General features: G+C 60.0%; 34 protein-coding genes, 1 other RNA gene and 3 pseudogenes (1 of these 38 running past the window's edge). 16 read left to right on the plus strand and 22 right to left on the minus strand.

The genetic code is table 11. The features are described from left to right. Window positions 1-245, minus strand: partial view of a nucleotide exchange factor GrpE gene (gene grpE / locus MKS85_RS05570; RefSeq protein WP_188251000.1) — the start only. The gene continues 322 nt to the left of window position 1, outside the view; the window shows 245 of its 567 coding nt (coding positions 1-245); it begins with the start codon at window positions 243-245; the stop codon falls past the left edge of the window. A 241-nt stretch (window positions 246-486) separates the two neighbouring features. Here grpE and recN point away from each other — a divergent pair, with 241 nt between their 5' ends. Beyond that, window positions 487-2,160, plus strand: a complete 1,674-nt coding sequence (recN, locus tag MKS85_RS05575) for a DNA repair protein RecN (protein WP_188251001.1) — start codon at window positions 487-489, stop codon at window positions 2,158-2,160. Between the two features lie 55 nt (window positions 2,161-2,215). Here the strand turns inward: recN and fur are convergent, their stop codons facing one another. Continuing rightward, window positions 2,216-2,626, minus strand: coding sequence for a ferric iron uptake transcriptional regulator (fur, locus tag MKS85_RS05580; RefSeq protein ID WP_076383526.1), 411 nt, complete (start codon window positions 2,624-2,626; stop codon window positions 2,216-2,218). Window positions 2,627-2,723: 97 nt separating this feature from the next. On the opposite strand from fur, the gene MKS85_RS05585 reads away from it, so the two are divergent. Continuing rightward, window positions 2,724-3,251 carry an outer membrane protein assembly factor BamE gene (locus MKS85_RS05585; RefSeq protein ID WP_047229070.1) on the plus strand — a complete coding sequence of 176 codons (528 nt, stop codon included), beginning with the start codon at window positions 2,724-2,726 and terminating at the stop codon, window positions 3,249-3,251. A gap of 58 nt (window positions 3,252-3,309) precedes the next feature. Here the strand turns inward: MKS85_RS05585 and MKS85_RS05590 are convergent, their stop codons facing one another. Genes MKS85_RS05590 through MKS85_RS05600 form a run of 3 tightly spaced genes read right to left on the minus strand, consistent with a single transcriptional unit; the run spans window position 3,310 to window position 5,463 of the window. After that, window positions 3,310-3,612 (minus strand): RnfH family protein, encoded by a 303-nt coding sequence (locus MKS85_RS05590; protein ID WP_107321859.1) that lies wholly within the window; start codon window positions 3,610-3,612, stop codon window positions 3,310-3,312. Further along, entirely contained in the window at window positions 3,609-4,052 is a 444-nt protein-coding gene (locus MKS85_RS05595) for a type II toxin-antitoxin system RatA family toxin (protein ID WP_047229072.1), read from the minus strand. Before MKS85_RS05595 ends, MKS85_RS05590 begins: the two co-directional genes overlap by 4 nt. Window positions 4,053-4,059: 7 nt before the next feature. After that, entirely contained in the window at window positions 4,060-5,463 is a 1,404-nt protein-coding gene (locus MKS85_RS05600) for a sodium-dependent transporter (RefSeq protein ID WP_047229088.1), read from the minus strand. Between the two features lie 118 nt (window positions 5,464-5,581). Here MKS85_RS05600 and smpB point away from each other — a divergent pair, with 118 nt between their 5' ends. Further along, window positions 5,582-6,064 carry an SsrA-binding protein SmpB gene (gene smpB / locus MKS85_RS05605; protein WP_047229073.1) on the plus strand — a complete coding sequence of 161 codons (483 nt, stop codon included), beginning with the start codon at window positions 5,582-5,584 and terminating at the stop codon, window positions 6,062-6,064. 154 nt (window positions 6,065-6,218) lie between these two features. Here smpB and MKS85_RS05610 read toward each other — a convergent pair whose 3' ends face one another. Further along, complete coding sequence (locus MKS85_RS05610; RefSeq protein ID WP_047229074.1) at window positions 6,219-6,986, minus strand: FCD domain-containing protein; 768 nt, start codon at window positions 6,984-6,986, stop codon at window positions 6,219-6,221. Window positions 6,987-7,249: 263 nt separating this feature from the next. On the opposite strand from MKS85_RS05610, the gene MKS85_RS05615 reads away from it, so the two are divergent. The 8 genes and pseudogenes from MKS85_RS05615 to MKS85_RS05650 form a co-directional block, all read left to right on the plus strand. After that, window positions 7,250-8,944, plus strand: coding sequence for a lactate permease LctP family transporter (locus tag MKS85_RS05615; protein WP_076383524.1), 1,695 nt, complete (start codon window positions 7,250-7,252; stop codon window positions 8,942-8,944). Window positions 8,945-9,095: 151 nt separating this feature from the next. Then, window positions 9,096-9,920: a (Fe-S)-binding protein gene (locus MKS85_RS05620; protein ID WP_188251002.1), complete on the plus strand. Its 825-nt coding sequence runs from the start codon at window positions 9,096-9,098 to the stop codon at window positions 9,918-9,920. Further along, a complete protein-coding gene (locus MKS85_RS05625) occupies window positions 9,917-11,374 on the plus strand; it encodes a LutB/LldF family L-lactate oxidation iron-sulfur protein (protein WP_047229077.1) in 1,458 nt (485 codons plus the stop codon). The genes MKS85_RS05620 and MKS85_RS05625 overlap by 4 nt, the downstream gene beginning before the upstream one ends. Next, window positions 11,371-12,042: a lactate utilization protein C gene (locus MKS85_RS05630; RefSeq protein WP_076383522.1), complete on the plus strand. Its 672-nt coding sequence runs from the start codon at window positions 11,371-11,373 to the stop codon at window positions 12,040-12,042. The genes MKS85_RS05625 and MKS85_RS05630 overlap by 4 nt, the downstream gene beginning before the upstream one ends. Further along, a complete protein-coding gene (locus MKS85_RS05635; protein WP_188251003.1) occupies window positions 12,039-14,906 on the plus strand; it encodes an FAD-binding and (Fe-S)-binding domain-containing protein in 2,868 nt (955 codons plus the stop codon). The genes MKS85_RS05630 and MKS85_RS05635 overlap by 4 nt, the downstream gene beginning before the upstream one ends. A gap of 97 nt (window positions 14,907-15,003) precedes the next feature. Continuing rightward, the gene (locus MKS85_RS05640) at window positions 15,004-15,291 is read left to right on the plus strand and encodes a hypothetical protein (protein WP_188251004.1); all 288 of its coding nucleotides are present in this window, start codon (window positions 15,004-15,006) and stop codon (window positions 15,289-15,291) included. Between the two features lie 96 nt (window positions 15,292-15,387). Next, window positions 15,388-15,781, plus strand: a transfer-messenger RNA (tmRNA) gene (ssrA, locus tag MKS85_RS05645). A 191-nt stretch (window positions 15,782-15,972) separates the two neighbouring features. After that, window positions 15,973-16,074 (plus strand): annotated as a pseudogene (locus MKS85_RS05650) (organic hydroperoxide resistance protein); the annotation flags it as partial. Between the two features lie 190 nt (window positions 16,075-16,264). On the opposite strand, the gene MKS85_RS05655 reads toward MKS85_RS05650, so the two are convergent. The 10 genes and pseudogenes from MKS85_RS05655 to MKS85_RS05700 form a co-directional block, all read right to left on the minus strand. Then, window positions 16,265-16,879 carry an AraC family transcriptional regulator gene (locus tag MKS85_RS05655; protein WP_188251965.1) on the minus strand — a complete coding sequence of 205 codons (615 nt, stop codon included), beginning with the start codon at window positions 16,877-16,879 and terminating at the stop codon, window positions 16,265-16,267. A 108-nt stretch (window positions 16,880-16,987) separates the two neighbouring features. Beyond that, entirely contained in the window at window positions 16,988-17,599 is a 612-nt protein-coding gene (locus MKS85_RS05660; protein WP_409078004.1) for a response regulator, read from the minus strand. 23 nt (window positions 17,600-17,622) lie between these two features. Continuing rightward, window positions 17,623-20,796, minus strand: a complete 3,174-nt coding sequence (locus MKS85_RS05665) for a sensor histidine kinase (RefSeq protein WP_223194511.1) — start codon at window positions 20,794-20,796, stop codon at window positions 17,623-17,625. After that, window positions 20,762-21,544, minus strand: coding sequence for an alpha/beta hydrolase (locus tag MKS85_RS05670; protein WP_188251964.1), 783 nt, complete (start codon window positions 21,542-21,544; stop codon window positions 20,762-20,764). Before MKS85_RS05670 ends, MKS85_RS05665 begins: the two co-directional genes overlap by 35 nt. 11 nt (window positions 21,545-21,555) lie before the next feature. Further along, window positions 21,556-21,660, minus strand: a pseudogene (locus tag MKS85_RS05675) (LysR family transcriptional regulator); the annotation flags it as partial. 24 nt (window positions 21,661-21,684) lie between these two features. Next, window positions 21,685-23,283: an MFS transporter gene (locus MKS85_RS05680; protein ID WP_188251963.1), complete on the minus strand. Its 1,599-nt coding sequence runs from the start codon at window positions 23,281-23,283 to the stop codon at window positions 21,685-21,687. 2 nt (window positions 23,284-23,285) lie between these two features. Further along, a complete protein-coding gene (locus MKS85_RS05685) occupies window positions 23,286-25,124 on the minus strand; it encodes an amidohydrolase (RefSeq protein ID WP_188251962.1) in 1,839 nt (612 codons plus the stop codon). A 272-nt stretch (window positions 25,125-25,396) separates the two neighbouring features. Further along, complete coding sequence (locus tag MKS85_RS05690; protein WP_047230248.1) at window positions 25,397-26,083, minus strand: hydrolase; 687 nt, start codon at window positions 26,081-26,083, stop codon at window positions 25,397-25,399. A gap of 401 nt (window positions 26,084-26,484) precedes the next feature. Beyond that, window positions 26,485-27,513: a homoserine dehydrogenase gene (locus MKS85_RS05695; protein WP_107321830.1), complete on the minus strand. Its 1,029-nt coding sequence runs from the start codon at window positions 27,511-27,513 to the stop codon at window positions 26,485-26,487. Between the two features lie 116 nt (window positions 27,514-27,629). After that, window positions 27,630-28,220, minus strand: a complete 591-nt coding sequence (locus MKS85_RS05700; RefSeq protein ID WP_188251961.1) for a hypothetical protein — start codon at window positions 28,218-28,220, stop codon at window positions 27,630-27,632. A gap of 362 nt (window positions 28,221-28,582) precedes the next feature. Between MKS85_RS05700 and katG the strand changes: the two genes are divergently transcribed. From katG to MKS85_RS28905, 3 genes and pseudogenes are all read left to right on the plus strand, one after another. Beyond that, window positions 28,583-30,847, plus strand: a complete 2,265-nt coding sequence (katG, locus tag MKS85_RS05705) for a catalase/peroxidase HPI (protein WP_173406531.1) — start codon at window positions 28,583-28,585, stop codon at window positions 30,845-30,847. A 503-nt stretch (window positions 30,848-31,350) separates the two neighbouring features. Then, window positions 31,351-32,229: pseudogene (locus MKS85_RS28900) on the plus strand (methyl-accepting chemotaxis protein); the annotation flags it as partial. Window positions 32,230-32,430: 201 nt separating this feature from the next. Next, a complete protein-coding gene (locus MKS85_RS28905; protein ID WP_370695209.1) occupies window positions 32,431-33,135 on the plus strand; it encodes a methyl-accepting chemotaxis protein in 705 nt (234 codons plus the stop codon). Window positions 33,136-33,285: 150 nt separating this feature from the next. Here MKS85_RS28905 and MKS85_RS05715 read toward each other — a convergent pair whose 3' ends face one another. The 4 genes from MKS85_RS05715 to MKS85_RS05730 all read right to left on the minus strand — a co-directional run bounded on the left by MKS85_RS05715 (window position 33,286) and on the right by MKS85_RS05730 (window position 37,502). Further along, a complete protein-coding gene (locus MKS85_RS05715; protein WP_047230238.1) occupies window positions 33,286-33,654 on the minus strand; it encodes a glyoxalase superfamily protein in 369 nt (122 codons plus the stop codon). Window positions 33,655-33,790: 136 nt separating this feature from the next. Then, the gene (locus tag MKS85_RS05720) at window positions 33,791-35,263 is read right to left on the minus strand and encodes an amidohydrolase family protein (protein WP_188251960.1); all 1,473 of its coding nucleotides are present in this window, start codon (window positions 35,261-35,263) and stop codon (window positions 33,791-33,793) included. Window position 35,264: 1 nt separating this feature from the next. Then, window positions 35,265-36,125 (minus strand): MurR/RpiR family transcriptional regulator, encoded by an 861-nt coding sequence (locus MKS85_RS05725; protein ID WP_047230240.1) that lies wholly within the window; start codon window positions 36,123-36,125, stop codon window positions 35,265-35,267. A gap of 27 nt (window positions 36,126-36,152) precedes the next feature. After that, window positions 36,153-37,502 (minus strand): gluconate:H+ symporter, encoded by a 1,350-nt coding sequence (locus MKS85_RS05730; protein WP_047230241.1) that lies wholly within the window; start codon window positions 37,500-37,502, stop codon window positions 36,153-36,155. A gap of 346 nt (window positions 37,503-37,848) precedes the next feature. On the opposite strand from MKS85_RS05730, the gene MKS85_RS05735 reads away from it, so the two are divergent. Then, window positions 37,849-39,294: a SulP family inorganic anion transporter gene (locus MKS85_RS05735; RefSeq protein WP_047230242.1), complete on the plus strand. Its 1,446-nt coding sequence runs from the start codon at window positions 37,849-37,851 to the stop codon at window positions 39,292-39,294. Window positions 39,295-39,423: 129 nt separating this feature from the next. Then, complete coding sequence (locus tag MKS85_RS05740) at window positions 39,424-39,633, plus strand: DUF2788 domain-containing protein (RefSeq protein ID WP_047230243.1); 210 nt, start codon at window positions 39,424-39,426, stop codon at window positions 39,631-39,633. Here the strand turns inward: MKS85_RS05740 and MKS85_RS05745 are convergent. Then, window positions 39,628-40,194 carry a pseudouridine synthase gene (locus MKS85_RS05745; protein ID WP_160893474.1) on the minus strand — a complete coding sequence of 189 codons (567 nt, stop codon included), beginning with the start codon at window positions 40,192-40,194 and terminating at the stop codon, window positions 39,628-39,630. The genes MKS85_RS05740 and MKS85_RS05745 overlap by 6 nt on opposite strands. Window positions 40,195-40,351: 157 nt before the next feature. Further along, entirely contained in the window at window positions 40,352-41,851 is a 1,500-nt protein-coding gene (gene amn / locus MKS85_RS05750) for an AMP nucleosidase (protein ID WP_160893475.1), read from the minus strand. Window positions 41,852-42,683: the final 832 nt, after the last annotated feature.

The following is a 42,683-nucleotide window of genomic DNA, read 5'->3' on the forward strand; positions in this document are numbered from 1 at the left end:
CTGTCGATGATCGGCAACAGGTCGCCTGCGAACCGCTCCAGGGCGAATTTATGAGCTTTTTCAACATCTTGCTCGGCGCGACGGCGGACATTCTGCAGGTCGGCGGCTACACGCAGCGCCTGATCCTGCGCACCGGCCAGTTGCTCTTCGAGCACTTGTACACGTGTCGCCAGGTCGTCACCCGAATCCTGGGGAGCCTGATTGGCGTCTAGATTTTGCGTGTCCTGCGTCTGTTCGTCAGCCATAGATTTCTCCTTTCAACTTCGTCCGCGAGCTCAACTCGCGCTTCTGCCCCGGTATATGGGGCCGTGTTTTCCAGCTTCAAGGGCGGTCCGACGAATTAACCTTACAAAAAACCCCTGCATATTCATTCCTCCCGGCGCTAAGAAAGTCTTCCACCCAAGCAAATCGAGCTAAGCGAAGGCATTGTCAGGCCGAAACAAAACACTGTATAAATAACCAGACCTAAGCCTGGGAGCGGCCTTTATGCTGGTGCACCTGTCCGTACACAACTACGCCATCGTCGAACACCTCGACCTCGAGCTCGATCGGGGCATGAGCGTGATCACCGGTGAAACCGGTGCCGGCAAATCGATCATGCTCGACGCCCTGGGCCTGACGCTGGGCGATCGCGCCGACAGCGGCGTGGTACGCCCCGGTGCGGACAAGGCCGACATCCTGGCCACCTTCGACCTGATCGACATCCCCGAGGCCAGCGCCTGGCTGGCGGAACGTGACCTGGATACCGACGGCCTGTGCATATTGCGCCGGGTCATCACCGCCGAAGGCCGCTCCCGGGGTTACATCAACGGTACGCCCTGCCCCCTCGGCGACCTCAAGGCCCTGGGCGAGCTGCTGATCGACATTCACAGCCAGCATGAACACCAGTCCCTGCTCAAGACCGAGACCCATCGCCGCCTGCTCGACGAATACGCCGGCGCCACCGATCTGGCCCGCCAGGTTCAACTGGCCGCCCAGCGATGGCGCCAGACCCGCCAGGAACTGGATCGCCTCTCCAACTCCGGCGACGAACAACGTGCCCGCCACCAGTTGCTGAGTTATCAGCTCGAAGAGCTGGAGAACCTGGCCCTGGGTGAAAACGAGCTGGCGGAACTGGAACAGGAACACAAGAACCTCACCAATGCCGAAACGCTGCTGGGCATTTGCCGGCAAGTGGTCGAGCAATGCAGTGAAAGCGACTCGGGGAACGTGCTCAATGCGCTGACCGCCAGCCTGAACCGGCTGTCCAGCGTCAACAATTCGGTAGGTGCCCTGAGCGAAGCGACCAATCTGCTCACGAGCGCACAGATCCAGGTCGAGGAGGCCGTCGGGGAACTGAACCGGTTTCTGGATCATTTCGACGCCGACCCGGCGCGCCTGCAATATCTGGAAGAACGCCTGGACACTATCTATACGCTGGCGCGCAAGCATCGCGTCCAGCCAACCGATGTCGCCGAACTGCAGCAGCGCCTGCTTGAAGAGCTGGAAACCCTGAACGCCAACGACGAATCCATTGAGCGCCTGGGAGACGAACTGGCGTCCTATGCCCGTCATTATCAGGAAAAAGCCAGGGAGCTCAGTGAGCTGCGTCAGCAGGCCGCGACCGGGCTGGCCAGTGCCGTTGAGCAGGAAATCCAGCGCCTGGGCATGCCCGGCGGGCGCTTCACCATCGAGCTGCACCCCAACGCGGGGGACGAGCTTCAGCCCAACGGGCTGGAGCAGGTGGAGTTGCTGGTCAGCGCCAACCCTGGCCAACCGCTCAAGGCCCTGGCCAAAGTCGCCTCCGGCGGCGAGTTGTCACGAATCAGTCTGGCCATCCAGGTCATCACCGCACAAACCTCTCGCATACCGACGCTGGTATTCGACGAAGTAGACGTGGGCATTGGCGGCCCTACGGCGGAAATTGTCGGCCAGTTGCTGCGTCGACTCGGGGAGCGCGGCCAGGTGCTAACAGTGACTCACCTGCCCCAGGTAGCAGCCCAAGGACACCAGCATTTATTTGTGCACAAGGTGCGTGACGAGGACGCCACTCGCACCGCCGTGTCCAAGCTGAACAAGAACGAGCGCGTGGAAGAAGTGGCACGGATGCTGGGCGGCATCGACCTCACCAAGGAGTCCCTGGCTCACGCGAAAAAAATGGTCGTCGCGGCAAAAATCTGAACAGCCCAAACGCAAAAAGGCGACCCTGGGGTCGCCTTTTTGCGTTTCAACAGCTTTAAACCGGCTTTCTCTTGCGCACATGCAAGACGAGATGGTGATCGATCAACTCGAAGCCATGCTCTTCAGCAATTTCCTTTTGGCGCTTTTCGATTGCCGGACAAGTGAATTCGACGACCTCACGGGTTTCCACGTCCACCATGTGGTCGTGATGTTCCCCATCGGCCAATTCGAAGACCGCATGACCGCCATCGAAATTGTGACGAGCCACCAGCCCCGCCGCCTCGAACTGAGTCAGGACACGGTAAACCGTGGCCAGACCGACGTCCTCGCCAGCTTCCATAAGCGCCTTGTAGACATCCTCGGCACTCATGTGGCGTTGCTCGGCGGAATCGAGCATCTGCAGAATTTTGACCCGTGGCAGGGTCACTTTGAGGCCGGCTTTGCGTAGTTCGCTATTTTCAACCATGGTCAGCTTTCTCGCGATGCTGCTTCGCAGCTTCTCTTAATGCGGGTATGATCGGCGTTTACGTTGTCCCAGCCAAGATAGTGGAAGTCGCCCACCGATGCAAAACACCAAGCTCTTGCTAACCAGTTTCACCTTTGTGGGACTGCTCGCACTCGCCGGTTGTTCATTCCCCGGGGTTTACAAAATCGACATCCAGCAGGGCAATGTCGTCACGCAGGACATGATAGACCAGTTACGCCCGGGAATGACCCGTCGGCAAGTACGGTTTATCATGGGTAACCCTCTGCTGACCGACACGTTCCATGCCGATCGCTGGGATTATTTGTACAGCCTGCAACCAGGTGGTGGTGAACGCCAACAGGAACGCATCAGCGTTATCTTCAACGCCAATGACCAACTTGTCAGCCTGTCTGGCGATTTCATGCCCGGCGTGAGCCGCGACGAGGCCATTATGGGCCAGGACAGCGGCACTACAGTGACCGACCCAACCCAGAATGCCGAGCAGCCGAAACCGGAAAAACCGGTCAAGCCAGGCTCGTTGCTCGATCAGATCCAGAAGGACGTGGACAACGTCGAGACCGTACCGGTCCCGACGCCAGAACCACTGGATACTTCGCCGCAATAAATTGCTCAATAAAAAACCCGGCTTACCGGGTTTTTTATTGCCTGCAATTCAGAGCTGACTATTGATCAGCTTGGCGCGCCTGGGCGGCCTTGGCGGCACGCAGCCGCCGAATCTCTTTTGGATCTGCCAATAACGGTCGATAAATTTCAAGTCGATCAGCCGCCCGCACCACCTGGCGATCCGGATCGGCAACCACCTTGCCAAAAATCCCCACCGGGCAAGTGGCCAGATCCAGTTGCGGAAACTCAGCAGCAATGCCGGACGCCTCTAACGCCGCCCGAACACTGGTGCCTTCCGGCACGGAAAATACGCGCAAGACCTGACGATCGACGCCGGCATACACCACTTCCAGCTCAATCAACGGGCAAGCTCGGCGTTTTGCTTGGCGCGCTGGCAGAACGCGTCGACCAGGGTATTGGCCGCCTGATTGAACAACGGCCCCAGCGTGGCTCGCACCAACGGACCTGCATAGTCGAACGACAGATCCAGGCTGATCTTGCAGGCCTTCTCTCCCAGCGCCTTGAACACCCAGACGCCGTGGAGCTGATTGAAAGGCCCCTCTTCCAGGTTCATTTCAATGGACTGTCCAGGCACCAGGGTGTTGCGCGTGACAAAGTGCTGGCTCAATCCGCCCTTGGCGACATTGAGCCTGGCGCGCATATGGGCTTCAGAGCTTTCGAGCACTTCGGCGGACGAGCACCAAGGCAAAAATTGCGGGTAACTTGCCACATCGTTGACCAGGTCGTACAACGCCTGCGCCGGATAGGGCAGCAAGGCCGAGCGTTGAATATGTGTCGTCATGTAAGCGTCACTTCCACAGCTGGGCGGCAAACACTACAAGAATGCCAATGGGCGCTACATAGCGCATCAAGAACAGGCTCAAGGTAAACAGTACAGGGCTGCGCAACGACAATTCGTCACGCACCGCCTCACGCCCCATGACCCATCCTGCAAACACCACGAAACACAAACCACCCAGCGGCAGCATGATCCGTGATGTGAAGAAATCAATCACGCCGAAGAAATCCAGCCCTCCGGTTGCTCCCCACTGGTAGAGATGGAACATCCCGCCTTCGTTCACGAAAAACTTCGCTTGCTTCCATATATTGAAGGAAAACACCGTCCCCAGGCCAACGAACCAACAGGTAAAGGCCAGCCAGAACGTCACCCAGGCGCGACTGAGCCGGGTTCGCTCCACCAGATAAGCGACCATGGGTTCCAGCAGGGAAATGGCCGAACTCCAGGCAGCAATGGCCACCAGGAGAAAAAATACCACCCCCATGAATTGACCAAATGCCATGTTGCCGAAAGCGAATGGCAGGCTGACGAACATCAGCCCCGGCCCTTCGCTGGGGTTCAGGCCGGCGGCGAAGACAATCGGAAACAACGCCAGCCCGGCCAGCAACGATACAAAGGTATCCAGCAGCGCGACACCTACAACGGTCTTGGTCAGCGAGGCGCTCTTGGGCATGTAGGCGCCATAGATCATGATCGAGCCCACCCCCACGCTCAGGGAGAAAAACGCATGCCCCATGGCCGGCAGCAGGCCATCCATGACTTTCTCCGGCTGGAAATCGAACATGAAGTGAACGCCTTCCATGAAGTGCCCGGTGGTCATGCTGTAGCCCAGCAATACCAGGATCATCACGAACAGCAGTGGCATCATTATTCGCAGGCTGCGCTCAAGCCCCGCAACCACCCCGCGGGCAATCACCACCGCAGAAAGCAGCATGAAAATCGTATGCCAAAGTGTCAGCCGCCAGGGATCGGAGATCACATCACCAAAGTAGGCGCCGACCTGATCGGGTGTCACACCCTGAAAGTCCCCGCGCCCCATATCGATGATGTAGTCCAGCGACCAGCCGCCGACCACACTGTAGAAAGACAGGATCAGCAGCGCCGTGATCATTCCGGCAAACGCGCCCCACGACCACTTGGCCGAGTGCCCGGCCTCCACTGCCAGCACCTTCAGGGCATTGGCCGGGCTTTGTCGGGCGCGACGACCGATGAGGGTTTCGGCCAGCATCACCGGCGCGCCGATGAGCGCGATGCACGCCAGAAACATCAATACAAAGGCACCGCCACCATAGACGCCGACCATGTAGGGAAATTTCCAGATACTGCCCAACCCCACGGCCGAACCGGTTGCGGCAAATATGAAGACCCAGCGGCTAGCCCAACTGCCGTGGACAGAAACCTTGTCTGTCGACATCGTGATCACGCCCAAGCGTTCGAAAAAGAGGCCGCATTGTCCGGGATTCATTCAACCTGCTCAAGCACGTAGCTTCACCGTAGCCGACACGCCCGCAACTGCCTATAATGCCGCCCCTATGGCTAAACAGAAGAAACACCCCACAGGGACCATCGCGCAAAATAAAAAAGCGCGACACGACTACTTCATCGAACAACGTTTCGAGGCTGGCATGGTCCTGGCCGGCTGGGAAGTAAAGAGCTTACGTGCAGGCAAGGCGCAACTGGTCGACAGTTATGTGCTGCTCAAGGACGGCGAGGCCTGGCTGCTGGGCAGCCATATCACGCCCCTGACCACCGCCAGCACCCACGTGATCGCCGATCCGACACGCTCGCGCAAGCTGCTGCTCAACAAGCGCGAGCTGGAAAAGCTCTTCGCGTCCGTGCAGCAAAAAGGCTACGCCTGCGTCTGCACGTCGTTGTACTGGAGCAAGCATTTGATCAAATGCGAAATTGCGCTGGGCAAAGGCAAGAAGGAATACGACAAGCGTGATACCGAGCGCGAACGCGACGCCGGTCGCGAGCTGCAACGCGCGGTACGCAACAAGGGCAAGGAAGACTGATTCTTTCGCCTGGGTTATGCGTTCGCTGAAGATCCAATGTGGGAGCGAGCCTGCTCGCGATGACGGAGGCACATGCAACCTTGATGTGCCAGACAGACCGCTTTCGCGAGCAGGCTCGCTCCCACAGGGGTCCAATCACTATAGAACCCACTGACTACATCCCCTTGCGCCGCTCTGCCCGCGCCACCCGCTGCACTTCCTGACGCACCTCTTCCAACACCTCCTGCACATACAGAATATGCCGGCTGGAGACTTCCCGCGCCTGCTCGGCGTGCCCGCCCATAATGGCCTGGTACAACTCCCGATGCTGGCTGATGAGCATGTCTCGGGTTTCGCTGCGCTGTTTGTACATGCCGCCAATGTTGGTGACGACGTTGCGCCTGAGCAGATCGAACAGACCCCGAATCGTATGCAGCAACACTGCATTGTGACTGGCTTCGGCGATGGCCAGGTGAAACCGCGCATCCGCCGCGCCCTCCTCAGCCCGACTCACATTTTCATGGCGTGAATAGCAATCCTGAAGCTCCTCGAACGCCGCCGTCAGCCGCTCGCGGTCCACGTCCGTGGCCCGCTGTGCCGCGTAGTAAGCGCAGGAAGCTTCCAGCGTATGGCGAAACTCCAGCAAATCACGTTGCGCCTCAGGATTGCTTTCCAACAACTGCAACAGGGGATCACTGAAGGTTGAGCCCAGCGACTCCACCACATAGTTGCCACCGCCCTGGCGACTGACCAGCAAACCCTTGGCCGCCAGTTTCTGAATCGCTTCGCGCAACGAAGGGCGTGACACGCCGAACTGCTCGGCCAAGGCACGCTCGGCGGGCAGGCGTTCGCCGGACTTCAGCGTGCCTTCAAGGATCATTCCTTCAAGCCGCTCGACAATATCGTCAGACAAACGGCGCTGACGAATCTGATCAAACCCCATAACTCGACTCTCCACGATCCCGACGGCTCGCCGGGCTCTCTATTCTCGCCTATCCGCGCCCCGCCGACACCCTCCAGAAGCCACTTCGACCCACAGATCAGATGCCATCGGCCGCACTCATTCGACGAAAGTTTCAGAGCGGCAAATTGACATGCGACAACCAAGGCTTTTACCCTAGCCGACAGCGCTTGTAAATTGGTCTTACCAATTATCCAAAATCGCTGACCAGTGCCTGACCAACAACAATTAGGGGCCCACCCACTATGCAAACCTGGCAACAGCTCTACAGCCCGCTCGGCAGCCTCGGCTTGTCCGCACTTGCGGCCGTCATCCCCATCGTATTTTTCTTCCTGGCCCTGGCGGTGTTTCGCCTCAAGGGACATGTGGCCGGCAGCATCACCCTGGCCTTGGCGATTGCCGTGGCGATCTTCGCGTTTCAAATGCCGGCGGACATGGCGTTCGCTGCTGCCGGTTATGGTTTTGCCTATGGCCTGTGGCCTATCGCCTGGATCATCGTCGCGGCGGTGTTTCTCTACAAACTGACCGTCAAGAGCGGCCAGTTCGAAGTGATCCGCAGCTCGGTGCTGTCGATCACCGATGACCAGCGCCTTCAGGTGCTGTTGATCGGCTTTTGCTTCGGGGCATTTCTGGAAGGTGCCGCCGGCTTCGGCGCGCCGGTAGCGATTACCGCGGCGCTGCTGGTCGGCCTGGGCTTCAACCCCCTGTACGCTGCGGGCCTGTGCTTGATCGCCAACACCGCCCCCGTGGCCTTCGGCGCCCTGGGCATTCCGATTATCGTGGCCGGTCAGGTCACCGGGATCGACGCGTTCAAGATCGGCGCCATGACGGGCCGTCAATTGCCATTGCTGTCGCTGTTTGTACCGTTCTGGCTGGTGTTCATGATGGATGGCCTGCGCGGTGTTCGGGAAACCTGGCCGGCGGCGCTGGTGGCAGGCTTGAGCTTCGCCATCACCCAATACTTCACTTCCAACTTCATCGGCCCGGAACTGCCGGACATCACGTCGGCCCTTGCCAGCCTGGTTTCCCTGACCCTGTTCCTGAAAATCTGGCAGCCAAAACGCACCGCAGGCGCCCAGATTGCCGGCGCCACCTCCAGCGCAGCCATTACCGCCAGCGTCGGCGGTTTCGGCCAGCCACGCAGCACCGTGGCTTCCCCTTACAGCCTGGGAGAAATCCTCAAGGCCTGGTCACCGTTCCTGATCCTCACCGTGCTGGTGACGATCTGGACGCTCAAACCGTTCAAGGCGATGTTCGCCCCAGGCGGATCGATGTACGGCTGGGTGTTCAATTTCGCCATCCCGCACCTGGATCAGATGGTGATCAAGGTCGCGCCGATCGTGACCAATCCAACAGCCATCCCGGCGATCTTCAAACTTGATCCGATTTCCGCCACCGGTACGGCGATTTTCTTTTCCGCATTGATCTCGATGCTGGTGCTGAAGATCAACCTCAGAACTGGTCTTACCACTTTAAAAGAAACCTTCTACGAGCTGCGTTGGCCTATCCTGTCCATTGGCATGGTGTTGGCGTTCGCCTTCGTCACCAACTTCTCGGGCATGTCGTCCACCATGGCCCTGGTGTTGGCCGGCACGGGCGCGGCGTTCCCGTTCTTCTCGCCCTTCCTGGGATGGCTGGGGGTATTCCTGACCGGTTCCGATACCTCGTCCAACGCGCTGTTCGGCTCACTGCAAGCCACCACCGCGCACCAGATCGGCGTCAACGACACATTGCTGGTCGCAGCCAATACCAGTGGCGGTGTGACCGGCAAGATGATTTCGCCACAGTCCATTGCCGTGGCCTGCGCTGCGACCGGCCTGGTGGGCAAGGAATCGGATCTGTTCCGTTTCACCCTGAAACACAGCCTATTCTTTGCAACGATCGTGGGCTTGATCACCTTGGCCCAGGCCTACTGGTTCACCGGCATGCTGGTGCACTAAGCACGACAGCTAACACCGAAAAAGAACGACGCCGAACCACGATTCGGCGTCTGCTATTGATAACCGGGTCTGCAAGGCTGCTGAAAGATTCCTTATCTATATTCAGCAGCCTCAGCGGACGGATAACCGGGACCACCCGGAGACACGCCTGATGAGCGAGCTTTTTTACAACGCCGTGCCGAATGCGACCCGTGTCGCCCCGCCATTGCCCGAGCCTCGGCAGTACCCCAGCAACAAGCCCGAACGGGTTTACCTGTTCGGAACCTGCGTGGTGGACCTGTTCTATCCCGAAGCCGGGATGGATGCGATTCATCTTCTGGAGCGCGAAGGGATACGGGTGGACTACCCGCAAGGGCAGACCTGTTGCGGGCAACCGGCGTACACCTCCGGTTACACCGAGCAGGCCCGGACGGTAGCGCGGGCGCAATTGGCGTTGTTTGCCGGAGATTATCCGGTGGTGGTGCCGTCGGGCTCCTGTGCCGGCATGCTGCGCGAGCATTATGCCGACCTGTTCAAGGACGAGCCCGATACGCTCAAACAGGTCCAGGCCCTGGCGGCCAGAACCTATGAATTGGCCGAGTTTCTGCTGTTTGTCTGCAAGGTGCAGTTGAACGACAGGGGCGAACCGGTGAAGGTCGCGCTGCACACCTCCTGCTCGGCACGACGGGAAATGAACACCCACTTGCATGGCCGCGCCTTGCTGGCGCAGCTGGACAACGTGGAGCGCGTCGAACACAGCCATGAAAGTGAATGCTGTGGGTTTGGTGGGACGTTCAGCGTTCGCATGCCGGATATTTCCGGCGCGATGGTGGCCGACAAGACCCGCGCGCTGAAGGAGTCCGGCGCGCACCAGGTCGTCAGTGCCGACTGCGGTTGCCTGATGAATATCAATGGCGCCCTGGAGAAACAGCAGCAAGCATTACGCGGGCAGCACCTGGCGAGCTTCCTCTGGCAGCGCACCGGGGGTGTCGTATGAGCACACCGACGCTGATTCCAACCGTTGAGGTGCAGGAAGATTTTCGCGCCCGGGCCCACAAGGCGCTGGACGACACGCAACTGCGAAACAACTTTCGCACAGCGATGGATTCACTGATGACCAAGCGGGCAGCGTCCTTCAGCGATGCCCACGAAAGAGAACATCTGCGAGTGCTGGGCAATGCCGTCCGCGCTCGTGCGTTATCGAAGTTGCCCGACCTGCTCGAGCAGCTTGAAACCAACCTGACCCGCAACGGTGTGAAAGTACACTGGGCGGAAACGGTGGACGAAGCCAATGGCATCGTCCTCTCGATCATCCGCGCTCACGAGGCGCGGCAAGTGATCAAGGGCAAATCGATGGTCAGCGAAGAGATGGAGATGAACCATTTCCTCGAGGGTCGGGACATCGAATGTCTCGAGTCCGACATGGGGGAATACATCGTCCAGCTCGACCACGAGAAGCCTTCACACATCATTATGCCGGCGATCCACAAGAACGCCGGTCAGGTCGCGTCCTTGTTCCACGACAAACTTGGCGTGGAGTACACCAAGGACGTTGACCAACTCATTCAGATCGGTCGCAAGGTCTTGCGGCAGAAATTCTTCGAGGCTGACATCGGCGTATCCGGCGTCAACTTCGCCGTGGCCGAAACCGGCACGTTGCTGCTGGTGGAAAACGAAGGCAATGGGCGGATGTCCACCACCGTGCCACCGGTTCACATTGCCGTGACCGGCATCGAAAAAGTCGTGGAGAACCTACGGGACGTGGTGCCGCTGCTCTCGCTGCTGACCCGCTCGGCCCTCGGTCAGCCGATCACCACCTACGTCAACATGATCTCCGGCCCACGCAAAGCCGACGAACTGGACGGCCCGCAGCAAGTGCACCTGGTCCTGCTGGACAACGGGCGCAGCCAGGCATTTGCCGACAGCGAACTGCGCCAGACCCTGAACTGCATTCGTTGCGGCGCCTGCATGAATCATTGCCCGGTCTACACACGAATCGGTGGTCATGCCTACGGCGAGGTTTACCCGGGGCCTATAGGAAAAATCATCACGCCGCACATGGTGGGCCTGGCCAAAGTGCCGGACCACCCAAGCGCCTCTTCACTGTGCGGTGCCTGCGGCGAAGTGTGCCCGGTGAAGATTCCAATTCCGGCGCTGTTGCGGCGCCTGCGCGAAGAAAACGTCAAGGCACCGGACAGTCCAAACCCGGTGATGCGTGGCCAGGGCAGTAAGTATTCGCCCAAGGAGCGCTTCATCTGGAACGCCTGGGCCCGACTCAACAGTTCGCCGCGCCTGTATCGGCTGTTCGCTTTCCTCGCCACGCGCCTGCGCGCCCTGACGCCCGACAACGTCGGCCCATGGACGCAGAACCACAGCGCCCCCAAACCCGCCGCCCGCTCATTGCATGACCTGGCCCGCGAACACCTGAACCAGCAGGGAGACCGTCGATGAGCGCCAAGGACAATATCCTCGCCAAGCTGCGTAAAAGTCTGACCGGCACCACACCAGTGGCCGACAACTTCGATGTCGACCTGGTGACGAAAACCTATCGCTACGCCCCTGAGGAGCGCATCGCTCAACTGCGCAAACTGATGGAAGCGGTGCACACTGAAATCCACCTGACGTCTGGCGAAGGTTGGCCGGCGCTGCTGGCGCAGTTGCTGCGCGACCGTCAATTACCCAGCCTGCTCATCGCCCCGACGACGCCTCACGGGCAAAAAATCACACAGTTCTGGGCGAACAATCCCGAGCTGCCAACGCTCAAGGCCTACGACCGGCCTGTCGAGCAATGGAAAGCCGAACTGTTCAACGACACCCCCGCCAGCCTGACCGGGACCCTGGGTGCCATCGCGGCAACCGGTAGCCTGATTCTCTGGCCGACGCGTGAAGAACCGCGGTTGATGAGCCTGGTTCCGCCGGTGCATTTTGCTTTGCTCAAGGCCAGCGAAATCCGCGACAACTTCTATGAAGTGCAACAGGAATTCGCCTGGGCCCAAGGCATGCCCACCAACGCCCTGCTGGTCTCGGGGCCCTCCAAGACGGCCGACATCGAACAGGTGCTGGCCTATGGCGCCCATGGTCCGAAGGATCTGGTGGTTCTGATTCTGGAGGACCAATGACGCTTCCGGCCCCTTTCCTGCGCGACGTACAGCAGTTGATCCCGCCAAAGCGCCGTTTCGACGACCCGCTGTCGACATTGGCCTTCGGCACCGACGCCAGTTTCTATCGGCTGATTCCGAAACTGGTGGTACGCGTCGAATCCGAAGATGAAGTGGTAGCACTGCTGCAACTGGCCCAACGCGACCAGGTGCCGGTCACCTTCCGCGCCGCCGGCACCAGCCTGTCCGGGCAAGCCATCAGCGACTCGGTACTGATCGTGCTGGGGGATAACTGGAACGCTCGCGAGATTCGCCAAGAAGGCATGCAGATCCGCTTGCAGCCCGGCGTGATCGGCGCCCAGGCCAATGCCTGGCTGGCACCGTTCGGCCGCAAGATCGGCCCCGATCCGGCATCGATCAACGCCTGCAAGATCGGCGGCATCGTCGCCAACAATGCCAGCGGCATGTGCTGTGGCACCGCGCAAAACACCTATCACACCCTCGCTGGCATCCGCCTGGTACTGGCCGATGGCACCCGTCTGGACACTGAAGATGAAACCAGCGTGGCGGCTTTTCGTACAAGCCATGGCGAACTGCTGGAACGTCTGGCAACCCTTGGCCGCGAGACCCGCGCCAACACCGAACTGGCGGCTCGAATTCGCCACAAATACCGTCTGAAAAATACCACCGGCCTGTCTCTCAATGCCTTGGTGGATTACGACGAGCCTGTGGATATCTTGAGCCACCTGTTGGTGGGTTCCGAAGGCACGCTCGGCTTCATCAGCGCGGTGACCTACAACACCGTCATCGATCACCCGAACAAAGCCTCGGCGCTGATCGTCTTCCCGGACGTGGAAACCTGCTGCAACGCGGTCACGGTGTTGAAAAGCCAGCCGGTATCGGCGGTGGAGTTGCTGGACCGGCGCAGCTTGCGTTCGGTGCAGGACAAACCGGGCATGCCGGATTTCGTACAGCATCTGTCGACAAATGCCTGCGCCCTGCTGATTGAATCCCGCGCGGCTTCGTCATCTTTGCTGCAAGAGCAACTGGCCCGGATCATGGCATCGCTGGCCGGTTTCCCTGTGGAAAAACAGGTCGACTTCACCGAAGACCCGCGAGAAAACGCGCGACTCTGGGCCATCCGCAAAGACACTTTCCCTGCGGTGGGCGCGGTACGCAAAACCGGGACCACGGTGATCATCGAAGACGTGACCTTCCCGGTCGAGCAACTGGCCCTTGGCGTGAACCGCCTGATCGAGTTGTTCGACAAACATCACTACGACGAGGCGATTCTTTTCGGACACGCCCTGGAAGGCAATCTGCATTTCGTCTTCACCCAAGGCTTCAACAACGCCGAAGAAGTTGCGCGCTATCAAGCATTCATGGATGACGTGGCGCAGTTGGTGGCGGTGGAGTTCGGCGGTTCGTTGAAGGCCGAACACGGCACCGGCCGCAACATGGCGCCATTCGTCGAACTGGAGTGGGGCAGCGACGCCTACCAGTTGATGTGGCAACTCAAACGCCTGCTCGACCCTAACGGCATCCTCAACCCGGACGTGGTGCTCAGCGAAGATCCACAAATCCACCTCAAGCACCTCAAGCCGCTGCCGGCGGCCGACGAGATAGTGGACAAGTGCATCGAGTGCGGCTTCTGCGAGCCGGTCTGTCCGTCCAAAGACCTGACCTTAAGCCCGCGCCAGCGCATCGTGATCTGGCGGGACATCCAGGCGAAAAAGCGCGCAGGCATCGACACTTCAGCGCTGGAAACGGCCTACCAATATCACGGCATCGACACCTGCGCTGCCACCGGGTTATGCGCACAACGTTGCCCGGTCGGCATCAACACCGGCGAGCTGGTGAAAAAACTCCGTAGCCGCAGCGCAACGCGTACGAAAACCGCCGATTGGCTGGCAAGCAATTTCGCCATCGCCCTGCAAGGCGCACGCTTTACCCTGCACGTCGCCAACGGTGCCCGAATGCTGCTGGGCGCGCCGCGACTGGCCCGCCTGTCAGCCGGCCTGACCCGGCTGTCGAAGGGTCAGGTTCCCCAGTGGGACAACGCCATGCCGCAGCCGGAAAAAGCCATCCGCTTCAGCCCGGCCGTCTGCGACGAACGCCCGCGCGTGGTCTATCTAGCCGCGTGTGTGTCGCGCGCCATGGCGCCGGCGGCGGGTGACAAAGAACAGATGTCGCTGTACGAAAAAACCCAACGACTGCTGGAAAAAGCCGGTTATCAGGTGGTCTTTCCAGACAACGTGGACAGCCTGTGCTGCGGCCAGCCTTTCGCATCCAAAGGCTACGCGGAACAGGCCGAGCACAAGCGCCAGGAGTTGATCGGCGCCTTGCTCCACGCCAGCCGTGGCGGGATCGACCCGATCTACTGCGACACCAGCCCTTGCACGCTGCGCCTGGTCCAGGACCTGGGAAATGTTCGACTGGACCTGTACGACCCGGTGCGCTTCATTCGTACGCACTTGATGGACCGTCTCGAATTCACCCCGCAGGATGCACCGATTGCCGTACACGTCACGTGCAGTACGCAACACTTGGGCGAGAGCCAAGCACTGATCGACCTGGCGCGCAAATGCAGCAAGCAAGTCGTGATCCCCGAAGGCATCCACTGCTGTGGTTTTGCCGGAGACAAAGGCTTCACCACACCGGAGCTCAACGCCCACTCACTACGAACCCTCAAGGACGCGGTGCAGTATTGCAGCGAAGGCGTCTCCACCAGCCGCACCTGCGAGATCGGTCTGACGCGCCATGGCGAAATCGACTACCACGGCCTGGTGTATCTGGTGGATCGCGTCACCCGGCCCAAATCCGCCGACGCTGAGGGGCTCCCCATCGCACCCGAAGAAAAATCGAATTCCTGCGTTTCGCTGTAGTCACTTGAATAGGCCCGACGCCGTCGGGCCCTTTATTGACTCGGGCCTGGCCACGTCCATCCGCCAGCACCGAGACCAAACGTTCAAGGAGATCCACATGAAGCACACCGCATTTGCTGGCTTGTTCATTTCCGCGGCACTGTTGGCCTCTCCGGTGTTTGCAGCGGACACGAACCTCTGTGATACCCAGCTAAAAAAAATTGAAACCAATATGACCACCGCTCAACAAATGAGCGAAGACTTGAAGACCGAGGTTAACTCCAAAGTGACCGAAGCCGAGGCCGAGCAGGCCAAAGGCACCGAGAAAGGCATCGAAAACTGCATCTCGCTGACCACCCAGGCCCTGCAAAAACTGGAGAACAACAACAAGGGCGATCAGCAGTAACCTCGCGTCAGGCCAACCTTCGGGTTGGCCTCAGCCGCGTATTGGCGTACACTGCACAGGCTTGTCGCTCCAGCTGATTCACGGAGCTACAGGCTCGGGGCCGTTTAGGATTCGACGCCGGTTGCGAAACTTTAGGTGCATGCCGAGTTGGTAACAGAACTCGTAAATCCACTGTTGCAACTTCCTATAGTTGCCAATGACGAAACCTACGGGGAATACGCTCTCGCTGCGTAAGCAGCCTTAGCCCTTCCCTTCTGGTACCTTCGGGTCCAGCAATCACCAGGGGATGTCCGTAAACCCAAAGTGATTGTCATATAGAACGGAATCGCCGTGCAGTACGTTGTGGACGAATCGGCTAAAACTTACACAACTCGCCCAAAGCACCCTGCCCGTCGGGTCGCTGAGGGTTAACTTAATAGACACGGCTAAGCATGTAGTACCGACAGCGGAGTACTGGCGGACGGGGGTTCAAATCCCCCCGGCTCCACCACTTCATCATCTAAAGACGTCCACGGACGTCTTTTTTTGTGCCTGAAATCCAGTAAATACGGGGCTTTCAGCGCCATCGAGCTCCACAGCGCTTCACGCAGATCCATTTTGAAATGTATTCCAAGGCGTATTCCATTTGTGGTGCTGGTGATCTTTTTCGTGGTGTCCTTCAGCTTTTTTGAAAGCCGGCGTATGTCGATTCAAACCATTGCTTAGCGTGCCTATGCAGAAGCCACCGGCGGCCGTGACGGCCGTGCCATCTCCTCCGACGGCGTACTCGTCGTCACTCTGACGCTGCTCGACTAGCCGTGCAGCTTTGATGCGATACAAGCAACGTACTCGCCCTGATGGCATACGATTTCCAACTCACAGTCATCCGCCTGCCGCAGCGAAGGCCTCTAGGCTCATTGTTTCAAATTCAGCAATTTGGATGAGCGCTGGCGGCAAGCCCCTGCGCTTCGATATCCGAGGGGATAGCCCTGCGCTATGCGTTGCACGCTGAGGCCCTGACAATGGCCAGTGTTCTGGGGGTGGAACTGGTCTGTTCCTCGTATAACCCGGCATCGCACAAACGTCGCCAGGCCTGAGGTGTAACCCCGATCTGGCGGCGGAAGGTACGGATGAAATGGGATTGGTCACAGAATCCGTGGCTGTGGGCGATGTCGGTCATCGAGGAGTCGGTCGTGAGCATGATCTGACGCGCAGACTCGATGCGACGACGTGCGACGTAGACCAGCGGCGTTACACCAAAGGTATTTTTGAAAGCATGCGAGAAGTAACTGACACTCAGGCTGAGAACAGCAGCCAGCTGATTTGTGCGTATTGATGAGTCGAGGTTAGCGTCGATGTAGTCAACCACCCGTTTAGTTTGCCAACTGGATAGGCAGCCATGACGGCTTTTTAACTGACTATCGCTCTTTTGCAACTTGACCAGGGCGCGGGTCAGGCATAGGCAGGCTGAGTCACGGTCAATGCTCAGGTGCGCTTGAGCATCTCTAAGCAATTGCATGACGCCGTCATAAGCCTCGTCGGAAATACAGCGCTGAGTCTGGCTGTCTACTGCAGTTGCCGGGGTAACGGCATGCAAGGTGGCACGCATGGCGGTGCTCCACTGTGGATCTTTATGTCCATGGCGCCATGCTACGCCGTGCACTGATCGCACATAAGACAACAATGGGGGGCGCGCGCCCCCCTCAAAAGTGGGGTATTACACAGTGATGATGCCGCGCTGAATGCCGAGAGTGACAGCATGGGTGCGATTGCTGGCACCCAACTTGTCCATGATATTTCTTAAATGCCCCTTGATGGTGTCTTCCGTGATCATGAGTTCCGCGGCGATTTGCTTGTTGGGTTTACCCATTGCCACACATTGCAGAACTTGGATTTCACGAGCGGTCAGGCAGTCGTGGCTTAGGTGATCAGCCAGTTCAACAGCTATCTCTGCCGGGAAATGGTTGTTGCCTGCAGCAATAGAGCGGATGGCATCCAGCAACTCCTTGCGTAGACTACTTTTCAATAAGTAGCCGATAGCTCCCGCCTTGATCGCATGTAATGCCCGTACATCACCCCGATAGGTGGTCAGAATGGCAATGCGTGCGCAAGGAAACTCGGCGCGGATGGCATGAATCGCCTCGATGCCATCCATCTCGGGCATTTGTAGATCCATCAGGGTGACGTCCGGGCGCAGCAAGCGAAATAGCTGAAGCGCTTCGTACCCATTGGTCGCCTCGCCGACCAGCGCTATGTCTGATTGGGCTTCAAGGACGGCGGCTATACCCTCGCGCAGCAGAGGGTGGTCATCGACGACCAGCACGCGTATCTGTTCATTCTCTGGGTGCACACTCAGGGCCTCAATTGGGTCAATACACGTAGCCACTGGCTAAGTCGTCGCGGGATACGTCGATAGGCCGTTGCCGCGGGTACAGTCAGTTGAATTTCAGTGCCACTGTGGGCTCCTCTTTGAATAGACAGCCGTCCGCCGATTTTTTCGGCCCGCTCCAGCATGCCGTGTAAGCCCCAGTGATTGGGGCGGATATTGGGCGGCAGATACTGTGGGTTGATGCCGCTACCATTATCGCCAACGCTCAGCTGAAATGCGTGTTTGGTGTAGACGATCTGGATTTCCACGTTCTGCGCATTGGCATGTCGAAAGGCGTTCATGATCGCTTCACAGCCTATCCGGTAGCTTTCTTCACCGACTATAGGGTGCAGCGGCAGTGGCGTGCCGTGGCTGCTCAGGGTAAAGCGCGTACTGCCTTCTAGCTGCAGCTCACTCGTGACAGCGGCAAATGCATCAATCAGGTTCAGAGCAGGCTCGTTCAGATCACGCAGATTATTCACCCGCTCTCGTGCCTCCACCAAAACCTGATCTGCGCGGTCTAGCGCTCTCTCCATTCTGCCTCGAGCCGGATGAGTACTGGGGATTTGCTCAGTGGCGGCTTGGAAACTCAACATAAGGCCCTGCACACCCTGGAGTAGGGTGTCATGCAGTTCACGGGCGATTCGCTCGCGCTCGGCGTGTCGCTCCTCGAGGCGGTCCCGCAGATTCTGGGCTGAACGGCGAATATTGAAGCGATGCAGCATCCACAAAACGCTTACCACTGCTAGACCGCTCAATACGATAAACAGTGGGGTGTGGTAGAAAACGGGTCGAATACTGAAGCTCAGCACGGCCTCTTCGGTGCTCAGTAGCCCATCCTGATTGGAGGCTAATACGCGGAACCTATAATCTCCGGGGCCGAGCCCCGTATAGATGGCGCTACGTTTTGAACCCGCCTGCTGCCAGTCTGTGTCGAACCCCTCCAACAAATAGCGAAAGTGCAAGCCTTGCATACCTGAGAGGCTGAGCGCTGTGTAAGAGATTTCGATGCTTCTTGGCTCTGCTCCCAGCCGTGACAACTCACTGGGTGGGGGTTCCTTACCATCGACATTGAATGATTGGATAACTACCTTGGGGGCGGCTTTACTCTGCACGTAGCGAGTTGGATCGATCCAGGTCACGCCCTTACTGGTGCTAAACCATAGACGTCCATCCGTACTACGCACTGCGGTGGGTAATGGGAGTACTTGGTGGGGGTCGTTGGCCAGGCCACCAATCACCTCATAGCTGCGGTAACTTATTTGATATAGCGGGTCAGCGATGGCGCGCTTTAATTCACGAGCGGTCAACTGATAAACCCCGGCTTTGCCGTGGAGCCAGAGATCATAGCTACCGTCGCCTTCAGGTTCTCTGGGAGGTACGGCTAGAATCGCGTAGATATTGTCGAACAGTCCATTGTCTGGTAGATGAAGGCTGTGGAAGCGCTCACCATCGAAGAAGGCCACTCCACGCTGGCCACCAACCCAGGTGAGATGGCCCTGATGTAGCATCGCGGTGACATGACCAACCTTTAAGCCTTCGTCCGCCCCCCAGTGTCGTTGTACCTTGCCGTCGTGAGTCACAATCAGGTTATTACGGTAGCCGAACCAGAGCCTGCCAAGAGGATCAGTGGTAGCGCTGACAGGCATTAACTGGCTTGGATCAGCATTAGGCGGGGCAACGATTGACCAACGTCCGTCTCGAAGAACGAACAACCCTTTGCGGTTGATCGAAACCCACAGGTCACCCGCCCGATCGAGAGTCATCGCGCGTACGGCTGAGTCAAGCGCATCCTGAGTTGGCAATGAGGCAACCCGCTCGATTTTGTCTCCTTGCGCACGCCAGATACCGTTGCTGCCAGCCATCCAGATATCACCGTTAGCATCACCAAAGGCATTACTAATCGGTGCCGGTATATCCAGAGTGGTCAACCCCGTACTGCTCAGGCGCATTGCAGGTAGGTTGCTGGTACCTGCCCAGACGCTGCCTGCCGCACCGGCAACCAATGCGAAATTCTGGGCGTTGTGTGGAAATGCGGCCGAGACCATAGCACTTGGCCGAAAACGGTCTAGTCCGGCGCTAGTGCCCACCCAAATATTGCCGTCGACATCTTCGAGTATTGGAAGAACGTTATCTGCACTCAAGCCATCCTTGGCCATAAACGCTTCTTGGTGATCGAAGGCGTCAGTTATCGATAGCGCGTTGCGGCTGGCAGAGGCTGGCACATAGCGAACGCCCTTACCGCTGGTACCCACCCATATCGCCCCGGCACTGTCGAATAACAAACCATTAGCACCGTCGATTACGGTCACCTGGGTCGCCGCATCGCCTTCGCTTGGCACGATTCGGCGCAGCGAACCGCCATATCGTTCGGCCATCCAGATGGCCCCATCTGGAGCCTGAGCCATTTGACTCACCCAACCAACCGCAATGCCTGCATCGACAAACGCTCGGGCACCCGACGGCAGGTAGAACAGGCGATCTTCATTGGCTGCCCATAGCGTTCCATCGCGGTCGAGGAGTACCGCGCGGGCATGTCGTCCCGGAAAGTTCCAGTCGGTACCGATACGTTGCCAGGCGTTACCGTCAAACCGTGCCAAACCATCATTTGCTGCGATCCAGACTGCGCCCCTGTGATCCTTGGCGATGCTATAGACCACTCCGCCAGGCAACCCAGCGCTGACTGGGTAAGTGGTTATGCCCGTGTCGGTGATCAGGCTTATGCCCCCAGTACGGAGACCGGCCCACAGGCCCTCATCCTCCGCCTTGAGTACGGAAATGATGCCAAGCGGGTTACCGTCTGGCGGGGTATAGCGCGCGAAGTCCAGACCATCAAAGCGATAGAGCGAATCGTTGGTTCCGAGCCAGAGATAACCGTCTCGGGTCTGGGCCAAAGCCCCTACCTGGCTAGGTCCCTCATCAGCGACGGTCCAACGGTGGTGCTCCAGCGTGTCCAGTAAGTAGTCGGAGGCCGTTGCCGTCGTACTGAACCATGGCAGGCAAACCAACAGCATATGGATTGCCAACGCCGTGCATGTGCGCCAGCGATTTCCTGGGGTGAGCAACTGCTGTTTGGTTGGGTAAGATCCCAATACGCTAATCACCGCGCGAACCTGAAAAAAATCAAAAACGACCCAGCTGAGTTTGCGCCCATTCAATTGTGTAGTCAGCTACTTGCTCCCAACCTGGTTCGGTGATGAGCCAATGGCTGTACCCGGCAAAGCACTTGAGCGAGGTGCTGGCCGCAGAGCGGTTGTAGTGCCGATAGTTCGAGGTCACCACGCATGGCCCTACGCTGTGATCGTTCTCGGCGGCGATCAACAGCAGCGGTGCTCTGCGGTCATTGGCAAAATCGACATAGGTGCCAATACCGAAAGCCGCTTCAAAGAAAATCCGCCCCGGTGCTGGCACGATATGGTTTGCATATAGCAGCGAAATATCCTGGATCGCCATAGCCTGGGAAAATTGTTGGGTAAATTCTGGTAGCGGAAAATACATGACTCGCTTCCAACTGCCCCAAGCCATGCGCATGGGTATCGCCCTGGAGAGAACGCTCAAGCGCGGTATTACCCCGCGAGGGGGTATCGCTGCAATCGCAATGCCGGCACAGCCAAGACCACGATCCAACAGCATCTGAACGAGCAGACCGCCCAGCGAGTGGCCAATCAGCAAGGGCGGCTGAGGCATGCGCCGAATCAGCGCTGCATAGTGCTCAATAATTTGTCTGATCCCAAGCCGTGGGAAATCGGTATGTGGCGCGCTGCGCAGCCTCTCTGGCGGCCCCTCCGATAAGGGCCAAGGTGGCGCAATACAGGTGTAGCCGCATGCCCGATAGCGACTGGAGAAATTATCCCAGGCGGCGGCAGACAGCCATTCGCCATGTATGAATAGCACGGTTGTATTCATCCCTGATCCCATAAGAAGCGTTTTTCCGAGGCGCGAGTGAGATTGCGCTCGTGCATCAACGCCCCAATAAGAATCAGCAGATTGAGACCCACCTTGCGCATGTCATTGCAGTTCATGCGTTGACTCCTTTGTGAATGCGCTCAGGTGTGGGACTTAGTGGGGGCCAGGTAGTGATGAATGCGTATGGCGACCCCGACCGCTTGGAACTGGCGAGCCGCAGCCTCGATGCGTTGTTCGGCACGGGTTACCCGGCCGTGGTGGCGCAGATGTTCAAGCCAGGACTCATCAAAGAAAAACTCCAGCCAACGTTGCTGATGCTCACTGTCCTGGACCAGCCCCCAGGAAAAGGCACCATTGCGCATTCGCATGCTGCGTACATCCTGCATGGCAAGGCGAAACTGTTCTGCCTGCGACGGGTCGACTTGATACTCAAGGGTGACCATCACTGGACCGCGTTCCTGGTCCTGGTCATCGGCAAGGATCGGTGCAGGCCAGTGCAGGGACGGGGCCAGGTCTTCGGTCTCGGTGACCGGCAAATGGAAGTGCAGGGTCAGTACGATGCCCACCAGCAGAACCCCGCCAGCGATCAGCAGGGTGAGGCTGATCGACAGGTGGCTGGCGACGAAGCCCCACAGCGCGCCGCCGGCCGCCATGCTGCCGAAGAACACCAGGATGTATACCGACAGTGCCCGCGCCCGCACCCAGTTGGGTACGGAAGTCTGTGCTGCCATTTGCAGGCTCGACAACACGGCGATCCAGGCCGCGCCACTGATCATCATCACCGGTATAAGCCAGTACAGGTTGCGCACCCCGGCCAGCGCGCAAAGCACCAGGGCGTAGAGCAGGCTGGAGCCGGCCACCAGGTGATCGGGGTTCACCGCATCACGGATGCGCGGCAGTAAAGTAGCGCCGAGCACTGCACCGACGCCGACACTGCCGAGCAGCAGACCGAAATCGCTGGCGCTGCCGTTCAGTTCAGCGCGTACGATCAGCGGCAGCAGCGACATGCCGGCACTGGCACCGACGAAGAACGCCGCCGACCGCACCAGCACCGCTTGCAACGGCTGGGAGCTGCGGCTGTAGCGCCAGCCTGCGCGCATGGCACCGAGCAGCCGTTCCGCCGGGAACAACGCAGGTGTCTGCTCGCGCTTCCAGGTATATAGCACCGCCATCACCGCGAGGAACGATACGGCGTTCAGCGCGAAGGTGGCCCAGGGGCCGGTGAGGCTGACCAGTACCCCGGCAATTGCCGGTCCGATGGCCCGGGCGACGTTGATGCCAAGGCTGGACAGGGCGATGGCCGAACCGAGGTCGCGCTTGTCGACCAGTTCGGGCGTCAAAGCTGACCAGGCCGGCATCATCAGTGCAGTCCCCACGCCCATGCTCAGGGTCAGGAGGAGCAGCAGCGCGACGGTCATCATGCCGTTTAGCGTGAGCAGAGCCAGGAGCATCGCCACCGCGGCCATCCACACTTGCACCATAAGCAGGTAGCGACGCTTGTCGACGATGTCGGCCATGGCTCCCGCTGGAAGAGCAAGAAAGAACATCGGCGCGGAGCCTGCAACCTGCACCAAGGCAACGTGCATGGGGCTGGCTGACAGCGTCGTCATCAACCAGCCGGCCCCTACTTCGTGCATCCAAGTGCCGATGTTGGAGGCAATGCTGGCCAGCCATAGCCAGCGGAAAGTGCTATGGCGCAGCGCGCTCCAAGGGGAGCGCTTTTCGATAGTCGTGTCCATGTTCAGAAAGCGAAACAGGAGCAGCCGAAGGCACCCCAGAAACCTTGGTAGTTACTGACGGGTACGGATGACCGACGCACCTTGTCATGGCTATGCGCATGCACCGCGCAAGGGCCTGAGCATTGATGCACCTGAGTCAGCAGCGGTGAAGCGGGACGCCAGTGGCCGGGGACCTTGGCAACCGGTGACCAGTCCGGCATGACCGGCAGGCTCGGCGGCGACAGCTGGTCGAATTCCGCGGCGCCGTAGACCACTTTGCCGTCGACGACGGTCAGCACCGACTCGATCCACTTGATCGCCTCTTCCTCGACACTGAAGAAGTCCGCCGACAGGGCCGTGAGGTCGGCCAGTTGCCCGACCTTGATCTGGCCCTTCTTGCCTTGCTCTGACGAAAACCAGGCACTGCCATGGGTAAAGAGCTGCAGGGCGGTGTCACGCGAAAGGCCGTTGGGGTACAGCTCCAGCCCTCCAACGGTTCGGCCGCTGACCAGCCAATAAAGCGAGGTCCAGGGGTTGTAGCTGGAGACGCGAGTTGCATCAGTCCCTGCACCAACTGGAACGCCTTCAGCCAGCATGCGTTGAATTGGCGGGGTCTGTTCGGCGGCCTTGCTGCCGTAGCGGTCGACGAAATACTCGCCTTGGAAGGCCATGCGGTCCTGAATGGCAATGCCACCGCCAAGGGCGCGTACCCGCTCGATGTTCTTCGGACTGATGGTTTCAGCATGATCGAAGAACCATGGCAGGCCATTGAACGGAATGTCGCGATTGACTCGCTCGAACACATCGAGCATTCGCGAAATGGATTCGTCGTAGGTCGCGTGCAGCCGGAACGGCCAGCGCTGCTCGACCAAGTGACGGACCACGGGTTCCAGGTCCTGCTCCATAGTCGGCGCAAGGTCTGGCCGAGGTTCGAGGAAGTCTTCGAAGTCTGCGGCAGAGAACACCAGCATTTCACCGGCACCGTTGTGCCGGAAGAAGTTATCGCCATCGCCAGGCTTGACCATGGCGCTCCAGTTCTTGAAGTCGGTCAGCTCTTCCTTGGGTTTCTGGGTGAACAGGTTGTAGGCGATGCGCACGCTCAACTGGTTGTGCTTGGCCAGCTCGCGGACCACTTCATAGTCGTCCGGATAGTTCTGAAAACCACCACCAGCATCGATGGCACTGGTCACGCCAAGGCGGTTGAGTTCGCGCATGAACTGGCGTGTCGAGTTGACCTGGTATTCCAGCGGCAGCTTTGGCCCCTTGGCCAAGGTCGAATAGAGAATCATCGCGTTGGGTTTGGCTACCAGCATGCCGGTGGGATCGCCATTGCTGTCGCGGACAATCTCTCCGCCCGGCGGATTAGGCGTATCGCGGGTATAGCCGACAACGCGCAGTGCCGCCCGATTCAGGAGGGCGCGGTCATAAAGGTGCAGAACGAATACCGGCGTATCTGGTGCGGCCTTGTTCAATTCGTCCAGGGTAGGCAGGCGACGCTCGGCAAACTGGAATTCATTCCAGCCCCCCACGACCCGAACCCACTGCGGAGCAGGCGTGCGATCAGCCTGATCCTTGAGCATCCGCAACGCGTCAGCGAGAGATGGAACACCCTCCCAGCGCAGTTCCAGGTTGTAATTCAGGCCACCACGGATCAGGTGCAGGTGCGAGTCATTGAGACCTGGGATCACCGTACGCTTTTGCAAGTCGACAACCTGGGTCGCATCACCGCGGACCGCCATGGCCTCTGCGTCGCTGCCCACGGCAATGAACTTTCCGTCCTTAATGGCCACAGCTGTTGCTTGCGGGTTTTCACGATCCACGGTGTGCAGACGGCCGTTGTAAAGAATCAGATCGGCTTCCATGGAACCTCCCGCAGGGTTGGCGAAAGAGCTGCCGGCGGAGCCGGCAAAAGGCAGGGCAGACCAGAGTGCTCCCGCGGCTCCGAGAACGGAGCTGGTAGCGAGAAACCGGCGACGGCCTTTGTCTGACAGATCTTCACTCATGATCATTCCTCGTGGCGTTGTGGGTTGAGCCAGGCGCCTGGCGATCACTCGAATCCAGCCAGCTCCGTTACGGCGGGTAGACCCGAACTGATTTGAAGTCGGGTCGACCTATAGTGCCGACCCGACAGAGGTCAGATCTTCGCCGCAACAGGCTCCAGCGTCGGCCCGTGTGTTACCCGCTCAGGAGCCTTGTGCACCATGGTGTAGGCGTAGTCGACGCCCATGCCATATGCGCCAGAGTGCTCTTTGACCAATGCCATAACGGCGTCGTAGGTATCGCGGTTCTTCCAGTCACGCTGCCACTCCAGCAGAACTTGCTGCCAGGTCACTGGGACAACTCCAGCCTGAATCATGCGTTGCATGGAGTAATCGTGCGCAGCTTGGCTGGTACCGCCAGAGGCATCGGCCACCATATAAATTTCATAGCCGGCATCATGCATCGCGGACAGTGCGAAAGTCGTATTGCAGACTTCGGTCCACAAGCCAGAGACGATCACCTTGTTACGGCCATTCTTTTTCAGCGCATCGCGTACTTTCTGGTCGTCCCAGGAGTTCATCGAGGTACGCTCAAGGATCGGTGCCTCAGGAAAAACGGCCAGTAATTCCGGATAGGTATGACCCGAAAAGCTTTCTGTTTCGACCGTGGTGATGATGGTTGGAATAGAGAAAATCTTCGCGGCCTTGGCCAGGCCCACGGTGTTGTTCTTCAATGTCTGCCGATCAATGCTTTGTACCCCAAATGCCATTTGCGGCTGTTGATCGATGAAGATCACTTGGCAATTGCTTGGTGTCAGCACTTCGAGTTTTGGATTGGTCATTTCAATCACCTGGTGTGTTCGCGCGTGAATGCTGATGATCGCCATGGCGTAAACGCAGTGCTGCAGTCATGGCGATGTCGTAGATAGGCCAATTTTTAGTAGGCCCTCAGTCCCTCAATCTTGCTGAAAGCCATGGGTACTATCTCCAGAGCGGATGCCTGCGAATTGGACAGGCTTACGGTTCTGGAACATTTATGCGGTGAATGTGTGGCTTTAGGGCCGTTGGTTTCTACGGGCCCTTCTTGACAGGGTCCATGCCTGACGTGGCCAGCCCACTCGCATGCCCCAGTAACCAGTGCTCGAATCGTGCGCCACGGACTTCGGGATGAAAAACTGCAGACCGAGTACGTTTGGCCCATGGGAGAAGGCCTGATTGCGGCACAGTGGCAAGGTACGCAGGGTCAGGATGGGGGTTGCGAAAGAGATGAGTACCGAGCAGTCCTGGCCATGAGGATGTGTTCGAGGTCCTTCAGCGCGGCCGCTGCGGTGGCGATCGGCTCAGCGCCACAGCCGATTGCCAGCGTCTCGCCCATTGCGTCGCTGCTGATACGGATCGCTTTGCTCTTTGCGCTGACGTGGGCGAACGGGTCGGACAGCGGATAGGCCTTGATGCCGACGCTGGCGCGGATAACACCGTCTGCGCAGGTGAGGCTGGCGATCAGCTTGGGAACGAGCCCCCTCTCGCGCCACGCCTCGATGCGCTCTGCCGTGACCGACTGAATACCTTCGACCACCAGGTCGTCCATCGTCAGATCGGCACCAAGACCGAAGTTGGCCAGTAGCAGGAGCTTGCACGCGGTATCCCAGCCTTCCGTGTCGTTGCGCGGGTCAGCTTCGGCGAACCCTCCTGCCTGCGCTTCACGCAACGCCGCATCGAAGCTGAGGCCCTGTGTGCTCATGGCGTCAAGCAGGTAGTTGGTCGTGGCGTTGAGGATGCCCTCGAGGGCGAGCACCTTGCAGCCGGCCAGGCTGTGGTCGAGAAGATCGAGTGTCGGCAGGGCGGCAGCGGCTGCACCACTGAGTTTGAGCATCGCCCCCGAGGCCTGCGCGAGTTCGCGCAATTGTCGCCCGCTGTGGACCAGAGCGCCCTTCGATATAACGATGCAGTCCAGACCGGCCGACAGCGCCGTACGAAGGTAGGCAAGACCCGGCTCGCCGCTGCGAAAATCGCTCGGCCCTGCCTCGATAAGAACGTCTGCGCCGCTCGCCATCACGAAATCCGGCCCTGAAAGACCCGCCTGCAGTGCATTCAACTGATGCGGGTGCAGGCCGTTCGCGTCAGCCAGGCCTGCACGTGATCCGCACACCGCGACCAGGCTAACGTCCACGCCGTAAACCTGGCGATAGCGCTCGTGTCGGGACAGGAGCAGGTCGGCTGTGGCACGTCCGACGCCGCCGAATCCGGCGATTGCAACTTTGAGCGTTTGCATGAGTTCGCTCCCTTGGCCTCTACTTGGCATGGTAAGCCGCTCGGTTGCCGCTTGCCACAGCCAACGCTCCCCCACAAACCCCGGCATCACCAAGCTTTTACATCATCCGCTACAACTCAAGCATCAAGGCTCCTGACCTCATTCCCCAACCGCACCGGCGCCTCCCCAGTAATCTCGTGCAGCAGTGCGGCGACGGTCTCTCCCTCGATCGCCCCCTGCTCCTGCAAAAGGTCCGCCACCGCGCGGACGGCAAACCAGTAACGATGCACAAGGCAACTGCTACGGGCGATGGCTCGGGATTCGGCGTCGAGCAACAGGCGTGGGGGCAGCAGGCTGATCAGTTCATGCCCGCGGACGAGGTCTGCGCGGCCACTGCTTCGGAACAGCCGGTCGGATTGGCGATGTCGGTAGATCGCTTCGGCCACAGGCCCTGAAAAGCAATGGATCAGGTCGCGCTCAATAAAGTCGACCATCGATGGCAAATATTCAGCAATTCCCCGGGCGGTGAAGGCCGGGCGCAGGACGAGGTAATCGGCCTCCACTAACCCTTCGGCGTGTTGCGGGTGACCGAGCAGGTCGAACATCGGTCCCGCGCGGGCTTCAGCCCGGGTGCGTACGGTGACGCGTTTTATAGGCTGGCCGTTCCACCAAAAAGCCAAGGCGTGGCCGGCTTCGTGGATGGCCGTGCTGCGGGGGCGTTCGTTCATGGTCCGGTCCTCTCCCGTAACCAAGCGCTGGCCTTATCATCTGCCTCGACCGGCAAGCCGGGTAAAAGAATCTGCCTATTAACCATTAATACTGCGGCTATTAGCGATCTGCCACAGAAGGACTAGCCTTGATTCAGCGCCAGCGTAAGCTGGCCGGATCAGACCTGATAAGAGATACGAAAGCGTTCGAAACGTACTGGGCTTGCCGTGGGCCACGATGCGGGCAATCGACGTCGATTGCCGGAAGGCCGAACGATCAATGAGCGAACTGTGAGCCCTGCATCTACGTATTGATTTTCACCTGTCGCTATAGAGCCCGCGCGGGCTGGATAGCTGGATGAATACGACCAAGGTAGCTCCTCATGGCAAACGAATCGAAATGCCCGTTCAATCATGCTGCGGGTGGTGGCACCACGAACCGTGACTGGTGGCCCAACCAGCTGAATCTGAAAATCCTGCACCAACACTCCCCGCTGTCCGACCCCATGGGCGAGGATTTCAACTACGCCGAAGCATTCAAAAGCCTGGATTTCCAGGCCCTGAAAAATGACCTGAATGCGTTGATGACCGACTCCCAAGACTGGTGGCCGGCGGACTTCGGGCACTACGGGCCGCTCTTTGTCCGCATGGCCTGGCACAGCGCCGGCACTTACCGCACCGGCGACGGGCGCGGTGGCGCTGGCTCCGGCCAGCAGCGTTTTGCGCCACTGAACAGCTGGCCGGACAACGTCAGTCTCGACAAGGCGCGGCGGCTGTTATGGCCGATCAAGCAGAAGTACGGTCGCAACATATCCTGGGCCGACCTGATCGTGCTCACCGGCAACGTCGCGCTGGAATCCATGGGCTTCAAGACCTTCGGTTTTTCCGGCGGTCGTCCCGACGTCTGGGAGCCGGACGAAGACGTCTACTGGGGTTCCGAAAACAAATGGTTAGGCGGCGACACCCGCTACGGCAAGCCGGATAAAGCCGCGATGCAAGATCCCGGCGAAGGACAACTGGTGGCCGAGCCGGGCAATGAAGAAAGCCGTACCGATCTGGGGCGCAATCTGGAGAACCCGCTGGCCGCCGTGCAGATGGGGCTGATCTACGTCAACCCGGAAGGCCCCGAGGGTCAACCGGACCCGGTCGCTGCGGGGCTGGATATCCGCGAAACCTTTGGCCGCATGGCGATGAACGATGAAGAAACCGTGGCCCTGATTGCCGGCGGCCATGCCTTTGGCAAGACCCACGGCGCAGGGCCTGCGGACAATGTCGGCGCCGAGCCTGAAGCCGCCGGCCTGGAACAACAGGGCCTGGGCTGGAAGAACGCATTCGGCACCGGCAAAGGCCCCGATACCATCACCAGTGGTCTGGAAGTGACCTGGACCACCACGCCCACCCGCTGGAGCAACAATTATCTGGAGAATCTGTTCGGGTTTGAGTGGGAGCTGACCAAGAGCCCGGCCGGTGCGCATCAGTGGACACCGAAAAACGGTGCTGGCGCGGGCATCATCCCAGACGCCCACGATCCGTCCAAGCGGCGTAATCCAACCATGCTGACCACCGACCTGGCGCTGCGCTTCGACCCGATCTACGAAAAAATCTCACGGCGCTTCCTGGAGAACCCGGACCAATTGGCCGACGCCTTCGCCCGGGCCTGGTTCAAGCTGATCCACCGCGATATGGGCCCGCTCTCGCGCTACCTCGGCCCGGAGCTGCCCAACGAAGAGCTGCTCTGGCAGGACCCTATCCCGGCAGTGGACCATGCCCTGGTCAACGACAGCGACATCGCGTCCCTTAAAAGCAAACTGTTGGCCTCGGGCCTGTCGGTTTCACAACTGGTGTCCACCGCCTGGGCGGCCGCGTCCAGCTTCCGTGGCTCCGACAAGCGCGGCGGTGCCAACGGTGGCCGGCTGCGTCTGGCCCCGCAGAAAGATTGGCCGGCCAACCAGCCGGAACAATTGGCGCAGGTGCTGGCGACTCTCGAAAAAATCCGGGACGAGTTCAACGGGGCCCAGTCCGGTGGTAAAAAAATCTCCCTGGCGGACCTGATCGTGCTGGCTGGCAGCGCCGGCATTGAACAGGCGGCGAAGAATGCCGGGCTCAGCGTGACGGTGCCTTTTTCGCCGGGGCGCATGGACGCCAGCCAGGAGCAGACCGACGTCGAGTCGTTCGGCTTTCTTGAACCCATCGCCGATGGCTTTCGCAACTACCTCAAGGGCAGGTATAGCGTATCCGCCGAGGCACTGTTGATCGACAAGGCGCAACTGCTGACCCTCAGTGCACCGGAAATGACCGCACTGATCGGCGGCCTGCGCGTACTCGATACCAATGTCGGCCAAACCCGGCATGGGGTTTTCACCCAACGGCCAGGTGCGTTGACCAACGACTTCTTCGTCAACCTGCTGGACATGGGCGTGGAATGGAAACCGCTCTCAGACGACCAGCAAACGTTCGAAGCCCGCGACCGCAAGACCGGTCAGGTCAAATGGACCGGCACTCGTGTCGATCTGGTCTTCGGCTCCAACGCCCAACTACGGGCCCTGGCCGAAGTGTATGCCAGCGCAGATGCGCAGGAGCAGTTCGTCAGCGACTTCATCGCGGCGTGGGTCAAGGTGATGAACCTGGATCGGTTTGATCTGAGGTGAGGTTGTCAGGCGCTGAGAGAAGCCCTCAATCTGATCCAGGTTGAGGGCTTCGTTCTCTGCTCATTGCCACCCGCCTCTCATGAACTTTTCTTCACCCCACGCGTTCGCGTGATTGGGTAAAGTCCCCTCGCTCATTCAAGAAACTAAGGTTTTAGCCCGCCCTCCCGCGGGCTTTTTTTTGCCTGGAATTCAGGATAACCCTGAGGCGCGCAGCAAGTTCTCCAGCGAATGCCTGACACTCCAAAAAAATCCTTTCAGATCCAGAGTCGGCAGCCGATACAGCCCTGTTACACGTTTTAGCTGGCTCAAAAACAACAATCTTCCAGCGTACCGACGATCAAGCAGCACAACGTTCCTGGAGGAATATGATGAATAGCTGGTTTGGCAACATTAGCGTCAACATGAAACTGGGCCTGGGCTTTGGCCTGGTGCTGGTACTGACCTGCGTCCTGGCACTGACCAGTTGGACCAGCCTGGGAGGGCTGATCGACCGCAGCAACTGGATGAGCGACATCACCAAGCTCAATGCCGGCTTGACCAAGCTTCGGGTCGTGCGCCTGCAATACATGCTCACCAATGGCGACGAGACCGCCGCACAGAATGTGCAAACCACCCTCGATAGTTTCGTTGCACAACAGAACGCGCTGCTGAGCAGCTTCAAGAGCCCGGAAAACGTCAAGCTGCTCAAGGAGCAGAGCGCGACGATCAGCGCCTATCAGGTGTCCCTGAACAAAATGCGCAACGCCTACCGCAGCGCCAACACCGCCCGCGACGCGATGACCGCCAACGCCGGGACCGCTTACCAGCTGATCGAGACGATCAATACCGACGTTCAGCAAATGCTCTCGAGCGACCAGCGCCTGGAACAGTACCAGGCCATCACCGAGGCCAAGCAGGCGTTCATGTTGGCCCGCTATGAAGTGCGCGGCTACACCGCCAACAGCAACCCCGAAAACGAACGCAAGGCCGTCGCCCAACTGGATGCCGCCCTCGCTTCGCTCCAACCGCTGAATGCGTATTTCGCCAGCACCCGGCAAGGTGAGCTGCGTCAGCTCGAAGCTGCCCTGACTCAATACCGCAGCTCCGTCCAGGCTTTCACCCTGGCCATTGCCGAGGCGGCGCAGGCTCGCAAGGAAATGACCGACCAGGGCACGACCATCGTTTCCCTGAGCGAACAGCTGTATCAGATCCAGCTCGACCGTCGCGATGCCGAAAGCGCCCAGGCCCGCACCCTGCAACTGGTCAGCACGTTGTTGGCGTTGCTGGTAGGCATCATCGCGGCGGTCATCATCACTCGCCAGATCACCCGACCGCTGCGCGAAACCCTGGCCGTGGTCGATCGCATTGCCAGTGGCGACCTCTCGCACAACCTCATCGTTACCCGTCGCGATGAGCTGGGCGTACTGCAACAGGGCATCGCACGCATGGGCGTGACCCTGCGCGATCTGATCAGCGGCATCCGTGATGGCGTGACCCAGATCGCCAGTGCTGCCGAACAATTGTCCGCAGTAACCGAGCAGACCAGCGCCGGCGTCAACAGCCAGAAAGTCGAGACCGATCAGGTGGCGACCGCCATGCACGAGATGACCGCCACGGTTCAGGAAGTTGCCCGCAACGCCGAAGAGGCATCCCAGGCAGCCGCCGCGGCAGACGGTGAAGCCCGTGCCGGCGACCAGGTGGTCAACGAAGCCATCGCCCAGATCGAGCGCCTGGCCAGTGAAGTGGAGCGCTCCACCGACGCCATGACCGTGCTGCAACAGGAAAGCGACAAGATCGGCAGTGTCATGGACGTGATCAAGGCCGTCGCCGAACAAACCAACCTGTTGGCCCTGAACGCGGCAATCGAAGCGGCGCGCGCCGGTGAAGCCGGTCGTGGCTTCGCGGTGGTTGCCGACGAAGTCCGTGGCCTGGCCCAGCGCACACAAAAGTCCACCGAGGAAATCGAAGGCCTGGTGGCCGGCCTGCAGAACGGCACCCTACAAGTGGCCGCCGTGATGAACAACAGCCGCAGCCTCACCGACAGCAGCGTAGCCCTGACCCGCAAGGCCGGTGTATCACTGGAAAACATCACCCGCACGGTGTCGAACATCCAGTCGATGAACCAGCAGATCGCTGCCGCCGCCGAAGAGCAAAGCGCCGTGGCCGAGGAGATCAGCCGCAGCATCATCAACGTACGCGACGTGTCCGAACAGACCGCCGCCGCCAGCGAAGAAACCGCAGCGTCCAGTGTTGAACTGGCACGTTTGGGTAATCAATTGCAGATGATGGTGAGTCACTTCCGGGTTTGATCATGGCGGGCGCCCATTTCCCGGAAGAAATGGGCGCTTTGCGCAATGTCATTACAATCAGTCAAAAAGATCCATCACCTTGGCTCTTTCGTCACGTGGCGGCAGATCTAGCCCAACGCCCCCGCTCGCCCATCAATGTATCCAACCTCGTTACACACTAATCCCGTTGGTAAACACCAACCGATTGCCAAACGGATCGACCACCGTCATGTCCTGGCTACCCCACGGCATGGCCTGAATCTGAGGGCGGGCGAAGGGGTATTGCTTGGCCAGCAGTTGCGCCTGGAAAGCTTCCAGTTCATCCGTTTCGATGCGCAGTGCCGAGCCCGGGGTGCAGTCGCCATGGTGTTCGGACAGGTGCAGCACGCATCCGTCGCGAGAGACTTGCAGGTACAGCGGAAAATCGTCACCAAAGCGATGTTGCCAGTCGACGGTAAATCCCAGGAAGTCGACATAGAACGCCAATGCCTTGGTTTCATCGAAGATCCGCAGGATCGGGGTGGTTTTACCGAAGCTCATGGGTTGCTCCCTGGCTGAAAAGACCCAGTTTAGATGGGTTGAACTCATTGCTTCGGCTATATCGCCGGCTTCTTTAATATCGCAATGCCACCACTGAGAAGCAGATCACAGGGGCATTCCATTGTGTTTCCACCTCTCAAGCGCCGGGTGACGAACTGAATCCACGGCGTAGATCCCCTTCTCGCGCCAGAAACCGCCCGTGCCTGCGCCCGTTCGCCCGGCCCTCGCGGTAGCTCAAGACGCCGTTGACCCAAACCCCATCGATACCTTCGGCGGCCCGTTGCGGCTCGTTGAAATCGGCGACATCCCTGATGGTATGAGGATCGAACAACACCAGATCCGCCCAATGCCCTTCCCGAATTTCCCCACGGTCCTTCAGGCCGAAGCGCGCCGCCGACAGGCCGGTCATCTTGTGCACGGCGGTGTGCAACGCAAACAGCCCGATGTCTCGGCTGAAATGCCCCAGCACCCGCGGGAAAGCCCCCCACAAGCGCGGATGCGGAAACGGATCCTCCGGCAAACCGTCGGAGCCGACCATGGACAACGGGTGGGCGAGGATTCGTCGTACGTCGCTTTCGTCCATGCCGTAGTACACCGCGCCGGCCGGTTGCAGGCGCCGCGCAGCATCCAGCAGCGGCACATTCCATTCGGCGGCGATGTCAGCCAGATCGCGCCCTCCCATGTGCGGATGAGGCGTCGACCAGGTGATGGTGATGCGATGGGCATCGGTCACCTGCTTGAGATCCAGGGTCGAGGAGCTGGCCGCATAGGGATAGCAGTCACAACCGACCGGATGGGTTTTCGCCGCATTCTCCAGCGCCGCGAGCACCTGCGGACTTCGCCCCCAATTACCGGCACCCGCACATTTGAGGTGGGAAATGATCACCGGGCTGCGGGCGTGACGGCCGATCTGGAACGCTTCGTCCATGGCCTCAAGCACCGGTTCGAATTCGCTGCGCAGATGGGTGGTGTAGACCGCCCCGAATGCGCTCAGCTCTTGGGTCAGTTGCATGACTTCGTCGGTGGAGGCCGAAAATGCGTTGGCGTAGGCCAGGCCGGTGGATAACCCCAGCGCGCCGGCCTCCAGGCTTTCGCGCAGTTGCTGACGCATGGCGGCGATTTCTCTCACGCTGGCGGTGCGCAACAAATCATCCATGTGGTTGCTGCGCAGCGCCGTGTGCCCCACCAGCGCCGCCACGTTGACCGCCGGCGTGGCCGCCTCCACCGCCGAACGATAATCATCGAAACGCGGATAGACGAACGCTTGGGCGGTGCCGAGCAAATTCATCGGGTCCGGCGGCTCGCCCCGCAAACTCACCGGCGAAGCGCTGATACCGCAATTGCCGACAATCACCGTGGTCACGCCCTGGCTGAGTTTGGGCAGCATCTGCGGTTGGCGAATGACCACCGTGTCGTCGTGGGTGTGCACATCGATGAACCCTGGAGCCAGCACCCGGCCGGCGGCGTCTATTTCTTCGATTGCCCGGGCATCGCGCAGGTCGGCGATGCGCTCGATGCGACCGGCACGGATCGCCACGTCGGCGCTGTAACCGGGGGTGTTGCTGCCATCGATGACCCGTGCGTTGCGGATAAGCGTGTCGTACAGCATCTCAGTCTCCCAGCGGCAAGTGATCGTCGCCGCCGCGGTAATCGTCCAGGGCGAGTTTGACTCGCCGCAGACGCTCTTGATTGTCTTCGGGGTGGGCCAGCGCAAGCTCGGTGGCGAGCACATCGATGGCCAGCAGCATGCCGTAGCGCGCCGCCGTGGGCTTATAAATGAACGAGGTTTCCGCGCCTTGCAGCGGCAACACTACATCGGCCAGTCGGGCCAACGGTGAGTCGGCGCGGGTGATGGCCAGGATGGGCGCACCATAACTGCGCGCCAGTTCCACCGCGCCGAGCAGTTCCGGGGTGATGCCGGTGAGTGAACAGGCGATGACCAAATGCTCCTGGCTCAATGAGGTGGCGGTGATGCGCATCATCACCGGATCCCGGCAGGCGGCGATCGAGTAGCCAAAACGCACCAGCCGTACTTGTAACTCCTCACCGCACAACGCCGACCAACCGCCGAGCCCGAACGCATGAATCATCCGCGCCTTGCCGAGCATCCGCACCGCGTCGCTGAACCGAGACTCCTCGAATGCCGACAGGTGCTGACGCAGCGTCGTCTCGATATCGCCGACGATCTGCCCATAAAACGCCGATTGCTCGGGCGCGCCGGCGGGGTCGAGAAACCGGCTGCCGACGCCACTGGCCTGGGCCAGTTGCAGGCGCAAGTCCCGCAGGTCGCGGCAGCCAACGGTACGGGCAAACCGTGACAGCGTGGCACTGCTGACTTCGGCCCGTTGGGCCAGTTCATCCAGGCTGGCCGAGGCGGCGAACCCTACGTCGTCGAGCATCAGCCGGGCGATTCTTCCTTCGCCGGCGCTGAAGGAATCCTGACGGGAGCGAATCTGGTAAAGGATGTCCATGACGGCACCTGTGTTGGAGCGCTGCGATTAAAGCAAGCGCGCAAGTCCTAGGGTCAGGCCGAACGCAACCAGGGAGATCAGCGTTTCGAGTACGGTCCAGGTCTTGAAAGTTTGAGTGACGGTCATATTGAAGTATTCCTTGATCAGCCAGAAGCCGCCGTCGTTGACGTGGGAAAAGATCACCGACCCGGCGCCGGTGGCCAGCACTAGCAGCTCGGGATGGGGATAGCCCAGACCGATCGCCACGGGGGCGACGATACCGGAGGCGGTGGTCATCGCCACCGTGGCCGAGCCGGTGGCGACACGCATCAGGGCGGCGAACAGCCAGCCCATGACCAGTGGCGATAATTGAAATTCCTGGGCCAGGCCGACGATTTGTTGAGTGACTCCGGCGTCCACCAGGATCCGGTTCAAACCACCGCCAGCGCCCACCAGCAACGTAATACTGGCCGTTGGCGCCAGGCATTCATTGGTGAACTTGAGGATCGACTCACGGTTGAAGCCCTGGGCCAGGCCCAGCGTCCAGAAGCTGAGAAGGGTCGCCAGCAGCAAGGCAATCACCGAGTTGCCGATGAACAGCAGGAACTGATTGAAGCCGCTGCCCGGCTCGGAGATCAGGTTGGCCCAACCGCCGATCAACATCAGCACCACCGGCAGCAGAATGGTCCCCAGGGTTATCCCGAAACCTGGCAGATTGGCGCGGGGCTCGCGGTCGAGGAATTGGCGCTCCAGCGGGTTATCGTCCGGCAGTTGGATGCGCGGCACGATGAACTTGGCATACACAGGGCCGGCAATGATCGCGGTAGGAATACCGATCAGGATCGCGTACAGCAAGGTCTGCCCCACCGAGGCCTGGAACGCCTGCACCGCCAGCATCGCCGCCGGGTGCGGCGGCACCAGGGCATGCACCACCGAGAGACCGGCGACCATCGGCAACCCCACCATCAGGATTGACACGCCCACGCGCCGGGCAATGGTGAACGCGATGGGCACCAGCAGCACGAAACCGACTTCGAAAAACAACGGCAGCCCCACCAGGAAGGCAATGCACACCATCGCCCAATGGGCGTTGCGCTCGCCGAAGCGCTCGATCAGCGTTTGCGCCATGCGCTCGGCCCCGCCGGACTCGGCCATCATCTTGCCAAGCATCGTGCCCAAGGCCACGACCAGCGCGATGTGCCCCAGGGTCTTGCCCACGCCCGCCTCATACGCCCCGACCACACTGGACGGCGGCATCCCGGCCAGCAGCGCCAGGCCAATGGACACCAGCGTAATGACAATGAACGGATTAAGCCGATATCGGGCGATCAAAACGATCAGCGCAATGATGGCGATGGCCGCGTAGACCAACAGCCAATAACCGAATGCAGGGGCCATGCGTTACTCCTCGAATGGGGTCACGTCGTTGTGTTTGTGAAACTCATAAATCATTTCGAGGAGCAATCTTCAAACGTACTGAAAGTAATTTTCGTACACAGACAAGAAATGTCGCTGACGGACATCGCCCACCACCTGCCATGTAAATTCAGCGCAGGATTTTCATCCCCTGGCCGTCTCCCGTGGCGAGGAAGCGTGCGCCTTGCGCACTGCGAAGCCGCCCCGAAATCATCCACACGACGACCAACCACTGGCCGCACCGCACTCAATTCCGTACCATCCCCACCCTGTTTTTGCACCACGCCCACGGCAGTCGACTCTCAGGCGCTGCCCCGCCAGGACAATCATGAAACCAGCACGTCTTCGCGCCGACGCCCTCGCCGGCCTCACCACGTCTTTTGCCTTGCTGCCCGAATGCATCGCGTTCGCCCTGGTGGCTCATCTCAACCCACTGATGGGGTTGTACGGCGCTTTCATCATCTGCACGCTGACCGCGCTGTTCGGCGGGCGGCCAGGCATGGTGTCTGGCGCGGCGGGATCGATGGCCGTGGTGATTGTCGCGCTGGTGGTGCAACACGGCGTGCAATACCTGCTGGCGACTGTGCTGCTGGGCGGGTTGATCATGATGGCGTTCGGGCTGTTGCGGCTGGGCAAACTGGTGCGCATGGTGCCGCACCCGGTGATGCTCGGTTTCGTCAACGGCCTGGCGATCATCATCGCGCTGGCGCAACTGGAGCACTTCAAGAGCGGCGAAACCTGGCTCAGCGGCGGCCCGTTGTACCTGATGATCGGCCTGGTGGCGCTGACCATGGCCATCGTCTACCTGTTGCCACGCCTGACCCGCAGTGTTCCGCCGGCCCTGGTGGCGATCCTGGGGGTTGGCCTGGCGGTCTACTTCTTCGGGCTGCCGACCCGCACCCTGGGTGATATGGCGCATATCGCCGGCGGCCTGCCGGCTTTTGTCTGGCCGGACATTCCCTGGAACCTGGATACCTTACGGATCATCGCGCCCTATGCGGTGGTGATGGCGATGGTCGGCCTGCTGGAAACCCTGCTGACCCTGAACCTGACCGACGAGATCACCGAGAGCCGCGGCTACCCGGACCGCGAGTGCGTAGCGTTGGGCGCGGCCAACATGGCCTCAGGACTGTTCGGCGGCATGGGCGGTTGCGCAATGATCGGCCAGACCGTGATCAACCTGAGTTCGGGCGGGCGCGGCCGGTTATCCGGCGTGATTGCCGGGGTGATGGTTCTGCTGTTCGTGTTGTTTCTGTCGCCGTTGATCGAACGCATCCCATTGGCCGCGCTGGTAGGCGTGATGTTCGTGGTGTCCCAGCAGACCTTTGCCTGGGCCTCGCTGCGGGTGATCAACAAAGTGCCCGTCAATGACGTGTTGGTGATCATCGCGGTGACGACCATCACGGTATTCACTGATCTGGCCACCGCCGTGCTGTGCGGCATTATCATTGCGGCGCTCAACTTTGCCTGGCAACAGGCCCGGGAACTGTATGCCGATGCGCATCTGGAAGCGGACGGCAGCAAGCTCTATCGCCTGCACGGCACCCTGTTCTTCGCCTCGACCACGCCCTTTCTCAACCAGTTCGACCCGGCCAACGATCCGTCCCAGGTGACCCTGGACTGCCGTCACTTGAGCTTTGTCGACTATTCGGCCATCGCGGCGCTCAAGACCCTGCGTGAACGCTATAGCAAGGCTGGCAAACACCTGCGGGTGTTTCACTTGTCCGAACGCTGCAAACAGATGCTCAAGCGGGCCGGTGTCCACCACGACTGAAGAGAACGCCGCTGCGTCAGCTCAGGCGATGAATAGCTGCGACACACCGTCGCAGCCCAATCCTTCGCCCTCTTCCCATGCCGTATACTCGCCCCGCCTTTTCAACCTCGCCCACGCCGGAGTGTTTCGATGGATCCTGTGGTTTTCGAAGAGTGGATGATGACTGGCCTTGTCAGCATCCTGATCATTTTCATGGGTTTTATCGTCTGGGATCTGGCGAAGAAGTCCAAGGCCGGGCGTTTTGGCTCGTTCATCCTGTTTTTCGTGCTGGGACTGGGCGTGGCGGCATTCGTCATCAAGAGCGTGGTGATCGGCCTGATCGAGACCGGCACCTTATAAACGCGCCGGCACTTCCTTCCACTGTCCCTGATCCAGCCCTTCAAGCGTCCAGTCACCGATCCTGACCCGCACCAGACGCAATGTCGGCAAGCCCACCGCGGCGGTCATGCGCCGTACCTGACGGTTGCGCCCTTCGCGAATCACCAGTTCCAGCCAACTGGTCGGCACGCTCTTACGAAAGCGCACCGGCGGGTTGCGCGGCCATAGCTGCGGTTCGTCCAGTTGTCGCGCTTGTGCGGGCAAGGTCATGCCGTCGTTCAGTTCCACGCCTGCGCACAGTCGCTGCAATTGCTCGGCACTGGGCTCGCCTTCTACTTGCACCCAATAGGTCTTGGCCAGTTTGTGCCGGGGGTCGGCGATGCGGGCCTGCAACTGCCCGTCGTTGGTGAGCAGCAGCAACCCTTCGCTGTCGCGATCCAGCCTCCCGGCGGGATAAATGCCGGGCACGTCGATAAAGTCCTTGAGCGTCGCCCGCCCTTGATCGTCACTGAACTGCGTCAGCACATCGAAGGGTTTGTTGAACAGGATCAGCCTCGGCTCGGCCGGCGGGGCCTTGGCCACACGGCGCGGGGCGGATGCGGGAGGTTTCGCGCCAGGGCGGCGGGAAGCGGGACGTGGCGGACGAGGCATGGCAAACACAACATCTAACGGTCTGGGCCAACCATGCTAGTGGCCCGACCGTTAAATAACCACTGCCCCTTCAACCGGGATCAGTTCATCAGCGGAACGGCGGCTCGTCGAAGCTGCGCAACTTGCGCGAGTGCAGCGAGTTGAGTTCGTTGCGCAACAGGTCCAGCGCCGCGATGCCGATCTTCAGGTGCTGGTTGACCGCCCGTTCGTAAAACGCGTTGGCCGAACCCGGCAATTTGATCTCGCTGTGCAGCGGTTTGTCCGAGACACAAAGCAACGTGCCGTACGGCACCCGCAAGCGGTATCCCTGAGCGGCGATGGTGCCGCTTTCCATGTCCACCGCCACGGCGCGGGACAGGTTGATCAACGGACGCTCCTGGGCCCAGCGCAATTCCCAGTTGCGGTCGTCGTAGGTCAGCACAGTGCCGGTGCGCAGGCGCTTCTTCAGCTCGTCGCCCTTTTCACCGGTGACATTGGCCGCCGCTTGCTGCAAGGCCATCTGCACTTCAGCCAGGGCCGGGATCGGAATATTCGGCGGCACGACCCGGTCGAGGATGCCATCGCGACGCATGTAAGCGTGGGCCAGCACGTAGTCGCCGATGGTCTGGGACTGCCGCAGCCCACCGCAGTGACCGATCATCAGCCAGCAGTGGGGGCGCAGCACGGCCAGGTGGTCGGTGATGTTCTTGGCGTTGGACGGCCCGACGCCGATGTTCACCAGGGTCACGCCGTGGCCGTCGCTGGCCTGCAGGTGATAGGCCGGCATCTGGTAGCGGTGCCAGACCACGCCCGCGGCGATCGCCGAGGCTTCACCGTGGTCCATGCTCTTTTCGATGATCACGTTGCCCGGCAGGACCATGCGCACAAAACGCGGGTCACTGCGCAGTTGCTCCAGGCCATGGACAATGAACTGATCCACATAACGGTGATAGTTGGTCAGCAGGATCCACGGCTGCACATGGCGCCAGTCGCTGCCGGTGTAATGCACCAGCCGACGCAGGGAAAAGTCCACCCGCGCCGCGTCAAACAACGCCAGCGGTAGCGGGTCGGTGTTTTCCCAGTCATAGAGGCCGTCGGCAATGCCATCGGTGGCGGCCGACAGGTCGGTACTGGGGAACACTCGCGCCAGCACCGCGGCAGTCACGCCGGAGCCGGCCAGTTCATCACCCTGCTCCACCACGTAGGGATAGGGAATGTTCTGCTCGCTGACACCCACTTCGACGGTGACGGTAAAGTCGTGCATCAGCGGGACCAACTGCTCCAGCAGGTATTTACGGAACGCAGCCGGATGGGTGACGGTGACACTGTAGGTGCCCGGCAACTGGACCTTGGCGTAGGCGCGGGTGGTTTGCGGGACTTCGCCATGGCAGTGATAGGTCAGTCGCAGGGCGGGATAGCGAAACAACGCCCGCTGTTCGGCATCCGGCTCGATGCGATCCTTGAGGTACCGCTTGAGCGCCTGGTTCAGCGCAGTGGTCGCACGCTCGTGCAGGGCCGCCAAACGATCCACGGCTTGTTCGGCGGTTTGAACGACAATAAACGCTTCGGTCACGATCAGCTTCCTGTGTTCTGACTTGCAGGCCTTCATCTTGCCTGCATCGTCGGCCGACGGGAACAGTGGCGTATTGGGCGCGATCAATCATCCACCACAAATCCCCATGTGGGAGCGAGCCTGCTCGCGATAGCGGTGTATCAGTCAGCCGAGCTGTTGAATGTGCCGACGCCTTCGCGAGCAAGCTCGCTCCCTCCCTTGATCACCACCAGTCGCAGATACTTCAGTCACCGCAGATCCCCTGTGGGAGCGAGCTTGCACGCGATAGCGGTGTATCAGTCAGCAAAGCTGTTGAATGTGCCGACGCCTTCGCGAGCAAGCTCGCTCCCTCCCTTGATCACCACCAGTCGCAGTTTCTTCATTCACCGCAGATCCCCTGTGGGAGCGAGCTTGCGCGCGATAGCGGGGTATCAGTCATCCGAGATGTTGAATGTGCCGACGCCATCGCGAGCAGGCTCGCTCCCACCCTTGATCCCCGCCAGCCGCAGGTTCTTCACTCGCCGCAGATCCCCTGTGGGAGCGAGCTTGCACGCGATAGCGGTGTATCAGTCACCAAAGCTGTTGAATGTGCCGACGCCTTCGCGAGCAAGCTCGCTCCCACCCTTGATCACCACCAGTCGCAGATTCTTCATTCACCGCAGATCCCCTGTGGGAGTGAGCTTGCTCGCGATAGCGCTGTATCAGTCACCAGAGATGTTGAATGTGCCGCCGCCATCGCGAGCAGGCTCGCTCCCACACTTGATCGCCGCCAGCCGCAGATTCTTCACTCGCCGCAGATCCCCTGTGGGAGCGAGCTTGCTCGCGATAGCGGTGTATCAGTCACCCGAGATGTTGAATGTGCCGACGCCATCGCGAGCAGGCTCGCTCC

The sequence above is a fragment of the Pseudomonas sp. JL2 genome (assembly GCF_031570495.1).
In the GTDB taxonomy this organism is placed as follows: domain Bacteria; phylum Pseudomonadota; class Gammaproteobacteria; order Pseudomonadales; family Pseudomonadaceae; genus Aquipseudomonas; species Aquipseudomonas rhizophila.

Bases quoted from the DNA above. Each gene is read 5' to 3' on its own strand.
- recN (WP_188251001.1), top strand. From the start codon at position 487: ATGCTGGTGCACCTGTCCGTACACAACTACGCCATCGTCGAACACCTC.
- fur (WP_076383526.1), bottom strand. From the start codon at position 2,626: ATGGTTGAAAATAGCGAACTACGCAAAGCCGGCCTCAAAGTGACCCTG.
- MKS85_RS05585 (WP_047229070.1), top strand. From the start codon at position 2,724: ATGCAAAACACCAAGCTCTTGCTAACCAGTTTCACCTTTGTGGGACTG.
- MKS85_RS05595 (WP_047229072.1), bottom strand. From the start codon at position 4,052: ATGACGACACATATTCAACGCTCGGCCTTGCTGCCCTATCCGGCGCAG.
- MKS85_RS05600 (WP_047229088.1), bottom strand. From the start codon at position 5,463: ATGTCGACAGACAAGGTTTCTGTCCACGGCAGTTGGGCTAGCCGCTGG.
- smpB (WP_047229073.1), top strand. From the start codon at position 5,582: ATGGCTAAACAGAAGAAACACCCCACAGGGACCATCGCGCAAAATAAA.
- MKS85_RS05610 (WP_047229074.1), bottom strand. From the start codon at position 6,986: ATGGGGTTTGATCAGATTCGTCAGCGCCGTTTGTCTGACGATATTGTC.
- MKS85_RS05615 (WP_076383524.1), top strand. From the start codon at position 7,250: ATGCAAACCTGGCAACAGCTCTACAGCCCGCTCGGCAGCCTCGGCTTG.
- MKS85_RS05620 (WP_188251002.1), top strand. From the start codon at position 9,096: ATGAGCGAGCTTTTTTACAACGCCGTGCCGAATGCGACCCGTGTCGCC.
- MKS85_RS05625 (WP_047229077.1), top strand. From the start codon at position 9,917: ATGAGCACACCGACGCTGATTCCAACCGTTGAGGTGCAGGAAGATTTT.
- MKS85_RS05630 (WP_076383522.1), top strand. From the start codon at position 11,371: ATGAGCGCCAAGGACAATATCCTCGCCAAGCTGCGTAAAAGTCTGACC.
- MKS85_RS05635 (WP_188251003.1), top strand. From the start codon at position 12,039: ATGACGCTTCCGGCCCCTTTCCTGCGCGACGTACAGCAGTTGATCCCG.
- MKS85_RS05640 (WP_188251004.1), top strand. From the start codon at position 15,004: ATGAAGCACACCGCATTTGCTGGCTTGTTCATTTCCGCGGCACTGTTG.
- MKS85_RS05655 (WP_188251965.1), bottom strand. From the start codon at position 16,879: ATGCGTGCCACCTTGCATGCCGTTACCCCGGCAACTGCAGTAGACAGC.
- MKS85_RS05670 (WP_188251964.1), bottom strand. From the start codon at position 21,544: ATGAATACAACCGTGCTATTCATACATGGCGAATGGCTGTCTGCCGCC.
- MKS85_RS05680 (WP_188251963.1), bottom strand. From the start codon at position 23,283: ATGGACACGACTATCGAAAAGCGCTCCCCTTGGAGCGCGCTGCGCCAT.
- MKS85_RS05685 (WP_188251962.1), bottom strand. From the start codon at position 25,124: ATGGAAGCCGATCTGATTCTTTACAACGGCCGTCTGCACACCGTGGAT.
- MKS85_RS05690 (WP_047230248.1), bottom strand. From the start codon at position 26,083: ATGACCAATCCAAAACTCGAAGTGCTGACACCAAGCAATTGCCAAGTG.
- MKS85_RS05695 (WP_107321830.1), bottom strand. From the start codon at position 27,513: ATGCAAACGCTCAAAGTTGCAATCGCCGGATTCGGCGGCGTCGGACGT.
- MKS85_RS05700 (WP_188251961.1), bottom strand. From the start codon at position 28,220: ATGAACGAACGCCCCCGCAGCACGGCCATCCACGAAGCCGGCCACGCC.
- katG (WP_173406531.1), top strand. From the start codon at position 28,583: ATGGCAAACGAATCGAAATGCCCGTTCAATCATGCTGCGGGTGGTGGC.
- MKS85_RS28905 (WP_370695209.1), top strand. From the start codon at position 32,431: ATGACCGCCACGGTTCAGGAAGTTGCCCGCAACGCCGAAGAGGCATCC.
- MKS85_RS05715 (WP_047230238.1), bottom strand. From the start codon at position 33,654: ATGAGCTTCGGTAAAACCACCCCGATCCTGCGGATCTTCGATGAAACC.
- MKS85_RS05720 (WP_188251960.1), bottom strand. From the start codon at position 35,263: ATGCTGTACGACACGCTTATCCGCAACGCACGGGTCATCGATGGCAGC.
- MKS85_RS05725 (WP_047230240.1), bottom strand. From the start codon at position 36,125: ATGGACATCCTTTACCAGATTCGCTCCCGTCAGGATTCCTTCAGCGCC.
- MKS85_RS05730 (WP_047230241.1), bottom strand. From the start codon at position 37,502: ATGGCCCCTGCATTCGGTTATTGGCTGTTGGTCTACGCGGCCATCGCC.
- MKS85_RS05735 (WP_047230242.1), top strand. From the start codon at position 37,849: ATGAAACCAGCACGTCTTCGCGCCGACGCCCTCGCCGGCCTCACCACG.
- MKS85_RS05740 (WP_047230243.1), top strand. From the start codon at position 39,424: ATGGATCCTGTGGTTTTCGAAGAGTGGATGATGACTGGCCTTGTCAGC.
- amn (WP_160893475.1), bottom strand. From the start codon at position 41,851: ATGAAGGCCTGCAAGTCAGAACACAGGAAGCTGATCGTGACCGAAGCG.